This window comes from Citrobacter sp. EC_71 (assembly GCF_019584005.1).
Taxonomy (GTDB): Bacteria; Pseudomonadota; Gammaproteobacteria; order Enterobacterales; family Enterobacteriaceae; genus Citrobacter; species Citrobacter werkmanii.
The window spans coordinates 1-56,843 of the sequence record NZ_VDAY01000025.1 but is presented as its reverse complement, the minus strand read 5'-3'; the positions used below and the strand labels follow the sequence as shown (position 1 = coordinate 56,843).

The following is a 56,843-nucleotide window of genomic DNA, read 5'->3' as shown; positions in this document are numbered from 1 at the left end:
CGTCAAGCCAGGTCGAAAGCATAAAAAAGCCCCATCAGAGAATTGATGAGGCTATTGTCGTCTACCCGCCGGATCGTTCAACCGATCATTTTGCTTAACCGATCGGTGTTACGCTTCGGCGGGGTTTTTGCTTTCTGAGTAGGTTGTCATGCCTGATGGCGCTGCGCTTATCAGGCCTACTGGGTGTATGGAACGGGTTTTGTAGGCTGGATAAGGTGGTTACGCCGCCATCCGGCAAATGTTTTCCTGATGGCGTTGCGATTGATTCACCACAAATCTGACGTTTATTTCCCACTCATCTAACCTTTATTTCGTTCTTATTAATGTTCCTGACTTCTTTTATAAGAGGAAATGTCTCTCGGGATATTTCTTGTTTTGTGATGAGCAGCACAAAACGCTATGCGATACGTTTTTATCGAGAATAATAACGCGCAATCGATCGCCATCACAAAATTAGTTGCTGACAAAGCGCGCAAAATCAGTGTTAATATAATGTTGCATATGATGATGGTTTGTTTTCATTGGTTTAAATATTGATAAATGCAATGTTTTTTTACAAACAAACAAGGCAAAAAAATGTGATGCATGGCGTTATTTAAACACCATAAACGATAAAATATAATTATATTTGATAAATTACTTATTAAATTTAAACGCATTTTTTACCGGTAATTACTCTGTAATTGATTGAAATATAGCCTTTCATGGTTCGAAGAAATAACAGAGAAAATGATGTTGTTATAGCCATAAAAAATCGTTATCCCCCCCATCTTTTTTTGATTAAAGTCAGGGTTAAGTGAGATTGATATTTCATATCTATATGATTAATAAGCAATTATCAATTTAATAATAATCTTACAAAATGTAAGGGAAGGGGATTTGTGAGTGGTCGCACATATCCTCGTTTGCTTAATTTGGTACACTTCCTGCCGTCAACAAAGTTATTAGAGCAGGACGATATGAATACTATTTCTCTCCCTAAAACACAGCACTTAGTGGTCTTTCAGGAAGTCATTAGAAGTGGTTCTATCGGTTCGGCTGCAAAAGAATTAGGTTTAACTCAACCAGCGGTCAGCAAAATCATTAATGATGTTGAGGCTTATTTTGGTATTGAGTTAGTGGTGCGTAAAAATACCGGCGTTACCTTGACTCAGGCAGGCCAGGTGATGCTCTCATGGTCTGAATCCATTACTCGTGAAATGAAAAACATGGTTGATGAGATGAACAGCATGACGAGTAACGCGGTGGTTGATGTGTCGTTTGGCTTTCCTTCACTGATCGCCTTCACCATCATGTCCGGCATGATTAAAAAATTTAAAGAGGTGTTTCCGAAGGCGCAGGTTTCCATGTATGAAGCGCAACTCTCCTCGTTCTTACCCGCGCTTCGTGATGGGCGCCTGGACTTCGCTATCGGTACGCTGAGTGATGAGATGAAACTACAGGATCTCCATGTTGAGCCGCTCTTTGAGTCAGACTTCATCCTGGTCGCCAGCAAGTCCCGAACATGCACCGGCATCACCTCGCTGAGCGCGTTGAAAAACGAACAGTGGGTGTTGCCACAAACGAATATGGGATACTACCGCGAACTTCTAACTACGTTACAAAATAATGGCATCAGCAGTGAAAACATCGTTAATACTGACTCCGTCGTCACCATTTATAATCTTGTTCTCAATGCTGATTTCTTAACTGTAATTCCCTGTGATATGACCACACCGTTTGGCTCAAACCAGTTTATTACTATCCCGGTACAAGAGACGTTACCCGTCGCGCGTTATGCCGCCGTGTGGTCGAAAAATTATCGAATTAAAAAAGCAGCATCTATTTTGGTGGAATTAGCCAAAGAATATTCATCATATAATTGTCGAAGACGAAGGCAATTAATTGAAGTTGATTAAAGATTGAATTTGTTTTAACACGGACTCAACGCCATCTGTCTATATATGACAATGGTTACGGCTATCTATTTAATTTAATACCCAGGTAAGAGGTTCTAATGCACATTACATACGATCTCCCAGTTGCAATTGAAGATATCCTCGAAGCGAAAAAAAGACTGGCGGGGAAAATATATAAAACGGGAATGCCTCGCTCTAACTATTTTAGTGAACGTTGCAAAGGGGAAATTTTCCTCAAGTTTGAAAACATGCAGCGTACCGGTTCATTTAAAATCCGCGGCGCTTTTAACAAGCTCAGTTCATTAACCGAAGCGGAAAGATGTAAAGGCGTGGTGGCTTGCTCTGCAGGGAACCATGCGCAAGGGGTTTCTCTCTCCTGCGCCATGCTCGGAATTGACGGCAAAGTGGTGATGCCGAAAGGCGCGCCGAAGTCTAAAGTGGCGGCAACCTGCGATTATTCCGCGGAAGTTGTGCTGCACGGTGATAACTTCAACGACACTATCGCGAAGGTTAGCGAGATTGTGGAAACGGAAGGCCGTATCTTTATTCCGCCCTATGATGACCCAAAAGTGATTGCCGGTCAGGGCACTATTGGTCTGGAAATTCTGGAAGATCTGTACGATGTCGATAACGTGATTGTGCCAATTGGCGGCGGCGGACTGATTGCAGGTATTGCAGTGGCAATTAAATCTATTAACCCGACCATTAAAATTATTGGTGTACAGTCTGAAAATGTTCACGGCATGGAGGCTTCTTTCCGCGCTGGAGAAATAACCACGCACCGAACGACCGGCACCCTGGCGGATGGTTGTGACGTCTCTCGCCCGGGTACTTTAACGTATGAAATCGTTCGTGAGTTGGTGGATGACATTGTCCTGGTCAGCGAAGATGAAATTCGCAAAAGCATGGTGGCATTAATTCAGCGAAATAAAGTTGTAACTGAAGGTGCCGGTGCGCTGGCATGCGCAGCATTATTAAGCGGGAAATTAGATAGCTATATCCAGAACAGAAAAACAGTCAGCATTATTTCTGGCGGTAATATCGATCTTTCTCGTGTATCTCAAATTACTGGTTTAGTTGACGCTTAATATACTTCGTTGAGGATAGGATATGAGTACTACTGATAGCATTGTATCCAGCCAGACAAAACAGTCGTCCTGGCGCAAATCGGACACCACCTGGACACTGGGTTTATTTGGTACAGCCATCGGCGCAGGGGTGCTGTTCTTCCCTATCCGCGCAGGTTTTGGCGGACTGATCCCCATTCTGATCATGCTGGTGTTAGCATACCCCATCGCTTTCTATTGCCACCGTGCGCTGGCACGCCTGTGTCTTTCCGGTTCTAACCCTTCCGGTAACATCACAGAAACGGTTGAAGAGCACTTTGGTAAAACGGGCGGCGTGGTAATCACGTTCCTCTACTTCTTTGCGATTTGTCCGCTGCTGTGGATTTATGGCGTCACCATTACCAACACCTTTATGACCTTCTGGGAAAACCAGCTGCAGATGCCCGCGCTAAACCGTGGCTTCGTGGCGCTGTTCCTGTTGCTGCTGATGGCATTCGTCATCTGGTTTGGTAAAGATCTGATGGTTAAAGTGATGAGCTACCTGGTATGGCCGTTCATTGCCAGCCTGGTGCTTATCTCTCTGTCACTGATTCCTTACTGGAACTCTGCGGTTATCGATCAGGTTGATATCAGCAATATCGCCCTGACTGGCCATGACGGCATCCTGGTTACCGTATGGCTGGGTATTTCCATCATGGTGTTCTCTTTCAACTTCTCGCCAATCGTTTCTTCCTTCGTCGTCTCTAAACGCGAAGAGTATGAGAAAGATTACGGTCGCGAATTCACCGAGCAGAAATGTTCTAAAATCATCTCCCGCGCCAGTATGCTGATGGTTGCGGTAGTAATGTTCTTCGCCTTTAGCTGCCTGTTCACGCTCTCTCCGGCAAACATGGCGGATGCGAAAGCGCAAAACATTCCAGTGCTGTCTTACCTGGCGAACCACTTCGCTTCACTGTCCGGTACGAAGTCTACCTTCGCCACCATTCTGGAATACGGTGCTTCAATCATCGCCCTGGTTGCTATCTTCAAATCTTTCTTCGGCCACTATCTGGGGACGTTGGAAGGTCTGAACGGTCTGGTGCTGAAGTTTGGTTACAAAGGCGATAAAACCAAAGTTTCCATGGGCAAGCTCAACACCATCAGCATGATCTTCATCATGGGTTCCACCTGGGTTGTGGCATACGCCAACCCGAACATCCTGGACCTGATCGAAGCAATGGGCGCGCCGATTATTGCCTCTCTGCTCTGCCTGCTGCCGATGTATGCCATCCGTAAAGCGCCATCACTGGCGAAATACCGTGGCCGTCTGGATAACGTGTTTGTTACCGTGATTGGTCTGCTGACCATCCTGAACATTGTCTACAAACTGTTTTAATCCTTAAGCTCAGGATGAGCGGAGTAGTGAAATGAATGAGTTTCCGGTAGTACTGGTTATTAACTGTGGTTCATCTTCCATTAAATTCTCAGTGCTCGATGCAGCAAACTGCGAAGTTTTAATGGCGGGAATTGCAGACGGTATTAACTCTGAAAATGCGTTCATAGCAATTAATGGAGGAGAGCCAGCGAAGCTGGCTCACCACAGCTACGAAGACGCATTAAAAGCGATTGCCGTTGAACTGGAAAAACGTAATTTAATGGACAGTGTGGCCTTAATTGGCCACCGCATTGCCCACGGCGGAAATATCTTTACCGAATCAGCAATTATTACTGAGGAAGTTATCGACAATATTCGCCGGGTATCGCCATTAGCACCGCTACATAATTATGCGAACCTGAGCGGGATTGAATCTGCTCAGCACCTTTTCCCAGGCGTGCAGCAGGTCGCGGTATTTGATACCAGCTTCCACCAGACGATGGCCCCAGAAGCCTATCTGTACGGTTTACCGTGGAAATATTTTGAGGAGTTAGGCGTTCGTCGTTACGGTTTCCACGGCACGTCGCATCGCTATGTTTCGCAACGAGCGCATGAACTTCTGGATCTGCAGAATGATGATTCTGGTCTGGTTGTGGCGCATCTGGGCAACGGCGCGTCTATCTGTGCGGTACGTAACGGGCAGAGCGTTGATACCTCGATGGGCATGACGCCGCTGGAAGGGCTGATGATGGGCACACGCAGCGGCGACGTGGATTTCGGCGCGATGGCGTGGATTGCCGCTGAAACCAACCAGACGCTCGGCGACCTTGAGCGCGTAGTGAATAAAGAGTCCGGTTTGCTGGGTATTTCCGGTCTGTCCTCTGACTTACGTACGTTAGAAAAAGCCTGGCACGAAGGACATGAGCGCGCGCAATTGGCGATTAAAACGTTTGTGCATCGTATTGCGCGTCACATCGCCGGACATGCCGCATCGCTGCATCGTCTTGATGGCATTATTTTCACCGGCGGAATCGGTGAGAACTCAGTATTAATTCGCCGTTTGGTTATCGAGCATTTGGCCGTTTTAGGTGTAAATATCGATAGCGAGATGAATAGTCTGCCAAATTCCCATGGCGAAAGAATTATCTCTAATAAGGATGCTCGTGTTATTTGTGCGGTGATTCCCACAAATGAAGAGAAAATGATTGCTCATGATGCCATTGCGTTAGGCAAAATTAATATCCCAGTAGCATTTGCATAATTAATTTTCAGCAGAGAGATTATTTTTCATGAAGGTAAATATCGATACCAGCGATATGCTGTATGCCGAAGCCTGGAATGGCTTTAAAGGTACGGACTGGAAAGAAGAAATTAATGTCCGTGATTTTATTCAGCACAACTACACGCCTTATGAAGGGGATGAATCTTTCCTCGCCGAAGCAACGCCAGCAACTACGGCGTTGTGGGAAAAAGTTATGGCGGGCATCCGTATTGAAAACTCGACCCATGCGCCGGTTGATTTCGATACCAATATTGCCACCACGATAACCGCGCATGACGCCGGTTATATTGAACAAGAACTGGAAAAAATCGTCGGTCTGCAAACGGATGCGCCGCTCAAGCGCGCCCTGCATCCGTTTGGCGGCATCAACATGATCAAAAGCTCTTTTGATGCTTATGGTCGTGAGATGGATGCTAATTTTGAATACCTGTTTACTGACCTGCGTAAGACCCACAACCAGGGCGTATTCGATGCCTACTCTCCGGATATGCTGCGCTGCCGTAAATCCGGCGTACTGACCGGTCTGCCGGACGGCTATGGTCGTGGCCGCATCATCGGTGACTACCGCCGCGTTGCGCTGTACGGTATCCGCTACCTGGTGCGTGAGCGTGAACTGCAGTTTGCCGATCTTCAGTCGAATCTGGAGTGGGGGCAGAATCTTGAAGCCACGATTCGTCTGCGTGAAGAACTGTCTGAACACCGTCGCGCTCTGCTGCAAATGCAGGAAATGGCAGCGAAATACGGCTGCGATATCTCTCGTCCGGCACGTAATGCGCAGGAAGCGGTGCAGTGGGTTTACTTTGCTTACCTGGCTGCGGTGAAATCGCAGAACGGCGGCGCTATGTCGCTGGGCCGTACTGCTTCGTTCCTCGACATCTACATTGAGCGCGACTTCAAAGCGGGAATTTTAAACGAGCAGCAGGCGCAGGAGCTGATCGACCACTTCATTATGAAGATCCGTATGGTGCGCTTCCTGCGTACGCCGGAATTCGACACCCTGTTCTCTGGCGACCCTATCTGGGCGACCGAAGTCATCGGTGGTATGGGGCTGGATGGTCGTACGCTGGTGACCAAAAACTCGTTCCGCTACCTGCATACGCTACACACCATGGGGCCGGCGCCTGAGCCGAACCTGACGGTACTGTGGTCCGAGCAGCTACCGATTGCCTTCAAAAAATATGCCGCTCAGGTGTCCATCATCACCTCGTCTTTACAGTACGAAAACGATGATCTGATGCGTACTGACTTTAACAGCGATGACTATGCCATTGCCTGCTGTGTCAGCCCGATGGTTATCGGCAAGCAAATGCAGTTCTTCGGTGCGCGCGCCAACCTCGCCAAAACGTTGCTGTACGCAATCAACGGCGGTGTGGATGAGAAACTAAAAATCCAGGTCGGACCGAAAACTGCGCCGCTGATGGATGACGTGTTGGATTACGACACGGTGATGGAGAGCCTGGACCACTTTATGGACTGGCTGGCCGTGCAGTACATCAGCGCGTTGAACATCATCCACTACATGCACGACAAGTACAGCTATGAAGCTTCGCTGATGGCGCTGCACGATCGTGATGTTTATCGCACGATGGCCTGTGGTATGGCGGGGCTGTCCGTAGCGGCGGATTCACTGTCGGCTATTAAATACGCCCGCGTGAAACCGATTCGTGATGAAAACGGTCTGGCGATCGATTTTGAAATCGAAGGCGACTATCCGCAATACGGTAACAACGACGAGCGCGTAGACAGCATTGCCTGCGACCTGGTCGAACGCTTTATGAAAAAAATTAAGGTGTTGCCAACCTACCGTAACGCGGTGCCGACGCAGTCCATTCTGACCATCACCTCCAACGTGGTGTACGGCCAGAAAACAGGTAACACGCCGGATGGACGTCGCGCAGGTACGCCGTTTGCGCCAGGGGCAAACCCGATGCACGGCCGCGATCGCAAAGGTGCGGTGGCGTCGTTAACCTCGGTCGCCAAACTGCCGTTTACCTATGCCAAAGACGGTATTTCGTACACCTTCTCCATTGTGCCGGCTGCGCTGGGCAAAGAAGATAGCGTGCGTAAAACCAACCTGGTCGGGCTGCTGGATGGTTACTTCCACCATGAAGCGCATGTGGAAGGTGGGCAGCATCTGAACGTTAACGTTATGAACCGTGAAATGTTGATGGATGCCATTGAGCACCCGGAAAACTATCCGAACCTGACGATCCGCGTATCTGGTTATGCGGTGCGCTTCAACGCGCTGACCCGCGAACAGCAGCAGGACGTTATTTCACGTACTTTCACCCAGGCGCTGTAACGCTGGAGGGGTTATGAGAAAAGTTATTGCAACCGAATGTGCGCCAGGGGCGATTGGACCTTACGTACAGGGTGTGGATCTGGGCAGTATGGTGTTGACTTCAGGTCAGATTCCGGTGTGTCCACAGACCGGTGAAGTGGCAGAAAACGTGGCCGATCAGGCGCGTCAAAGCCTGGAAAACGTGAAAGCGATTGTCGAGTCCGCCGGTTTGAAGGTGAGCGATATCGTCAAGACCACCGTTTTCGTTTCTGACCTGAACGACTTCGCCACCATTAACCAGGTGTACCAGCAGTTTTTTGATGAGCACAAGGCAATCTACCCTACGCGCAGCTGCGTACAGGTCGCCCGCTTACCAAAGGATGTGAAGCTGGAGATTGAAGCCATCGCCGTGCGTGGCGATACGCTGTAATCCCTTGCGGGGCGATCGCAGGATCGCCCCGATCCTTAATGAGTGTGAAACCTGGTCTTCACTGAACGGCAATCCGAGGGTGTGGATATGATTAGCGCATTCGATATTTTCAAGATTGGCATTGGACCTTCCAGCTCCCATACCGTGGGGCCAATGAACGCAGGTAAAAGCTTTATCGATCTGTTGGTCAGCAGCGGGGAACTCTTCAGGACCACGCATATCGTGGTCGATCTTTATGGATCGCTCTCTCTGACCGGCAAAGGTCATGCGACAGACGTCGCCATCATGATGGGACTGGCCGGTAACAGTCCGCAAAACGTTAATATAGATTCAATCCCTGGTTTTACTCAGGAAGTGGCCCGTACCGGACGTTTGCCGGTTGCTGAGGGTACGCATATTGTCGATTTCTCCCCAGACGAAAATATTCTCTTTCATAGCGAAACGCTGCCACGCCATGAAAATGGTATGCGTATTACCGCATGGCATGGTAACGAGACACTGTTAAGTAAAACCTATTACTCCACCGGTGGCGGTTTTATCGTCGAAGAGGAGCAATTTGGTCAGGTGCATGACGTAGAAACACCCGTACCCTACAATTTTCATTCCGCCAGCGAACTGCTGAAGTTGTGCGAGCGCAACGGGTTGTCTGTTTCCGGCCTGATGATGCAAAACGAACTGGCGATGCGCAGCAAAGAGGAAATCGATGCTGGTTTTGCCGCCATCTGGGACGTCATGCACGCCGGGATTGAGCGCGGCATGAACACCGAAGGCGTCCTGCCGGGCCCGCTGAACGTCCCTCGTCGCGCCGTGGCGCTGCGGCGACTGCTGGTTTCCAGTGATAACTTGTCCAGTGACCCGATGAACGTGATCGACTGGATCAACATGTTCGCGCTGGCCGTGAGCGAAGAAAACGCCGCCGGGTGTCGGGTTGTGACCGCGCCAACCAACGGCGCATGCGGGATAATTCCCGCCGTGCTGGCCTATTACGACAAATTCCGCCGTCCGGTGAATGCGAACTCGATTGCCCGATATTTGCTGGCAGCAGGAGCGATAGGTGCGCTGTATAAGATGAATGCTTCTATTTCTGGTGCCGAAGTGGGCTGTCAGGGAGAGATTGGCGTAGCCTGTTCCATGGCGGCAGCCGGGCTGACGGAGTTGCTTGGCGGTAGCCCTGCGCAGGTATGCATTGCGGCGGAAATCGCCATGGAGCATAACCTGGGGCTGACCTGCGACCCGGTCGCCGGACAGGTGCAAATACCGTGCATCGAACGCAACGCGATCAACGCGGTAAAAGCCGTTAACGCCGCGCGTATGGCGTTACGTCGGACGTCTGAGCCACGCGTTTCGCTCGATAAGGTGATCGAGACCATGTACGAAACGGGCAAAGATATGAATGACAAGTACCGTGAAACTTCGCGCGGTGGCCTGGCGATTAAAGTGGTTTGTACCTGAGATGAAAGGGCATGAGCCTGACGTGCGTTTGTAGGCCGGATAAGGCGTAAGCGCCGCCATCCGGCAGTGAATCCATCAATTTGGCATGATAGAAAAGGTGCACTTTAGTGCACCTTTTTTGTTGTGATCGGCTTCAAAATTAGAAATTACATTCTTTATGTGAGTTTAAAAGAGAAAATATTTCTTAACTTTTAGAAATTACAGGGGTTTGTTTGTGAAGTTTTTCTCTGATCCTGCGCGTATGATTTCTTCATTACTCCAATAGCTCACCTGCACCTTATGTACTGCGTATCGCATTAAGTAGTACGAAAAAATAAAAAAACCTCTACCTACACATTGAGCGGGAAATTATGGAAACGGCAACGAATAGCAGCGTAATACTCGACGCATCTGCTCCGGCGCGTCGGGCGGGAATGACCGAAAGCGAATGGCGCGAAGCCATTAAATTCGACAGTACGGACACCGGCTGGGTCATTATGAGTATCGGTATGGCAATCGGCGCGGGGATTGTTTTTCTTCCCGTCCAGGTAGGACTGATGGGGCTGTGGGTATTCTTACTCTCCTCTATCATCGGCTACCCTGCCATGTATCTGTTCCAGCGTCTGTTTATCAATACGCTGGCTGAATCCCCAGAATGCAAAGACTACCCGAGCGTGATCAGCGGCTACCTGGGTAAAAACTGGGGCATCCTGTTGGGGGCATTGTATTTTGTGATGCTGGTCATCTGGATGTTCGTCTATTCCACCGCCATCACTAACGACAGCGCCTCCTATCTGCACACGTTTGGCGTGACTGAAGGCTTACTGTCCGACAGCCCGTTCTATGGCCTGGTGCTGATTTGCATCCTGGTGGCCATCTCGTCGCGCGGGGAAAAACTGCTGTTTAAAATCTCTACCGGTATGGTACTGACCAAACTGCTGGTGGTAGCGGCGCTTGGCGTGTCGATGGTAGGGATGTGGCATTTATATAATGTAGGTTCGCTGCCGCCGATGGCGCTGCTGATCAAAAACGCGATTATCACGCTGCCGTTTACGCTGACCTCGATTCTGTTTATTCAGACTCTTAGCCCAATGGTTATCTCATATCGTTCTCGCGAAAAATCCATTGAGGTGGCGCGTCATAAAGCGCTGCGCGCTATGAATATCGCGTTTGGTATTCTGTTCGTTACGGTCTTTTTCTACGCCGTTTCCTTCACGCTGGCGATGGGCCACGACGAAGCGGTTAAAGCCTATGAGCAGAACATTTCCGCTCTGGCGATTGCTGCGCAGTTTATCAGCGGCGATGGTGCTGGTTGGGTGAAAATCGTCAGCGTTATCCTGAACATCTTTGCCGTAATGACTGCCTTCTTCGGCGTCTATTTAGGCTTCCGTGAAGCTACTCAGGGGATCGTGATGAACGTGCTGCGCCGTAAAATGCCAGCCGAGAAAATCAATGAAACCCTGGTGCAGCGCGGCATTATGATTTTCGCCATTCTGCTGGCCTGGAGCGCAATTGTGCTCAATGCGCCGGTACTGAGCTTCACGTCTATTTGTAGTCCAATCTTCGGCATGGTGGGTTGTCTGATCCCGGCGTGGCTGGTCTACAAAGTTCCTGCACTGCACAAATACAAAGGCGCTTCCCTGTATCTGATTATTATCACGGGCTTGCTGCTGTGCGTTTCTCCGTTCCTGGCATTTTCCTGAGTTATCTGAGCAAAGGTTGTTGTTATGTTTGAGACTACATTGAATCCATTATGGGATAGTTTTATTCGCGCAGTGCAGGAAGAAGTGAAGCCCGCGCTGGGCTGCACGGAACCTATCTCTCTGGCTCTGGCGGCGGCGGTCGCATCGTCTGAGCTGGACGGCGCGGTTGAACGCATTGATGCGTGGGTCTCGCCAAACCTGATGAAAAATGGCCTGGGTGTGACCGTTCCGGGGACTGGCATGGTGGGGTTACCGATTGCCGCCGCGCTGGGCGCGATCGGTGGTAACGCCAAAGCCGGGCTGGAAGTGCTGAAAGACGCTTCGGCTGAGGCGGTGGCGCAGGCCAAAGCGATGCTGAGCGCCGGGAAGGTTACGGTGATGCTGCAAGAGCCTTGCGAAGATATTCTTTTTTCCCGTGCGAAAGTGTACAGCGCTGAAGGATGGGCGTGCGTGACCATTGTTGGCGGCCATACCAACGTTGTGCGCATTGAAACCAACACAGGCGTGGTGTTCGCGACAGAAGAGAGCACTCAGGAAGAGGAGCAGGAGTCACCGCTGGCGGTGCTGTCTCACACGTCGCTGGAAGAGATTCTGGCGTTTGTGAATGCGGTGCCGTTTGCGTCAATCCGCTTTATTCTCGATGCGGCAAAACTGAACGGGGCGTTGTCTCAGGAAGGGCTGCGCGGTAACTGGGGTTTGCACATCGGAACCACGCTTGAGAAGCAGTGCGCGCGTGGCTTGCTGGCAGACGATCTATCTACCGCCATTCTGATCCGTACCAGTGCGGCATCGGATGCGCGAATGGGCGGGGCGACGCTGCCAGCGATGAGTAATTCCGGCTCCGGTAATCAGGGTATTACCGCCACTGTTCCGGTGATGGTGGTTGCTGAGCACTTTGGCGCGGATGAGGAAAAACTGGCGCGTGCGCTGATGCTGTCTCACCTGAGCGCAATCTACATCCATCATCAGCTTCCACGTTTGTCCGCACTGTGTGCGGCAACCACGGCGGCGATGGGCGCTGCGGCGGGTATGGCATGGATTGTCGATGGGCGCTACAACACCATCGCGATGGCGATCAGCAGCATGATTGGCGACGTGAGCGGAATGATTTGCGATGGCGCCTCAAACAGCTGCGCGATGAAAGTTTCAACCAGCGCATCTGCGGCGTGGAAAGCGGTGCTGATGGCTCTGGACGATACTGCTGTAACGGGTAACGAAGGGATTGTAGCGCATAACGTGGAGCAATCTATCACTAACCTGTGCGCGCTGGCGTGTCGTTCAATGCAGGAAACCGACAAGCAGATCATTGAGATCATGGCCAGTAAAGCGCATTAATCTGTAGGCCGGGTAAGGCGCAGCCGCCACCCGGCATCACTCTTAGCCGCCTTTTCAGGCGGCTTCTTCGTCTTCGAGCCGTAGCTCGGCATCGGCCACAATCGCTTCCAGTTCTGTCAGCATTTCTTCATAACCGAAAGTCGCCGTGTCCTGTTTTTGCGGCTCAACCTGCGGCTGGCGTTTTTTTGTTTTTTTCTTGCTCAATAGTCGTACTCCATTGTTTTCCATGACTATACGGGCAAATCTATCAGCAAAGCGCGCAGCGGGGTATCGGCGACTAACGTTATGTTAGTTTCGTCACGAATAAATGCGCCATCGCCGCAGGTGAGTGCTTCTTTTTCGGCGCCAGCCGTCACCGCATGGAATCTGCCGTGGATCGACTGGAGATAAGCGCGAGGCCCATGTAACTGAAAACTGAGCGATTCGCCTTGTTGCAGCTCAACATGATGCACCCAAACCTGTTGGCGCAGATGCAGGCTGCCTTGCTCACCGTCCGGCGAGGCCAGCAACTGATGCTTACCGGCACTCAGCATGGCTTTCTGCACGCAGGCATTTTCACGCTGCGGGCAGGCATCCAGCCAGAGCTGCATTCTGGTTAACGGCTTATCTTTGCTGATATTGTGTTCGCTATAGCTGATCCCGGGCTGTGTCGCGAGCAATAGCACTTCGCCCGCTTTAGCCTGGATATGGTTGCCTTCGCTGTCGCGGTACTCAGCTTCCCCTTCGAGGATCAGGTTGACGATATCTACCTTCGGATAGGTACGTGGCTGGAAAGAGGCCCCCGGTGCCAGAACTTCCTGGTTCAGAACTCGCAGCGAGGCATAACCCAGCAGTTTAGGATCAAAATAGTGTCCAAAGGAGAAGGTATAACGGGCCTGCAGCCAGCCGTAGTCTGCCTGTCCGCATTGTTTGGCTGTACGGGTAGTAATCATAGTTCTTGACCTCTCTTTACTTCCTTTTATGTTAAATGGCTAGACGCTGCATTGTTAGCCAGATATTCTGCCTGGTATGTTCAAATTTCCTGAATGAGAACGAGATGGCCAAAGAAAGGGCTTTAACGCTTGAAGCGTTACGCGTCATGGACGCAATAGACAGACGCGGTAGCTTTGCCGCCGCGGCAGATGAACTGGGGCGGGTTCCTTCAGCCCTCAGCTATACCATGCAGAAGCTGGAGGAAGAGCTGGACGTCGTCTTGTTTGACCGTTCAGGTCACCGCACAAAATTCACCAACGTCGGGCGTATGCTGCTGGAGCGTGGACGCGTCCTGCTGGAAGCTGCGGATAAGCTGACTACCGATGCCGAAGCGCTGGCGCGTGGGTGGGAAACGCATCTGACCATCGTGACCGAAGCGTTGGTGCCGACGGCGGCGTTTTTCCCGCTGATCGACAGGCTTGCCGGGAAGGCCAATACCCAGCTTTCCGTTATCACTGAAGTTCTGGCCGGGGCGTGGGAGCGTCTGGAGCAAGGGAGAGCGGATATCGTGATTGCGCCGGATATGCATTTTCGCTCATCTTCCGAAATCAACTCGCGCAAGCTGTACTCGTTGATGAACGTGTATGTGGCGGCACCGGATCATCCTATCCATCAGGAGCCGGAACCATTATCGGAAGTCACCCGCGTGAAATACCGTGGTATCGCGGTTGCAGATACCGCCCGTGAACGTCCGGTGTTGACCGTGCAACTGTTGGATAAACAACCTCGTCTGACGGTGAGTTCGATAGAAGATAAACGTCAGGCGCTGTTAGCCGGACTGGGTGTGGCGACGATGCCTTACCCGCTGGTGGAAGAGGATATTGCGGCTGGTCGGTTGCGGGTAGTAAGCCCTGAGTCGACAAGTGAAATTGATATCATTATGGCCTGGCGGCGAGACAGTATGGGTGAGGCGAAATCCTGGTGTCTGCGGGAAATCCCCAAACTGTTTGTGGGTAAATAGCCGGACTGTTACGCCGGATGCGGTGCGAAGCACCTTATCCGGCCTGGAAGACGGAGTATGTTGTAGGCCTGATAAGCGCAGCGCCATCAGGCATCTACATATGCTACGTCAGGATAACTGTTTGGGATCGGGCCCGAAGCGGTTACTCCCCTGAGTCCCGTTTTGACAGTTGAAAATGATGATAATCAACCAGCCAACGATCGGGATCAGCAGCACCAGCAGCCACCAGGCTGAACGATCGGTGTCATGCAAACGCCTGAACTGTACCGCCCACCAGGGGATAAACACCAGAACCCCATAAATCGTTGTTAGTATGCCTTCCCCTCCGGCGCGTTCCCAACCAAGCATTCTGTCCAGGATACCCAGCACGAACGTGAAGATGATGTTGACCAGCACAAACATCCAGTATTCTTTACGACGCGCGCGACCACCAAAACCAAAGTAATTCTTTAATACGTTTAAATACCAATCCATTTTTGCCTCGTTCTGCATTCAATTACTTGTTTTTAAAGCAATCAAATTAAGAATAGCTGTGAATGAAATGATGGTAAATATTTGATGTGTTAATTATTTGGCCCGCTGATGGGTAATACTTATCAGTGAACGCCTTAGTTTCAGAAACTATCGCCTGTGTGGTAGAAGTGATGAATATGCGCTCTCAGAGAAAGGGTTCCGTTCACCTTATGTTCATCGTTTCTCTGAGACATCGATTCCTGTGAACGTGTAAAGGGCGTTCTCCGCCACGCCCTTTACAATCCCGGCTCCCGGCACGGAAAATTGCCACTTCGTGGAATATTCGCCCCATCCCTGGGGCTCACCCCTTCGGGGCCAGCGTAAGCTCTGTTCAAAATTGCTCCCGGCAATTTTGTCCTCCGCTTATTCCTTCAGGCTTTCGGGCCGGGCGCGATGAAGCGTCCTTGCAAAGCGCGCCCTGAACCCGCATCCCTGCGGGTTCTCCCGGCCTTACGGAAACACGTCGGCAATTTTCAGCCGGACCAGCCACACCTGACCATCTGTATTTTTATTTGAATATATCTGAACAGCAAAACAGATTTTACTGGAAGTCAGAGCGTTGAAGCGATGACCCATGTCCGGCTGAAAATCGATGAGGCGTTGACGGCTGACCGGGTCTGCCCGCAGGGATGCGGGCAGAGGGGACGGCCTGCAGGGATGCAGGCTCGGCCCCGACCCGACAGGCAGACGGCATAAGACGAATGAATCGCGCAGCGACGATTTTCCCGCCGGGAGCCAGGGTTGCAAGGGAGGCGGCGGTGAGCCTCCCTTGCACGTTCACGGGTAACGGCGTTTCAAAGAAATGACACCGCTGAGGTGAACGGAACCCTGAGCAAAAATCACATGTTCGCCATACATGCTTAACTAATCGGCATTACCCCATAGTAGACCCGTGTAAATCATGCGAAACGCTCGTCACGCCCGTGGGGTTCGTTAAGGTCCTGCCACGGCCCAACAGAAATAATACCAGTCGGGTTAATGGTTTTATGGCTACGGAAGTAGTGATTACGGATGTGATCGAAATTGACGGTTTCCGCAATGCCCGGGATCTGGTAGATGTCGCGCAGGAAACCGTATAGGTTCAGATAGTCGCTAATCCGGTGTTTGTCGCACTTGAAATGGGTCACATACACGGGATCAAAACGTACCAGTGTGGTCCACAGGCGAATATCTGCTTCTGTTAACTGGTTGCCGGTCAGGTAGCGATGCTGCCCCAGGATTTGCTCCAGTCGCGCCAGGGATTGGAAGACTTTTTCCACGGCGTCGTCGTACGCTTCCTGGCTGGTGGCAAATCCGGCTTTGTACACACCGTTATTGACGTTGTCATAAATCCAGCCGTTCAGCTCGTCGATTTGACTTTGCAGGGCTGGCGGATAGTAATCCCCAGCTTTTGCGCCCAAAGTATCAAAAGCGGTGTTAAACATGCGGATGATCTCCGCAGATTCGTTGCTGACAATGGTGTGATTTTTTTTATCCCACAGCACCGGGACGGTTACCCGACCGCTGTAATGCGGATCGGCGTGCAGATAGAGCTGGTAAAGAAACTCGTGTTGATACAGCGTATCGCCGGTTGCAGCCGGGAAGGTATCGTCAAAGGTCCAGCCGTTTTCCAGCATCAGCGGATGTACAACGGAGACGGAAATAAACGGTTCCAGCCCTTTGAGCTTACGCAAAATCAGCGTACGGTGCGCCCACGGACAGGCCAGAGAAACGTAGAGATGATAGCGGTCTTTTTCGGCAGCGAATCCCCCTTCGCCCGTTGGACCCGGTGCGCCATCCGCGGTGAGCCAGTTGCGGTAAGCCGATGCTGAACGTTGAAATTTTCCCCCGGTTGATTTGGTATCATACCAGGTGTCATGCCATACGCCGTCAATCAGTTGTCCCATTTTATCGCCTCCTCAGATAGCAAAAGCGAGGAGATGTCCCCTCGCTTTTTGGTGTGTTCAGTATAGCTCGCTTACCACTTTTTATTCAGAACGCGGTCGATGCTGAATGCGCCCGGACCGGTGATAGCCAGCAGCAGGAAACCGCCTGCGATGGTCAGGTTTTTCATGAACATCAGAGAGTTCACGCCTTCCGCAAAGTTGCTGTGGAAGATAAATGCTGTCAGCAGCGTGAAGCCAGCGGTGAACAGCGCGGTTGTGCGGGTCAGGAAGCCGAACAGGATTGCCAGACCGCCGCCAAACTCAAGCAGGATGACCAGCGGCAACATAAAACCAGGCACGCCCATGGCTTCCATATACTGTTGGGTACCCGCATATCCGGTGATTTTTCCCCAGCCTGCGGAAATAAACAGGATTGGCATCAGAATGCGCGCTACCAGTACACCAACATCTTCTAATTTCTTCATCATTCACTCCAGGAAACCACTCAGGCGGCTTATTTTGTTTTGTGTGCAACGACGCTGCAGAGCGCGTCGTTGCTGTCGATGGAGAGAATCATAAACGTGCTTAATGACAATTGTTAGCAAGGAAAACTGTCAAATTTTTTCAAAAATTTTGAGGTTAGGGGGAGTGAGAGGGATTAGCCGCGCAGTTGCTGCTGTCTGATGGTCGCTTTAACCAGACGCCAGATGCTCCAGACGCTAAAACCGCGCTTAGCCCAGCGTACCAGCAGATTAGGATTACGAATGGTACGAACTGCCATGATACTGCTACCCACTAACACCCAGCCACGTAGGTTCAACAGCGTTTTCCAGCCACGATCGTAGACTTCGGTGGCCTCCAGCCAGTCGCGGCGAGTAGCAGACAGATCCAGCCGTTGCTGCTGGATCTGTCCAAGCAGTTGCGCCTTACGTTGTTGACGTTCGACTTTACTGCTCATTATGCATCATCCTCCAGGGCCTGCCTGTCGTTTGCGAGTTCGTGGCGCGTATGGCGTAGCAGCGTTGTTTTGCGCGCTTTACGCAGAGTCCATATCCCGCCAATAAGCGCCATAACCAACAGCACAACGGTGGTGGCAATCATTGCGTTCAGGCGGTATTGCGGGTCAATGGCCCAGATGATAAGCACCATCAGGCTCATCAGCCCAAACGCCGCGAACAGCATGGTCAGCCCAAGCATCAGCAGGATCTGGATGAGATTTGATTTTTCCTCTTCCAGTTCCACAACGGCCAGCCGCAACCGCGTTTCTACGATCTCAACGAGAATCGTCAGGATCCGCTGTCCAATACCCAGTACGCTTTTGCCTGGACCTTGTGCGTGTTGAGAGTCAGCCATTGTTAACGGCGCGACAGCAGTACACCAAGCACCACACCGACTGCAGCGCCAATCCCGACGCCAGTCCATGGGTTTTCGCGTACATAGTTATCGGCTTTGGCCGCGGCTTCACGGGTCTGTTTGGCAATCACATCGCTGGTTTCACTCAGGCGATGACGGCTCTCCCGCAGGGCGTGTTCGGCTTTGCTGCGAATTTTACTCATCTCTTCCTTCGACTTATCGCCAGAGGAGCTAAGTACTTCTTCAAGCGTATCCGCAAGAGATTTCAGCTCAGCGCGCAGGTTGTCCGTAGCATTATCTTTCGACATAGTTTTCTCCAGTTGAGTGGGTAGTTACCGTACTTAGTAATCGCGTGATTCGAGTTCTTTCAGCTCATTCTGAGCTTCGGCAAGCTTACGTTCGCGTTTGGCAATTTTATCCGCATCGCCTTTTTGCTTCGCCTCGGCTAAATCATCTTGACGCTCGGCTATCTCATCTTTCTGCTCTGCGATTTTTTTCTGATGGTCGGCGCGCAGTTTGCTGTCAGTACAGTTAGCCCGAACCTCACTAAGTGCTTTGTTCAGACCATTGATGCGGTTCTGATTGTTGTGCTTTTCGGCATAGCTAATCTCCCGCTGAATATCCTGTTCTTTTTCCTGACAGAGGGTAGTGGCGTAACTGCCGGCACTGAGAGCGAAAAGGCTAATAGCCAAAGCGATGCGGTATTTCATTCTTGAACCTTCCATTGTGATTCGACGTTGTGGCGTGCGGTCGATGCTCCAGATTAATAAAACGTTGGGTCATAATCCCAGTTTATTAATCATAGGCGCTAAACGGTGAAATCACCAAAGTGAGTGATCTAATTCAGATTCCTGGAGATTAACCAAAACGGTGCGGGGTATCACGTAAGCGGGATAACCACTGCACCGCCTGATTATCATCATCCTGCTGAGCGATGACGAAACCATGCGGTAACGTACGGTCCAGCACGACTTTGGCGGCTGCGCTCTGCGCGCTGGAATCAAAAGTGATCAGCAGCGCGTCATTTTGCGGAGTAATGCTTTTAAAGCGAATGCCGTTGGCATCCAGGTGATGCCAGATAGAGAAGCCATCAGGCATGCTGGCTCCCTGGTTTACTGCGCGAATGGCAAGCGTTGACTCCTGCTGACGAATAACCGACCAGGTCAGGAGCAGCGCGCCGATAAACAGCATAAAGGTAGTGGTCCAGGCAAGTCGTCGGAACGTTATGCATGATTTCAGCATAATTTATCCTCGGTTCCCGTATTTCTTTTTCCACAGTACAACCAGTGAACCTGCCAGACCAAACACCAGTAACACCACAGGAAGCAGCATCAGGCAAGACATGAGCTGATCTTCATACTTAAGAAATACCGGCGTTTTACCCAGCAGATAGCCAAGAGTTGTGAGGATCAGGACCCAAAGCAATCCGCTCATCCAGTTAAAGAACTGAAAGCGCGCATTATTCAGGCCGGATAACCCTGCGATGGTCGGCAATAATGTTCTGACAAACGCAATGAAGCGACCAACCAGCAGCGCAGACAAGCCATGCTTATGAAAAAGATGATGTGCGCGCTGATGATAATGCGCAGGAAGGTGCGACAACCAATTTTGTACGGTGCGGGTATTCCCCAGCCATCGCCCCTGGATATAACTGAGCCAACAGCCGAGGCTGGCCGCGGTGGTGAGTAGCAGTACTGTTTGCGGAAAACCCATTGCGCCTTTGGCAATAAGTACGCCGACCAGTACCAGCAAACTGTCGCCGGGTAAAAACGCTGCTGGCAGCAGTCCATTTTCCAGAAACAAAATGGTAAATAGTACAAAATAGAGCATGCCAATCATGGAAGGATTGGCCAGAGTTTCAAAATCCTGAGCCCATAAAGCATTCAGTAATTGAGTCAGTAGTTCCATTCAATATTCCTGGAGAATCGGTTATCGTCATGCCGGTTTTTCTGGATTTTGTAACACCGCGATTTTATTGATGTTTTTTGCAAGGTGCGCGGTCTGATACAAATTCACGGCCTGAACTGTTCCCTGTGAAGTTGTGAAGTTAGCAAGCTCTTAAACACAAAAATTCAAATAGCATCTAATTGTAACAAAGGTCAACGTTGTCCGTTATAGAAATTACGGTTGCTGAACTCTGATTTTGCTTATCGCATTAGAGGGAGGCGAGAGGATTTACACAGGCTGACATTTTATACCTAATGCTTACTCAGCATCAGGTACAGGCGCGCCGTCACGCCTGTATCGATAAGATTGATTATTTTGCGCCGTTAGCAGCCGTATCGAGATGAACGACCGGATTTTCAGTAAAAAGGTAACGGTCCGCGTTGAACTCAAAATCATCGCTGGTTTCGTTAAACAGCATCTGCTTCGTGTTCTCAAGGTGCTGCCACATCGCCAGTTTAGCGGCATGGGGATCTTTGCGAATCAGCGCCCGTAGGATCTGGTCATGGTCATCGCACCAGTTATCGACCGTACGCGAGTCGATGTGGTCGTGCAGTTTTTTCCAGTAGGGGTTATGGATACGCTGAGTCCACATTTTTTCCACGATGGCGGCCAGGGCGGAGTTCTGCGTGGCCAGCGCAACCTGCACATGGAACTGGAGATCCCACTCGGAGTCACGAAAGCTTTTTTCGTTGCGCGACTTCTCTTGGATTTCCATCAGTTTCATAATGTCCTGCTTGGTCACCTGGGTGGCGGCAAACTCGGCGATGTTGCTCTCAATAAGTTGACGCGCTTGCAGCAATTCAAAAGGACCGTAGCTGGCGAATTCCAAACCTTCGTCGGGAGCAACATAATGTTTGGGTTGGTTAGAGATGACGTGGATCCCCGATCCTTTACGCACCTCAACATAGCCCTCAACTTCCAGCATGATAATCGCTTCACGAACCACGGTACGGCTGACATTTTTTTCATCGGCGATAAAGCGCTCGGCGGGGAGTTTGTCACCCACCAGATAGACACCCTGCTCGATGCGTTCTTTAAGATCAGCGGCAAGTTGTTGGTATAAACGGCGTGGTTCGGTGATTTCCATATGCGCTCCAGGCATGATACGGCAGACTATATTTGTTATACCACTTTTGCGATTACGCCTCCACTCGCGAGGACAAAAAAGCCGCCAGATAACTGACGGCTTAGCATTATATAACCTTTTTGTATCGCATCCGGTTAACTTTGCGTCGCGGGATCGCCAGTTTGCGGACCTGAATCTATCTCGCTGGCTGATTTGTTCTGCAGTACCGTCCAGATGACTAACGCGCCAAGCAGGTCGAATACCGCCAGCACGGCGAACAGCGGGCTAAAGCCGATGGTGTCGGCCAGCGCGCCAACGACCAGGGCAAACAGCGTACTGGCAAGCCAGGCGGACATACCGGTCAGACCGTTCGCGGTTGCCACTTCATTACGACCAAATACGTCAGAAGAGAGTGTAATCAGCGCACCGGACAGCGCCTGGTGAGCAAAGCCGCCGACGCACAGCAGGGCGATAGCGATGTACGGGCTGGTGAACAGACCAATCATCCCTGGGCCAATCATCAGCAGCGCGCCCATGGTGACCACCATTTTACGGGACACGATCAGGTTTACGCCAAACCAACGCTGGAACAGCGGTGGCAGGTAACCCCCAACGATACAGCCCAGGTCAGCAAACAGCATCGGCATCCAGGCAAACATGGCGATTTCTTTCAGGTTAAAGCCGTAGACTTTAAACATGAACAGCGGGATCCAGGCGTTGAAAGTCCCCCACGCCGGTTCAGCCAGGAAACGCGGCAGCGCGATGCCCCAGAACTGGCGGTTACGCAGGATCTGGCCGAGCGACATTTTCTTCGAGGTCGTGTTTTTATGCTGTGATTCCTGGCCGTTCAGAATGTAATCACGTTCTTCGTCAGACAGTTTTTTCTGGTCGCGTGGGTGTTTATAGAACACCAGCCAGGACATCGCCCAGATGAAGCTTAGGGCACCGGAAATAATGAATGCCATTTGCCAGCTGTGCATGACGATAGCCCAGACCACCAGCGGCGGGGCGATCATCGCGCCGATAGAAGAACCGACGTTGAAGTAACCGACGGCAATTGAACGCTCTTTTGCCGGGAACCATTCAGAACTGGCTTTCAGACCGGCCGGGATCATTGCGGCTTCAGCGGCACCTACAGCGCCTCGCGCCAACGCCAGGCCACCCCAGCTGCCAGCCAGTGCGGTCGCGCCACAGAAGACGGCCCACAGAACGGCGAACATCGCGTAACCTATTTTCGTGCCGAGAACATCAAGCACGTAGCCAGCAACGGGTTGCATTACGGTGTAAGCAGCAGAATACGCTGCGATGATATAGGAATACTGTTGAGTGGAGATGTGTAACTCTTCCATCAGAGTCGGCGCAGCTGCCGCCACAGTGTTACGTGTCAGGTAACCCAGCACGGTGCCAAGCGTCACCAGTGCGATCATGTACCAACGTAACCCTTTAATTTTACGCATGTAAAACCTCATCGTTTTGTTATGTCCGCGAACGAGCGGTCATCTTCCAGTTCAGAGCGGAGGATGTTCTTTTACGAGGGGGGAACCGAAAAAAAACCGGCACTCCCCGAACGTTGCCATGTCAATAGTTGTGCTAATTCGGTTTCCGTACCGGTCAATCCGATGGTGATACATCGGTAATTTGCATTCCGTCGGCTTATGTATCGCGACGGCCAAAAGATAACTTGTCATACAACTTTAAAAGGTGAGTGCCATCACAAAAGTGTGAATCTTCGTGTGGTCATTATTTCGATTCAGCAAAGCCAGTGCTGGCGCGGCTTGAGGCATGATTTACCTCTTTGAGAGTAATTTTTTTGTCATCATTTGTTGATCTAACTCACGAAAATATCTTCAGTGTGTGGAAATTGGTGTGATAACTTTGTCAACATCAAAACATAAGCAATCTGACGCACTCGTTGAGAGGAAGACGATAATGACCCCGTTTATGACTGAAGATTTCCTGCTGGATACCGAATTTGCCCGCCGTCTGTATCATGATTACGCCAAAGACCAGCCGATCTTCGATTACCACTGCCATTTACCACCGCAACAAATCGCTGAAAACTACCGTTTTAATAACCTGTATGACATCTGGCTGAAGGGTGACCACTATAAGTGGCGTGCGATGCGTACCAACGGCGTTGCTGAGCGCCTGTGTACCGGCGATGCCTCCGATCGTGAGAAGTTTGATGCCTGGGCCGCTACGGTTCCGCACACTATCGGTAACCCGCTGTACCACTGGACCCACCTCGAGTTGCGTCGCCCGTTTGGTATTACAGGTAAGTTGCTGTCTCCGGCAACGGCTGACGAAATCTGGAACCAGTGCAACGAACTGCTGGCGCAGGATCAATTCTCCGCGCGCGGTATCATGAAGCAGATGAACGTGAAAATGGTCGGCACCACCGATGACCCGATCGATTCTCTGGAGCACCACGCGGCCGTTGCCAAAGACGGAAGTTTTGATGTGAAAGTGCTGCCGAGCTGGCGCCCGGATAAAGCCTTCAACATCGAACTGGCGACCTTTAACGATTACATGGCCAAGCTCGGTGAAGTCTCTGACACCGATATCCGTCGTTTCGCTGACCTGCAGACCGCGCTGACCAAACGCCTGGACCACTTCGCCGCTCACGGCTGTAAAGTGTCTGACCACGCGCTGGACGTTGTACTTTTCGCGGAATCTAACGAAGCGGAGCTGGATAGCATCCTGGCGCGTCGTCTGGCCGGTGAAACCCTGAGCGAGCACGAAGTTGCCCAGTTCAAAACCGCTGTACTGGTGTTCCTCGGTGCAGAATACGCCCGTCGCGAATGGGTACAGCAGTACCACATCGGCGCGCTGCGTAATAACAACCTGCGTCAATTCAAACTGTTGGGCGCGGACGTCGGCTTCGACTCCATCAACGACCGTCCGATGGCGGAAGAGCTGTCCAAACTGCTGAGCAAACAGAACGAACAAAACCTGCTGCCGAAAACCATTCTGTACTGTCTGAACCCGCGCGATAACGAAGTGCTGGGCACCATGATCGGTAACTTCCAGGGCGAAGGCATGCCGGGCAAGATGCAGTTCGGTTCCGGCTGGTGGTTCAACGATCAGAAAGACGGGATGGAACGTCAGATGACACAGCTGGCGCAACTGGGCCTGCTGAGCCGCTTCGTCGGCATGCTGACCGACAGCCGTAGCTTCCTGTCTTACACTCGTCACGAATACTTCCGTCGTATTCTGTGCCAGATGATCGGTCGTTGGGTTGCTGCGGGCGAAGCCCCAGCCGACATCCAACTGCTGGGTGAAATGGTGAAAAACATTTGTTTCAACAATGCGCGCGATTACTTCGCCATTGAACTGAACTAAGGTCCGGGGTTGATATGCAATACATCAAGATCCATACGCTGGATAACGTTGCGGTAGCGCTCGCTGATTTGGCTGAAGGAACCGAAGTTACCGTTGACGGGCAGGCGGTAACTCTGCGCCAGGCGGTCTCTCGTGGGCATAAGTTCGCGCTTTGCGATATCGCGCAGGGTGAGAACGTCATGAAATATGGCCTGCCGATCGGCCATGCTCTGGCTGATATCGCGGCGGGCGAGCATATTCATGCTCATAACACGCGTACCAATCTGAGCGATCTGGATGAATATAGCTATCAACCCGACTTTCAGGAACCTGAGGCGCAACCGGCGGATCGTGATGTACAGATCTACCGTCGTGCCAACGGCGATGTTGGCGTGCGTAATGAACTGTGGATCCTGCCGACAGTAGGCTGCGTCAACGCCATGGCCCGTCAGATGCAGAATCGCTTCCTGAAAGAGACCAACGATGCCAAAGGGATCGACGGCGTGCATCTCTTCAGCCACACCTACGGCTGCTCACAACTGGGTGACGACCATATCAACACCCGCACCATGCTGCAAAACATGGTGCGCCACCCGAACGCGGGCGCAGTGCTGGTGGTCGGTCTCGGCTGTGAAAACAACCAGGTTGACGCTTTTCGCGAAACCTTAGGCGAGTACGATCCCGATCGCGTTCACTTTATGGTCTGCCAACACCAGGAAGATGAAGTGGAAGCGGGGATCGAACATCTTCACCAGTTGTACAACGTGATGCGTAACGATAAGCGTGAACCCGGTAAGCTGGGCGAGCTGAAGTTTGGTCTCGAATGCGGCGGCTCTGACGGCCTGTCCGGTATTACCGCCAACCCGATGCTGGGCCGCTTCTCCGACTATGTCATTGCCAACGGCGGCACCACCGTGCTGACCGAAGTACCGGAAATGTTCGGCGCCGAGCAGTTGCTGATGGACCACTGCCGTGACGAAGAAACGTTCGGCAAGCTGGTCACTATGGTGAATGACTTCAAACAGTACTTCATTGCTCACGACCAGCCGATCTACGAAAACCCATCGCCGGGCAACAAAGCGGGCGGTATCACCACCCTGGAAGATAAATCTCTCGGCTGTACCCAAAAAGCAGGCTCCAGCCAGGTGGTGGACGTACTGCGCTACGGTGAACGCCTGAAAACGCACGGCCTGAACCTGCTGAGCGCGCCGGGTAACGACGCAGTCGCCACCAGTGCACTGGCGGGCGCGGGCTGTCATATGGTGCTGTTCAGTACCGGTCGCGGTACGCCGTACGGTGGATTTGTGCCAACGGTGAAAATTGCTACCAACAGCGAGCTGGCAGCGAAGAAAAAGCACTGGATCGATTTTGATGCCGGACAACTGATCCACGGCAAAGCGATGCCGCAGTTACTGGAAGAATTTGTCGATACCATCGTCGATTTCGCCAACGGCAAGCAAACCTGCAACGAGCGGAATGATTTTAGAGAGTTAGCGATATTTAAAAGCGGCGTAACGTTGTAGTAAATACCTGATGGTACCTGCATACAGGTCTGCGCAAACCGTAGGCCTGATAAGCGCAGCGCCATCAGGCAAAAACCGTTGCCGGATGGTGGAGAACTCGCCTTATCCGGCCTACGAGATAGAATTGGGGTTGCTTGCATGACCGCGTATTGGCTGGCCCAGGGCGTAGGTGTCATCGCCTTTCTAATCGGCATTACCACCTTTTTCAATCGCGATGAGCGTCGGTTCCGGCTGCAACTCGCTGTCTATAGCGCCACCATTGGCGTGCATTTTTTCCTGATGGGCGCCTGGCCTGCAGGAATGAGTGCCGAGCTCAATACCATCCGCACACTCGTCTCGATGCATACCCGCAAACTGTGGGTAATGACCGTTTTTATTATCCTCACCCTGGTTCTCGGGCTTGCGAAATTACAGCATGCGATGGAGCTGTTGCCGATAATCGGCACGCTGGCCAGCACTTGGGCGCTGTTTCGCTGCCAGGGGTTAACCGTGCGTTGCGTTATGTGGTGCGCAACCGCTTGCTGGGTTATCCATAACTTCTGGCTGGGATCGATTGGCGGGACGATGATCGAAGGGAGTTTTCTGGTGATGAACGGCTTGAATATTATTCGCTTCCGGCGGATGCAAAAACGCGGAATTGATCCGTTCAAAATTGAAAAAAGCGTACAAGATAGTAACCCCTCCGCCCGATGACGGAGGGGAGCAGAGATTAGCCGCGCAGGGCGTTGTTGGCCAGACGTTCGTCTTCTGCCTGACAGGCAGCAGCGGTAAACAGGACGTCTGTAGAAGAGTTTAATGCCGTTTCACAGGAGTCCTGCAGCACTCCGATGATAAAGCCAACGGCAACCACCTGCATGGCGATATCATTCGGAATCCCGAACATGTTGCATGCCAGGGGGATTAACAGCAGAGAACCACCCGCCACGCCCGATGCGCCGCAGGCACACAGCGAAGCCACCACGCTGAGTAACAGCGCTGTCGGTAAATCGACCGGAATACCCAGCGTATTCACCGCCGCCAGCGTCAGCACGGTAATGGTGATCGCTGCACCCGCCATATTGATGGTGGCCCCCAGCGGAATAGAAACCGAGTAGGTATCACGATCCAGATTCAACTTCTCACACAGCGCCATATTCACCGGAATGTTTGCCGCGGAGCTGCGGGTAAAGAAGGCATACACGCCGCTTTCACGCAGACAGGCCAGCACCAGCGGATACGGGTTACGGCGAATTTTCCAGAATACCAGCAGCGGGTTAACCACCAGCGCTACCAGCAGCATACAACCTACCAGCACGGTCAGCAGCTGAGCGTAGCCCCAAAGCGTGGCAAAACCGGTGGTTGCCAGCGTGGAGGAGACCAGGCCGAAGATCCCAATTGGCGCGAAACGAATCACCAGCTTCACCATAAAGGTGACGGCGTTGGACATATCATTGACCAGATTTTTGGTCGTTTCATTCCCATGACGCAGCGCAAAGCCCAGGCCGACGGCCCATACCAGAATGCCGATATAGTTGGCGTTAAGCAGGGCATCAATCGGGTTAGAAACCATACTCATCAGCAGGCCACGCATCACTTCGACAATGCCGGATGGCGGTACGATGTCGCTGGCGCTGCTGGAAAGATGCAGTGTGGACGGGAAGGCGAAGCTGAAGACAACCGCTGCTAACGCTGCGGAAAAAGTACCGAGCAGGTAAAGGAACAGGATTGGACGGATATTGGTTTTTTGTCCGTGCTGGTGGTTGGCGATGGACGCCATAACCAGCATCAGGACCAGAACAGGGGCCACGGCTTTTAATGCGCCAACGAACAGCGTACCCAACAGCCCGACGGCTTCTGCAGCAGGTTTTGACACCAGCGCCAACAATATCCCCAGTACCAAACCGATCAAAATTTGTTTAACCAGGCTCCCTTGCGCCAAACGCGAGAATAGCCCCGATGAACGTTGCGTAGTCATGTAGTAATCCTTTCATTGTGTTGTTGCCCATCCAGTGTGCATTCTGATGATGCATCTTTCTGGATGTAACAAAGTGTTTGCCTGGTTGAGTATAAGGAAAGATGAAGTCCCGGGAAGCGAAATCTCCTGATTTTTGCGTTCAGATCATGTTTTATAACTTTAAATTAACATTAATTTGACATGATAAACAAAAAGCCCGACGCACGCAGTGTGCTGTCGGGCTTTTTCAGCTAGCGGATGAAACTTACTGTATTTGCTGCTTTTTATCGTGCTGGTGATTAACCCACGCATTCACGACCAGCGTAACGAACAGAATACCGAACACCACGCCTAACGAGATAGCGATCGGGATATGATAGAAATCGACGATCAGCATCTTAATACCGATAAACACCAAAATGACCGACAAGCCGTATTTCAGCATGGAGAAACGCTCTGCCACGCCAGCCAGCAGGAAGTACATCGCACGCAGACCCAAAATAGCAAACAGGTTTGAGGTCAACACGATGAACGGGTCGGTTGTGACGGCGAAGATGGCCGGAATACTGTCGACGGCAAAAATGACATCACTCAGCTCAACCAGAATCAACACCAGCATCAACGGCGTGACGAACAGCAGTCCGTTTTTACGCACGAAGAATTTTTCGTCTTCGATGGTATCGGTCATGCGTAAATGACTACGCAGCCAGCGGACTAACGGTCTGTCGCCGATACCGGAAGCATCTTCTTTCGCCAGTGCCATCTTCACGCCGGTAAACAGCAGGAACGCGCCAAACACGTACAGCAGCCATTCGAACTGGGCGATAAGCCAGCTACCTGCGAAGATCATAATCGTACGCAGCACAATCGCGCCCAGTACGCCGTACACCAGTACCCGACGCTGTAACGCAGGCGGTACCGAGAAGTAGCTGAACAGCATCAGCCAGACAAAGACGTTATCTACCGCCAGTGATTTCTCGATCAGATAGCCGGTAAGAAACGCCAGCGCCTGTGGGTCGGCAACGGCGCGGCCCTGCGTTTGGGCCAGGTACCACCAGAATGCGGCGTTAAACAGTAACGACAGCGTGACCCAGACGATGGACCAGGCTGCCGCCTGCTTCATCGACATGGTATGTGCGCCACGACGACCCTGTAGCAGCAGGTCGATGGCCAACATAATCACCACCACAACAGCGAAGCCGCCCCACAACAACGGTGTGCCGACAGTATTCATAATTCCCCCATGCATAAAAAAACGGCCAACGCCGAATGACGTTAGCCGCTGCTTTTTATGCATAGACCTTGCCATTCGGCAAGGTCTCACTTACAACAACAAAGGAATACGATAGCGTATTCCTTTGTTATCGCCCGGTGACCGGATGTGGTTTTGCACACATCGTAATGACGATCAACCGACAACGAAGTTACTCCCCTTTGCGGGTTACAAAATATTACAGGCCATGCATGCAGTCAATGGCCTGCAACATTTGTTTTACATACCTTTACGCAGTCAGCGATGTCGCCGTTTCATCTGCCGGGAAAATCACGCCGGTCTGACGGCGAATTTCCGTTTGCAGTTTGGCGGTAATACGGCTGACGCTCAGTGCCGGATGATCCACTTCGCCAGATTCAACCAGCTGAGCAAAAGCCTCTGCCTCATACAGCATCGTATTGATATGCTGAGGCACCGTAAGATCCTGCGTTTTGCCACCACGCGCCACGAAGCACACTTTCTGACACTCAGAGATATGCTCAATGACCAGCGAACCCGACTCGCCCTGAATTTCACTGGCTAATACCGAGTCGCTGACTTTGGAGTGCTGGAGTGTGACGCTGAAATCACCGTAATTAAGCACGACCACGCCGTGGGCATCCACACCGCTTTCCAGCAGACTGGCGCTGGCCTGCACGCTTATCGGCTCTCCCCACAGCGCAACCGCTGAGGCCAGGCAGTAAAAGCCGATATCCATAATCGAACCGTTAGAGAACGCCGGATTAAACGTATTCGGATTTTCACCGTCCAGATAACGCTGGTAACGCGAGGAGTACTGGCAGTAATTGATAAAGGCTTTCCTGATTCTGCCCACTTTGGGTAACGCTTGCTGCAGCAGCAGGAAGTTAGGCAGGCTGGCGGTCTTAAATGCTTCAAACAGCACCACCTGATTTTCGCGCGCGCAAGCGATAGCGGCTTCAGCTTGCGCCAGATTTGAGGCCAGCGGCTTTTCGCAAATGACATGCTTTTTGTGCTGCAAAAATAGCTCTGTCTGCGGGAAGTGCAGGGAGTTTGGGCTGGCGATGTAGACGGCGTCAATCGCGTCACTGCTGGCCATCGCCTCCAGCGAGGTAAACAGGTGCTCGACGGGGTAATCGTTGGCGAAGGTCTGTGCCTGCTCAAGACTGCGGGAATACACTGCGGTTAACTTATACTTGCCGGTTTCATGGGCGGCATCGACAAACTGGCGAGTGATCCAGTTTGTGCCAATTACTGCGAAACGTATCATAAAGGCCTTCAGGCTGCTAAAAGGGATCCTTTCGTCAATTTAGCATGCCTTGAAGACAAAGCCAGTGCGCGACTACGCACTTTGCTTTAACGATTGTTGCGTTAACCACAGGCGGGTATCGAACTCCAGTTGATGGTACTGAGGTTCCATATGGCAGCACAGTTGGTAAAACGCTTTGTCATGCTCTTTTTCTTTCAGATGCGCCAGTTCATGGACCACGATCATACGCAGGAAGGGTTCCGGGGCATTGCGAAAAACGGTCGCCACGCGGATCTCCGCTTTGGCTTTTAGCTTGCCACCCTGAACGCGGGAGACGGCGGTATGCAGCCCCAGCGCATTCTTCAGAACGTGGATCTTGCTGTCGTACATCACCTTATTCAGCGGTGGAGCATTGCGCAGAAACTGGTTTTTCAGATCCTGGGTGTATTGCCACAGCGCTTTGTCGGTCGCGAAGTCATGCGTACCCGGATAGCGCTTCTCCAGCACTGCGCCCAGACGCTGCTCGCTAATCAAGGTTCGAACCTGGGCGAGTAAGTGCTCAGGATAGCCCTGGAGATAAGTTAGTTGGTTCATTAATGTCCACGCAAATCATAAAAGTGTATACTCACGCACCCTTTTCAGGGATATGCCGAAATTTTACCATTCAGGAGGGCCGATGAGCCACATAGACAACGGTTTCCGTTCGCTGTCACTTAAACGTTTCCCGGAGACGGATGACGTTAACCCGCTGCTGGCGTGGGAAGCGGCGGATGAATATCTGCTGCAACAGCTGGACGATACCGAGATTAGCGGCCCGGTGCTGATCCTGAATGATACCTTTGGCGCGCTGGGCTGTGCGCTGGCGGAGCACACGCCGTACAGCATCGGCGACTCCTACTTAAGCGAGCTGGCGACGCGTGAAAACCTGCGTCATAACGACATCGCCGAGTCGAGCGTCAAGTTCCTCGACAGCACCGCGGAATACCCGCAGGTGCCGGGCGTGGTGCTGATTAAAATCCCCAAAACCATGGCGTTGCTGGAGCAGCAGTTACGCGCGCTGCGTGAAGTGGTGACGCCGCAAACGCGGATTATTGCCGGAGCGAAAGCACGCGATATTCATACCTCGACGCTGGAGCTGTTTGAAAAGGTGTTGGGTCCAACCACCACGACGCTGGCGTGGAAAAAAGCTCGTCTGATCAACTGTACGTTCAGCAAACCTGAACTGGCCGCTGCTTCGCAAACGCTGAGCTGGAAACTGGAAGGCACCGACTGGACTATCCATAACCACGCCAACGTCTTCTCTCGTACCGGGCTGGATATTGGCGCGCGCTTCTTTATCGAGCACCTGCCTGCAAATCTTGAAGGGGAGATTGTCGATCTCGGCTGTGGGAATGGCGTGATTGGCCTGACATTGCTGGAGAAAAACCCACAAGCCAGCGTGGTGTTTGTGGATGAATCGCCGATGGCTGTGGCGTCAAGTCGTCTGAACGTCGAAAGCAATATGCCTGAGGCGCTGGATCGCTGCGAGTTTATGATTAACAACGCGCTGTCCGGGGTTGAGCCGTTCCGCTTTAATGCCGTCCTGTGCAACCCGCCGTTCCATCAGAAGCACGCGCTGACCGACAATATCGCTTGGGAGATGTTCCACCACGCCCGTCGCTGCCTGAAGATTAACGGGGAGCTGTATATCGTGGCGAACCGTCACCTCGATTACTTCCATAAGCTGAAGAAGATTTTCGGCAACTGCGAGACCATCGCCACCAATAATAAGTTTGTGATTCTCAAATCGGTGAAATTAGGTCGTCGTCGGTAATCGCGAGTGCCGGATGGCGGCGTGAGCGCCTTATCCGGCATGGTTTTGGAATCGTGTTCGCAAACCATAAACTCTCTCCGTTGGCCCCCTACATCTGTGGTGATCTCCGGCGTATCGTTACGCGGATTTATACAAGCTCATGGTGTTGCCAATTTGGCAACTCGTGTTATGATATTGCCAATTTGTCAACGGACGTGATAAAGAATGCACCTGATTTCAATGATCGCAATTGACGAGGGATGTGAAAGATTTCCTCAGTATGCAAAAGAAATTAAGTTATTTGCTAAGACTATTGCGAAAGCATACTGCCCTACGCCAGAAGCACTGAGGGAATTTTATCCCTCACTGGATAACTTCAAATATCTTGATAAGCACTACGTAGTAAATATAGCTAACAATAATATTAGAGTTATTGCGTTGATCTTTTTTGAAAGTCAGAAGTTTTACATTAGACACATCTTTAACCACACCGAGTACGACAGGTTTACAGATAGGCACAGAACGAAGGGGAAAAAATCATGGTTATGATGTCAGCAAGAGCCCTTAAAGCAACAAAGACATTGGTTGCAGAAATCCCCCTTCTGGGAGATAACCCCACTGAAGCCGATCATCGTTACGCTCTGGAACTGGTGGCCGAATTACTGATAAGCGACCCAACAAATCCGCTGGTTGACCTGTTGTGTGTTCGCATCCGCGCATATGAAGACAATCAGCCGGAATTACGTGCATTACGGGAAGAGATTGAGGCTATTCCGGCGGGTATTGCGGTTTTGCGCACCCTTATGGATCAGTATCATCTGACGCTTTCCGATTTTGCAGACGAAATAGGCAGCAAATCGATGGTGTCGCGAGTTTTAAATGGCCAGCGAAAACTAACGCTGGAGCATGCTAAAAAGCTGTCTGCACGATTTGGCCTTTCCCCAGCGTTATTCATCGATTAATCCTACATAGAGTTAAATTTCCAGTGCCAGTCGGGTGCCTTGCGCAATGGCGCGCCGGGCATCCAGTTCCATCGCCACATCGCAGCCGCCGATCAGATGCACTGTTTTACCTGCCGCGTGGAGCGGTTCGACCAGCTCACGGCGTGGCTCTTGTCCGGCGCAAATCACCACGTTATCCACGTTAAAGATCACTGGTTCGCCGTTCAACACAACGTGTAACCCATCATCATCAATTTTCTGGTAACTGACCGCCGGGATCATTTTCACGCCGCGTGAGAGCAGGGTGGCGCGATGGATCCAGCCCGTCGTTTTACCTAAACCTTGCCCCGGTTTGCTGGCCTTGCGCTGCAACATCACTATCTGACGCGGACTGCGGGATAAGTGCGGACCTTCCGGGCGTAAGCCGCCAGGCTGTTGCAGGCTGGTGTCGATCCCCCATTCCACACAGAACTCAGCAATGTTCTGGCTGGTGGGATCGCCAGGCTGGCTCAGATACATGGCGGTATCAAAGCCGATCCCGCCGCAGCCAATGATGGCAACGCGTTTGCCCACCGGCGCTTTATCGCGCAGGACGTCGAGATAGCTCAGCACTTTAGGGTGATCGATCCCCGCGATCGGTGGCATCCGTGGTTCGATCCCACTGGCGAGGATCGCCTCGTCAAAAGTTTCCAGATCGCGCGCGGTGACAATGTGGTTCAGCCTTAGCGTCACGCCCGTCACGTCGATCATCCGACGGTAGTAGCGCAGGGTTTCATAGAATTCTTCTTTGCCGGGGATCTGTTTGGCGATATTAAACTGTCCGCCAATCTCGCTATGGGCGTCAAACAGCGTCACGTGATGCCCGCGCGCGGTGGCATTAATGGCGAAGGCGAGGCCAGCAGGACCCGCGCCGACAACCGCCAGATTTTTCGGCACAGTTACCGCAACGATCGGCATTTTGGTTTCATGGCAGGCGCGTGGATTCACCAGACAAGAGGTGACTTTGCCGACGAAGATCTGATCCAGGCAGGCCTGGTTGCAACCGATACAGGTATTGATTTCATCCGCTCGTCCGCTTTGCGCTTTTGACAGCAGTTCGGCGTCGGCGAGGAACGGACGGGCCATCGACACCATATCGGCATCGCCGCGGGCCAGAATGTCATCGGCGACTTTAGGATCGTTAATGCGGTTGGTGGTGACCAGGGGGATCGTCACATGACCTTTCAGCTTGCGCGTCACCCAGCTAAATGCACCCCGCGGCACCGGGGTGGCGATGGTGGGGATACGCGCCTCGTGCCAGCCAATACCGGTGTTGATAATGGTTGCGCCTGCGGCTTCTACAGCCTGCGCCAACTGGACTGTTTCCTCGAAGGTGCCGCCGTTTTCTACCAGATCGAGCATCGACAGGCGGAAGATAATAATAAAGTCATTGCCGGCACGCTGACGTACTGCCCGTACCACCTCGACGGCAAAACGCATGCGGTTGGCATAATCACCGCCCCATTCGTCGTCGCGCTGATTGGTGCGCAGGGTCAGGAATTCGTTGATGAGATACCCTTCCGAGCCCATCACTTCCACGCCATCGTAGCCCGCTTCTCGCGCCAGCTGCGCGCAGTGGGCAAAATCCTCAATCAGCTGCAGCACTTCATCGTGCGTCAGTTCATGCGGCGTAAAACGGTTGATGGGGGCCTGAATGGCAGAAGGCGCCACCAGATGCGGCTGATAGCTGTAACGCCCGGTATGCAGGATTTGCAGAGCGATTTTGCCGCCTTCGTCATGCACGGCATCGGTAATCACGCGATGATGCGCGAGCTGGCTGGTATCGTTCAGCACCGCGCCGCCTTCCATACCCACGCCGGATAACGATGGCGCAATGCCTCCGGTCACAATCAGAGCCACGCCGTGACGGGCGCGTTCGGCATAGAACGCGGCCAACCGTTCTGCCCCGTCGGGATATTCCTCCAGCCCGGTATGCATTGAACCCATCAGCACGCGGTTTTTAAGCGTGGTGAAGCCTAAATCGAGCGGGGCGAACAGCGACGGATAGCTCATAAACGTGTCCAGTATGTAAAATTATTGTTATGTGGTCGGATGAGTTAATAATTTAGCCGTCGCAGCGTAAAAGGGAAAAGGGGAATGCCGTGATTGTGATGGGATTCAAAAAAGGAGTGGAGCCAGAGAACGAATTTGCCGGATGGCGGCTACGCCTGAGCCTACAAAGGACACACTTTCGTAGGTCAGATACTCGCAGCGCCATCCGACAGGTATTACATCTGCTCCACGCTCACCCGTAATGCTGCCAGGGCTTTGCGTGTTGATCGCAACACCAGATCGCATTGCTCGATCGTTAACGTTAGCGGCGGTTCGATGCGGATCGTCTTGGCATTGTTCAGCGTCCCGGCGACCAGCACCCGCTGGCGGAACATCTCACTGGCAAAGTTATAGCCGATTTCATTATCGACAAACTCAATCGCCATCAACATGCCTTTGCCGCGTACATCGTGTACCAGATCCGGGTATTCCCGCGCAAGCTGGCGGAAACCATCCAGCAACATATCGCCTTTCTGCTCTGCCTGAGCCGGTAAATTTTGCTCCAGCAGGACGTTAATGGTGGCCAGCGCCGCCGCACAAGCGAGCGGGTTGCCGCCAAACGTAGTGGTATGCAGGAAAGGATTATCGAACAGGACGGAGAACACCTCTTCGGTGGCAATGGTTGCGCCAATCGGCATCACGCCGCCGCCCAACGCTTTTGCCAGACACATAATATCCGGCTGCACGTTTTCGTGCTCGCAGGCGAACATTTTGCCGGTACGACCCATGCCGGTCTGCACTTCGTCAAGGATCATCAGTGCGCCAAACTCATCACAGAGCTTACGAACGGCGGTCAAATACCCTTGCGGCGGCAGGATCACGCCCCCTTCGCCCTGAATAGGCTCAAGGATCACGGCGGCGACGTCGTCACCGGTCTTTTTACACTCGCTGAGCATGGTACGCATCGCGTTAATATCGCCAAATGGCACATGGCGGAATCCCGGCAGCAGCGGCATAAAGGGTTTACGGAAGGTGGATTTCGCCGTGGCGGATAGCGCGCCGAGGGATTTACCATGGAATGCGCCGCTGGTGGCAATAAATGTAAATTTACCGCGCGGCGATTGATACGCTTTCGCCAGCTTCAGGGCGGCTTCAACCGACTCGGTCCCGCTGTTACAGAAAAAACTGTATTTCAGTTTACCGGGCGCCAGTGCGGCGAGGGTTTTTGCCAGCATGGCCCGCAACGGGTCAAGTAACTCCTGGCTGTGCAGAGGTTGTTTCGCGAGTTGGTTCTGTACGGCGGAAACCACGACTGGATTACGGTGCCCCACATTGAAAATGCCAAAACCGCCCAGGCAATCAACAAACTCCTGTCCCTGGGTGTCGACAAGCGTATTAAGGCTTCCCGCTTGCCACTCTACGGCTCCGTAATCCCCGCCTGCAGTTACAGATTTTCGATACTCTAAGAACCCCGGATTGACATGCTCCTTAAAGTACTCAATCACCTCTCGGTTTAATGATTTCATTTCCTCATGATCAAGCGTGCGCTTTTCGATGAGATTCAGTGCGTGTGCGCTGCAGGCCAGGGCCGATGCGCTGGAAGGTAACCTGTTCAAAATATGCTCCCGGAGCTGGCGTATCACATGATACTGATTTAAGTATTGCAGGGATTGCGCCATTCCGGCGCGCATAGCAAAAATCGGGATAAACACCAGGAAACATCTTATTTGTGCAGCATTTAATGCCGGTATTTAACATTTGCTGGCATTTTGCCCAGATTTGACACCTGAAAACAGATCGAATAAACGCGTATTTGCGCTAAAAATGGGCAATATTTGCACTGTGACGGTGCGGAGAAGAAGCGTAATTGAATAGTTACTTAATGAAAGTACTTTAAATCAATGAATTAGAATGCGTACAGATTTTGAGGTTTAATCGCAAATTGCGATCTAAATCAAATTTAACAACTAAAGATAAAAAAATTATCGCCGAAATAACATAAGCCGAAAGAGTTAACAACCAGATAACCTGCACAGGACGCAATCATGTCTGCTCATCCCTACGTTAGTCAGCAAAATACACCGCTGGATGATGATATCACCCTCATGTCCACCACCGACTTACAAAGCTATATCACTCATGCTAACGATACCTTTGTCCAGGTCAGCGGCTATCAACTGAATGAATTGCTCGATAAGCCGCACAACCTGGTTCGTCATCCGGACATGCCAAAAGCGGCATTCGCGGATATGTGGTACACCCTCAAACAGGGTGAGCCGTGGAGCGGCATTGTGAAAAACCGGCGTAAGAATGGCGATCACTACTGGGTGAGGGCCAACGCGGTGCCGATGGTGCGGGAAGGGCGAGTGACCGGGTATATGTCGATTCGCACCCGGGCAACTGACGAAGAGATTGCGGCAGTAGAGCCTTTATATAAGGCGCTGAATGAAGGACGTTGCAACCGACGTATTCATAAAGGTTTGGTGGTACGCAAAGGCTGGCTGGGTAAACTCCCGGCACTGCCGATTCGCTGGCGGGTACGCAGCGTGATGGCATTGATGTTTGTGGTACTGGCGACCGCATTGCAGCAAATGGGCGGCGAATGGCCGTTACTGTTGATGAGTGCGTTGGTAATGCTGCTGGGGACGGCTATTTTCGAATGGCAAATTGTGCGTCCCATCGAGAATGTCGCGCGTCAGGCGTTGAAAGTGGCGACCGGTGAGCGCAACAGCGTGTCGCATCTTAACCGCAGCGATGAACTGGGCTTGATGCTGCGAGCGGTGGGGCAACTGGGGTTAATGTGCCGTTGGCTCATCCATGATGTTTCCAGCCAGGTGAGTTGTGTGCGTAGCGACAGCGAAACGCTGGCGAAAGGCAGTGATGATTTGACCAAGCATACGCAGCAGACCGTAGAGAATGTGCAGGAAACGGTGACCACCATGAATCAGATGGCGGCGTCGGTGAAACAAAACTCTGAGACCGCCGCCGCAGCCGATAAACTCTCGATCGCCGCCAGCAGCGCGGCAACGCACGGCGGCGAGGCGATGGATACCGTCATCAAAACCATGGACGATATCGCCAACAGCACTCAGCGGATCGGCACCATTACCACGCTGATTAACGATATTGCTTTCCAGACCAATATTCTGGCCTTGAACGCCGCCGTTGAAGCTGCGAGGGCGGGCGAGCAAGGGAAAGGGTTCGCGGTGGTGGCGGGAGAAGTGCGTCACCTTGCCAGTCGTAGCGCCAGTGCGGCCAATGATATCCGCAAGCTGATTGATGCCAGCGCCGATAAGGTGCAGTCCGGCTCCGATCAGGTACACGCCGCGGGGCGCACGATGGACGATATTGTGGCGCAGGTGCAAAACGTCACTCAGTTGATCGCCCAAATCAGCCACTCAACGCTGGAACAGTCCGATGGTCTTTCCAGCCTGACTCGCGCGGTCAATGAACTGAGCAGCATTACGCAGAAAAACGCTGAACTGGTTGAAGAGAGCGCCCAGATTTCCACGATGGTGAAACATCGCGCGGGTCGTCTGGAAGATGCGGTCACGGTGCTGCATTAATCTTAACAACCGCAGGCGTAACGCCGGGCACACGGGTTCCGCCTGCTGCGCAGATTAATCTAACTGCGTAATATCCAGCGCGGCGCGATCGATAATACCAATGATTTTTTTGATCTGCGCCTCGCTGGTATCGCCATGATTGACGCGTAGGTCCAGCACGGCTTTAAAGTTCTCCAGTGCGCGTTTCATCTGTGGATTTTTACGTAATTCAAAACCCACACAACGGGCTTTAATACGTTCGTGGATATGTTCCAGATGTTCGCGGTTCTCATCCAGCCACTGCAGACCTTGAGTCGTGATGGCAATCTGCTTACGCCCGCCTTCCTCGTCGCTGATGGCGATCAGTGCCTGATCCTGCAACAGATCCAGCGTCGGATAGATAACGCCAGGGCTCGGGGTGTAGTTACCCTGAGTCAGGGTTTCAATCGCTTTAATCAGTTCATAGCCGTGGCTGGCGTCGCGGGTCAGGATATCCAGAATCACCAGGCGTAATTCGCCGTGACCGAAGAAGCGCTGGCGACGACCACCACCTCCGCCGCGACCGTGGCGGCGTCCGCAACCCTGTTCGTGGTGATGTTCCTGGTGACAGCCTGCGTGGCGATGCTCTTCACTTTTGCAGCAGCCTGCATGGTGCTCACTGTGGCGGCTTTCGTGGTGATGTCCTTCACCCTTGCAGCAGCCTTCGTGTTGGTGCTCTGTATGTTTACAGCAACCTTCATGATGGTTTTGCATCATCGTCTCCTGATGTTGTTTAGATATATCTAATTTATATCTAAAGTTTATCGGCTTGCAAGTCTATAAAATAATTTTTGTTTAATTTGATGATTATTAATGATTTTCATGGATTGCTGATCGCTGTTTAATCACAAGCTGACTATATCAAAAAAGTGCTTGCAATCTTTTTGATTAGCAATCATTATCATTTAAAAATAAATTTAGATATATCGTATTATCTTCACGAAGGCGAAAAAATGACAAAAAACACCTCACGCTACCCACAGCGCGTTCGCAATGAACTGCGCTTCCGTGAACTTACCGTCCTGCGCGTAGAACGTATTAGCGCGGGTTTTCAGCGCATCGTACTGGGCGGTGACGCGCTGGACGGTTTTAGCTCGCACGGTTTTGATGACCATACCAAGGTCTTTTTCCCGGAGCCGGGCAGCCATTTTGTGCCGCCTGTTGTCACCGATGAAGGCATTGTCTGGGCTGACGGCGTACGTCCGCTCTCCCGTGACTACACGCCGTTGTATGACGAAGCGCGCCATGAGCTGGCGCTGGATTTTTATATTCATGACGGTGGCGTGGCGAGCACATGGGCGATGAATGCTCGCGAGGGTGACAAGCTGACGATCGGTGGTCCGCGCGGTTCTTTGGTGGTGCCGGAGGATTATGCGTATCAGGTTTACGTGTGTGATGAATCAGGCATGCCCGCGCTGCGCCGACGGCTGGAGTCGCTCAGCCGTTTAGCGGTACGCCCGAACGTAACGGCGCTGGTAAACGTGCAGGATGCGGCGTATCAGGACTATTTTGCCCATCTCGACGAGTTTACTATTCAGTGGTTTATCGGCCATGACGAACAGGTGGTGAACGAACATTTATCGCGGCTGAACGTGCCCGCAGACGATTATTTCATCTGGATTACCGGCGAAGGCAAGGCGGTAAAAAACCTCAGCGTTCGCTTTGAAACCGAGGCGTTCGATCAGCAACTGGTGCGCGCAACGGCTTACTGGCATCAACGCCGTTAATCAGTAATTCGATGGCGGCACGCCAAACGCCTGGCGAAATGCATAGCTAAATGCCGCGGTGCTGGAATACCCCACATCCAGCGCCACGGCAGTTACGCTTTTATTTTTTTTCAGCATTAATACCGATTCCAGAATACGCATTTTTTGCTTCCAGACGCTGAAGGGCAATCCGGTTTCTTTTTTGAAATGGCGTGAAAAGGTACGGGCTGACATGCCCAGATGCTGTGCCCAGTATTCAACCGAATGCTCCAGGGCCGGGGATTCCTGAATTGTCCGGCACACTTTGGTTAATTCGCGATCGTGCGGCCAGGGTAATACAAAAGCGACTTCCGGGAGCTGCAGAATAATATCGACCAGAACACTAACCAGCTTACCCTCTTTTGACTGGCTATCATAATGGCCCGAAATTAAATTGGTGGCGTAATGAATAAACTCTCTGGCGAAATCACTGATCGCCACCACTTTACATTCATTGATGCTCTCTTCAAGAAAACCCGGCTTAATATCCAGATTCTCTAAATACACATCATCCAGTGCCCAGACCGCATGCTCGGTATTATTGGGGATCCAGATGCCATAATGCGCTGGAATTATCCAGCATTTGCCGGCGACATCAATTCGCATGCTGCCTTTACGGGCGAAATGAAACTGCATAAAAGAGTGCGAATGCAGCGGAACATGATGGTTGGCTTCCAGGACATAAGAACGGAAGTACACGTCCTGCGGCAGCTCCGTAATGGAGTTATCGGGAAATGAATTCCACTGTTTTTGCGCGAGAGTCTCCATAAATAAATCGTCAATGCTCCCGGTGATGTGTCCGATATTCGATAGATCTTGTCCGCAGATCATAATACATGCATTCAGTTTTCCATAATAATCTTGCGTAACGATTTTTAGCCCACTTTGGTAAATACCATGAACACGCTTTGTTCAGATGCTGTCATCGTCAATGAAACAAATGATAACTGGACCCGAATGGGGAAAGAGCTGCTTTCGCAAGCGGATATCCAGATTAATGGCTCTCGTGCCTGGGATATTCAGCTTCATCATGCCGGTTTCTTTAAGCGGGTACTGCAACAAGGCTCGTTAGGGCTGGGTGAAAGCTATATGGAAGGCTGGTGGGACTGCGAGCGGCTCGATATTCTGTTCTGCAAAATTCTCAAAGCAAAACTCGACCAGCAAATGCCGGGCAACCTGAAAGATATTTTACGCATTGCCAGCGCCCGCCTGTTTAATTTGCAGTCGCGGAGCCGCGCGTGGATTGTCGGTAAAGAGCATTATGATATTGGGAACGATCTTTTTGCGCTGATGCTGGATCCGCACATGCAATATTCCTGTGGTTACTGGAAAGACGCCACCACATTAGACGAAGCGCAAAATGCCAAATTGAAAATGATTTGTGAGAAGCTACAACTCAAACCGGGTATGCGTTTACTCGATATCGGTTGTGGCTGGGGCGGACTGGCGGAATATGCAGCGCGTCATTATGGCGTGGCGGTCGAAGGCGTCACTATCTCTAAAGAGCAGCAGAAAATGGCGCAACAGCGCTGTGAAGGGCTGGACGTTAACATTCTGCTGCAGGATTATCGTGACCTCGATAAACACTACGATCGCATTGTTTCCGTGGGGATGTTCGAACACGTCGGGCCGAAAAACTACGACACCTATTTCAGCATCGCCGACCGTTGTTTAAAACCGGACGGGCTGTTCCTGCTGCATACCATTGGCAGCAACAAAAAGGGGATGAGCGTCGATCCGTGGATCAATAAATACATTTTCCCGAACGGTTGCTTACCGGCGATTTCGCATATTGCCGAGGCCAGCGAATCGCGCTTTGTTATGGAAGACTGGCATAACTTTGGCAGCGATTACGATAAAACGCTGATGGCCTGGCACGAGCGTTTTAATCAGGCATGGCCGGAGCTGTCTTCACGTTACTCCGCCACCTTCAGAAGAATGTTTAATTACTATTTATGCGCCTGCGCCGGGGCTTTCCGCGCCAGAGATATTGAGCTTTGGCAGGTACTGTTTAGCCGCGGCGTCGAGGGTGGCCTCCGCGTTTATCGTTAACGTTCTGCCTGATGCGCGAAGCGCATCAGGCATTTATGGCTTAGCTCAATTCACTCTCTGCCAGCGCTTTAAATACCATTGCGACGGCATGCGCGCCGGGGTCCATATTACCCAACAAGCTTTCGCTGCTCAGATACGATGCGCGACCTGCATTGGCTTTGCTCGACAGGCAGGTTCGTTCGGCTCCGGCTTGCGCGGCGTCAAAAGCGGCATGCAGGTTGTGCGGCTGCGCCAGCAGTGAGGTCAGTGCGGGTTGCAGGGCATCTATCATGGTGCGATCGCCTTCGTCTGCGCCGCCGTAGAACTTCATCTGCGCCAGACCTGTATTCAGCGCTTCGGCAACGTTAGCTCCCTGCTCCAGTTTCTGCCCGGCGGCAGTAAAGAAAATAGACATCAGCACGCCGCTGGAACCGCCCATCACCACGGTCAGACGTTCGCCAATCAGCGCGAACAGTGTGGCAAGGTCATCCAGCGGAAGCTGCTGACGCTGCAGCAGACTGGCAATTTCACGCGCGCCAGCGGCAAAGGTTGAACCCGTATCGCCATCGCCGACTTTGGCATCCAGCGCGTTGAGATGTGCTTCCAGACCGGAAAGCGTTCCGGTGATAAGCTCCACAATCCCGGCGACCAGCGCGTTGGCAGAGGGCTGGAATTCCACGCGCGCGCTGCGCTGGGATGATGGCGCGTAGCTGATTTCACGCGGTGGGACGGGAGTCGGCCAGTTGCTGGTTTCCACTTCGGTCAGCAGCGCTTTTTCGATGCTCTCTTCAAGCACGATGGCCGTCAGTGAGAATCCTTTCATATCCAACGCGGTGACCAGCGAGGCCGGACCAATCAGCCAGTCGATACGCGGGTACAGCGGACTGCTTGCCAGTTCGCGGGTGATAATAGCCATTTCCGCAACGGACACGCCGCCAAGATTGTTAATCATCACCGCCACTCTGCCGGTTTCAGGCAGGACCGTCAGTAGCTTATCCACCATCAGATTCACCACCTGCGCACTGTTTTGCGTATCGATAACCGAGGCTCCCGGTTCGCCGTGAATCCCCATGCCCAGCTCTGCATGACCCGGATGATGGCGCGGCGCGGCGTCGGTTTCTTGCGGCAGATGGCAGCTGGAAAGCGCAACACCCAGGCTGAAGGTGTTGTTGGCTGCGTACTGCGCTTCACGCAGGACGGTGGCGAGGTTATAGCCGCGTTCAGCGAAATAGCCGGCGATTTTATGCACCAGGATGGTTCCCGCAATGCCACGCGGATGTTTGTTATCCGGCAGGGAGATATCGTCACCGACTATCAGCATTTCAACGTTGTAGCCCAGGCGTCGCGCTTTCTCGGCGGCGAGACCGAAATTAAGACGGTCACCAGTGTAGTTCTTCACGATCAACAGACAGCCAGCCTCACCGGTCACTGCCTGAATAGCGGTCAGTACCGCATCCACGCTCGGGGAGGCGAACACGTCGCCGCAGACCGCCGCGGTCAGCATTCCTTTGCCGATAAACCCAACGTGCGCGGGTTCGTGTCCTGAACCGCCGCCGGAGATCACCGCCACGTTATTTTTGTTAAGGTCGCGGCGAACCACGATGCGAATGGCCGGATCGCTCTCCAGACGCGCCAGGTTATTCCACGGGCTGGTGATAATTGTACCGTCGATCACGTCGCTAACGAGATGGGGGCGTTGATTAAAAAAGAATTGAGACATAACGGCTCCTCGAGGTTGAGTGTAAGACAAACCCCCGAATGCATGTTCATGGTGCGGAGGCGATAGAGAGATTCTGGCGAAGTCAGCATGGAAAAAAACAACGCGAAAATGAGTTTCATTACGAAACGTGATTGCTGTTTTTTGTTCCGAAATGAAACTTAATTAGGCGAGAAATCATCACAATGCGAACCAGCTCGACTTTTTTCTCCTGGGATCAGAGCAGGCCACACGGCGCAGTCAGTCTTTTTTGCGGGGTTTTACGCAGGATGGCGCGTAATTGGAGAAATTTATCATCGTGTTTGTCGGTGATTTCGCGGTAAAGGAACGGATCGAGATCGCAAACCTCATTATTTTTGTGGTTAAGTGTTCCAATATGAAACGCATGTCATTTTTATCTGTTCCATATCAGAACAAAATAACGAAAGATTTTTTTGTGCACGCCTCGCCATACAGTTATTACATCGCTCCGGTACGTCCGCTTTCGCCGTCAACATCAGGCTAAACGGGTTAACGCCAGGGCTCACCATGTAAAAACATGTACTTATTTGAGGATGAAAGGAATGCTAAAAGTTATTCAATCTCCAGCCAAATATCTCCAGGGTCCTGACGCTTCTACCTTATTTGGTCAATACGCTAAAAATCTGGCGGACAGCTTTTTCGTGATTGCGGACGACTTCGTGATGAAGCTGGCGGGAGAAAAGGTACTCAGTGGCCTGCACAGCCATGACATTAGCTGCCACGCGGAACGCTTCAACGGTGAATGCAGCCATGTTGAAATTAATCGCCTGATTGCCATTCTGAAAAAACACGGTTGCCGCGGCGTGGTTGGGATTGGTGGCGGGAAAACGTTAGATACCGCCAAAGCGATTGGTTATTACCAGAAGCTGCCGGTAGTGGTGATCCCGACCATCGCCTCTACCGATGCGCCAACCAGCGCGCTGTCCGTTATCTATACCGAAGCGGGTGAATTTGAAGAGTATCTGATCTACCCGAAAAACCCGGATATGGTGGTGATGGATACCGCAATTATTGCCAAAGCGCCGGTACGTCTGCTGGTGGCCGGGATGGGCGATGCGCTCTCGACCTGGTTTGAAGCGAAAGCCTGTTATGACGCTCGGGCGACCAGCATGGCGGGCGGGCAGTCCACCGTGGCGGCGCTGAGCCTGGCGCGCCTGTGCTATGATACCCTGCTGGCGGAAGGCGAAAAGGCACGCTTAGCCGCCCAGGCTGGTGTGGTGACCGATGCGCTGGAACGTATTGTCGAAGCCAACACCTACCTCAGCGGTATCGGTTTTGAAAGCAGCGGACTTGCGGGGGCACATGCCATCCATAACGGCTTTACGATTCTGGAAGAGTGCCACCATCTGTACCACGGTGAAAAAGTCGCCTTTGGTACGCTGGCGCAGCTGGTGCTGCAGAACAGCCCGATGGAAGAGATCGAAACCGTGCTGAATTTCTGTCAGAAAGTGGGCCTGCCGGTAACGTTAGCGGAAATGGGCGTAAAAGATGACATTGATGGCAAGATCATGGCCGTGGCTAAAGCCACCTGCGCAGAAGGTGAAACCATTCACAATATGCCGTTCCCGGTGACGCCTGAAAGCGTACATGCCGCTATTTTGACGGCAGACCTGCTGGGACAGCAGTGGCTGGCGCGTTAATCGGGCATCGGTAAATTTACCCAGCATCTTCTCCCCCTCTGACAGTCTCTGCCGGAGGGGTTGTCTATGGTAAAACAGCGGAAATGGATATGACGGCGCATACGCATAGCATCGGGCAGGAAGTCTCTTCGGTTCTCGCCCAGTCCTGGCATCGTTGCAGCAAGTTCATGCAGCGGGAAACCTGGCAGGCGCCGCATCAGGCGCAAGGGCTGACCTTTGAGTCGATTTGTCGTCGTAAGACGGCGCTGCTCACGATTGCGCAGGCCGCGCTGGAAGATGCCTGGGAGTTTATGGACGGTCGTCCGTGCGCGCTGCTGATTCTGGATGAATCGGCCTGTATTCTCAGCCGTTGCGGCGATCCGCAGACGATAGAACAGCTGGCGGAGCTTGGGTTTCGCGACGGCAGCTATTGCGCGGAAAGCATTATCGGCAGCTGTGCGCTGTCGCTGGCGACAATGCCGGGCCAGCCGACAAAAACCTCTGGCGCTCAGCACTTTAAACAGGCGCTGCATCCGTGGTCGTTTTGCTCGACGCCAGTGTTCGATAACCATGGGCGTCTGTTTGGCTCCATCTCATTATGCTGTCTGGTAGAGCATGAGTCCGTTTCTGATTTATCCCTGACGCTGGCGATTGCCAGAGAAGTCGGCAATTCATTGCTGACCGACAGCCTGCTGGCAGAATCCAACCGCCATCTGAACCAGATGTACGGGCTGCTGGAGAGCATGGATGATGGCGTGATGGCCTGGAATGAGCAGGGGGTGTTGCAGTTCCTCAATGCGCGCGCGGCGCTGCTTTTGCATCTCGATGCGCAGGCCAGCCAGGGCAAAAACATTCACGACCTGCTCAATATGCCCATGCTGCTGCGTCGGGCAATTAAACATGCCCGCGGTCTGAATCACGTCGAAGTCACTTTTGAAAGCCAGCACCAGTTTGTTGATGCTGTTATCACCCTGAAGCCGATTGTTGAGGAGCAGGGCAACAGCTTTATCCTGCTGCTGCACCCGGTGGAGCAAATGCGTCAGCTGATGACCAGCCAGCTTGGTAAGGTGAGCCACACCTTTGAGCAGATGTCGACGGACGATCCAGAAACCCGACGCTTGATCCATTTTGGTCGCCAGGCGGCAAGGGGGAGTTTCCCGATCCTGCTGTGTGGGGAAGAGGGCGTCGGGAAAGAGTTGCTGAGCCAGGCCATTCACAATGAAAGCGAACGCGCCAGCGGGCCGTATATCGCCGTGAACTGTCAGCTGTATGCCAACAGCGTGCTGGGGCAGGATTTTATGGGCAGTGCGCCCACCGATGATGAAAATGGTCGGTTGAGCCGCCTTGAGCTGGCGAACGGCGGCACGCTGTTTCTGGAGAAAATTGAATATCTGGCGCCGGAGCTGCAATCCGCGCTGCTACAGGTGATCAAGCAGGGGGTGTTAACCCGTCTTGATGCCCGTCGGCTGATTCCGGTGGATGTGAAAGTGATCGCCACCACTACGGTTGATCTCGCTAATTTGGTGGAGCAAAACCGCTTTAGCCGCCAACTGTATTACGCGCTGCACTCTTTTGAGATTGTTATCCCGCCGCTACGAGCGCGGCGTAACAGTATTCCCTCGCTGATTTATACGCGACTGAATAGCCTGAAAAAACGCTTTTCATACAGCCTGAAGATCGACGATGACGCGCTGGCACAACTGGTGGCTTATTCGTGGCCGGGCAATGACTTCGAGCTGAACAGCATTATCGAAAACATCGCTATCAGTAGCGATAACGGGCATATCCGGCTGAGTAATTTACCTGATTATCTGTTTGCCGAGCGTCCCGGTCTGGAGACGGCGTCTTCCCTGCTGCCTGCCAGCCTGACGTTTACCGCTATCGAAAAAGAGGCGATTATCCATGCCGCCCGCGTCACCAGTGGGCGAGTACAGGAGATGTCGCAACTGCTGAATATTGGTCGCACCACCTTGTGGCGTAAGATGAAGCAGTACGACATCGACGCCAGCCAGTTTAAGCGCAAACATCTGGAGTAGTTTCTTCGATTCTGGCCATGGAGAACAGCGCATCCGACAGCCGGTTGATATAACGCTTGGGTTCATCGCGTAACGTCAGCGTTCTGTCCATCGCGATGAGGATCCGCTCCAGCCGCCGTGCCAGGGTGCGCGCAACGTGTAGCTGTGCCGATGCCAGATTTTTCCCCGGAATGACAAATTCTTTCAGGGGGCCGCTCTGCGCCATATTGCGGTCAATAAGTTGCTCCAGCGCCTGAATATCCTCGGCGTTAATCGTCTGCGTTAAGCGGGCGAGACCTTTCTCATCGCTGGCGAGTTCCGCCCCCAGCACAAACAGCATCTTCTGGATGGCATGCAGATCCTGGCGTAATTCTGCCTGGCGCGAGCTGGCATAGCAGACGCCAAGCTGGGAAATCAGTTCATCCACCGTACCGTAGGCGTTAACGCGGATGTCGTCTTTGTCGATACGGCTGCCGCCAAACAGCGCGGTCGTGCCTTTATCACCGGTTCGGGTATAGATGCGGTACATTTATTTTATCTCGCTGAAGGGAAGCACTTTGACCAGTTGGCCTGCATTGGCGCCGAGTGTGCGGATGTGGGCTATCCCGGCGGCGATATGCCCGCAGACCAGCGCCCGATCCTCGGGTAGCTGGGCGTGGGTTAGGGCAATATCACCACAGGCGCTGAGGCCGAGACCCACGCGTAGCGTTGAGCTTTTAGCCGCCAGCTTGCTGAGGGCCAGCGCGCAGTCATGCTCGTCGCAACAGATTGTCCGGCAAGGGACGCCTTGCTCTTCCAGCCCCCAGCATAGTTCATCAAGCTCGCGCGTATCCTGCCAGCGTGAGTGATAAAACAGATGTACGCCCGGTGATGAAAGTGACATTGCGCCCCCTTATTGATCAGAATGCCTGACGGAAGATCCCGGCAATTTCTTTCTCGTTCCCTTTACGCGGGTTGGAGAAGGCATTGCCGTCTTTCAGCGCCATTTCCGCCATATACGGGAAATCGGCTTCTTTGACGCCCAGCTCGCGCAGATGCTGCGGAATACCGATATCGGCTGACAGGCGAGCGATGGCGCGAATCGCCAACTCAGCGGCATCCATGGTGGACAGACCATCGGTGTTCTCACCCATAAACTCCGCGATGTCGGCAAATTTCTCCGGATTAGCGATCAGGTTATAGCGTGCCACGTGCGGCAGCAGGACGGCGTTTGCTACGCCGTGCGGCATGTCATACAGACCGCCAAGCTGATGCGCCATCGCGTGAACGTAGCCAAGGTTGGCGTTGTTGAAGGCCATACCCGCCAGCAAAGAGGCATAGGCCATGTTCTCGCGAGCTTTCAGGTTGCTGCCCAGCGCTACGGCCTGGCGTAAGTTGCGGGCGATCAGACGAATTGCCTGGATAGCGGCGGCGTCGGTAACCGGGTTGGCATCTTTTGAAATATAGGCCTCAACGGCGTGAGTCAGGGCGTCCATTCCGGTTGCCGCAGTCAGTGGCGCAGGTTTGCCGAGCATCAGCAGTGGGTCATTGATGGAAACCGACGGCAGGTTGCGCCAGCTGACAATCACAAACTTCACTTTGGTTTTGGTATTGGTCAGCACGCAGTGGCGGGTGACTTCGCTGGCGGTACCGGCGGTGGTATTCACCGCGACGATCGGCGGCAGCGGATTGGTCAGGGTTTCAATCCCGGCATAGCTATAGAGATCGCCTTCGTGCGTCGCTGCGATGCCGATGCCTTTACCGCAGTCATGCGGGCTACCACCGCCGACGGTAACGATGATATCGCATTGCTCTTTACGAAAAACGTCCAGGCCGTCGCGCACGTTGGTGTCTTTAGGGTTTGGCTCGACGCCGTCAAACACCACCACGTCAATACCGGCTTCACGCAGATGTTCGAGGGTTTTATCAACCGCGCCGTCCTTAATGGCTCGCAGACCTTTATCAGTCACCAGCAGCGCTTTTTTACCACCCAACAGTTTGCAGCGTTCGCCAACGACGGAAATAGCATTCGGGCCAAAAAAGTTCACATTTGGCACCAGGTAATCAAACATACGATAGCTCATAATTTACCTTCTTAGATTTAAATTATAATTCAGAGAAACAATTCAGTGCGGTTTGTGCTAATAACATGTCTTGTTCGACAGTACCGCCACTTACGCCGACAGCACCGATTAATTTATCGTTTAACATGACAGGTAAGCCGCCGCCAAAAATAACAATGCGCTGTTGATTTGTTAGCTGTAAACCATATAGTGACGCACCCGGTTGTACCGCGTCGGTAATTTCATGGGTCCCCTGCCGCAGACAGCAGGCGGTATACGCTTTATTAAGAGAAATATCACAACTGGTGACAAACGCGTCGTCCATGCGTTGCATCAGCAGCGTGTTGCCGCCGCGATCCACCACGGAAAAGACTACCGGCACGTTGATCTCAAGCGCTTTAGCCTCGACGGCCTGCGCCATTTTTTTCGCCGCCGCCAGCGTAATGGTGGCGATTGGTTGGCTCTTATTCACAGTCTCTCCTGAAAATGTTGTAGGGCTGAGGTCACGAAAATATCGCGATACAGCTATTTTTTTATCATTGGGTTTGGCTTTATTTTCTCGCCGCGCGTTATTAAGTCAATAGGGTGAAAATTTAAAAAGTATTAATTTGATTTTGTGTGTTGGTGTTTATTGATAATGATCATTTAACTTCGTCACAATTCGCTCCGGATATTCCTGAGAACCGTTTCAATATGGAACGATGAATTTTTATTACGTGCCAAATTGGAACGAAATTAATTTTATTTTTTTATTGCTGTGCTCATTTAGAGTTCGGCCATTGCTGATGAAAGGCGAATGCCGGGTGGTGTGTCCCCGGCAATACGGCCCGGCGTCCCTATTTTTTATCTTTTGAGTCCATAAACTATGAGAAGATCAAAACGATTCGAAGTGCTTGCGAAGCGCCCTGTAAATCAGGATGGGCTGATTGGCGAATGGCCTGAAGAGGGGCTGATCGCCATGGAAAGCCCCTACGATCCGGCTTCGTCGGTGAAGGTAGAGAATGGTCGTATTGTTGAGCTGGACGGCAAGAGCCGCGCCGAGTTCGACATGATTGACCGTTTTATTGCCGACTACGCGATTAACGTAGCTGAAACTGAACGGGCAATGCGGCTCGACGCGCTGGAGATCGCCAGAATGCTGGTGGATATCCACGTTAGCCGGGAAGAGATTGTTGCTATTACCACCGCTATCACCCCGGCGAAAGCGGTGGAGGTGATGGCGCAAATGAACGTGGTGGAAATGATGATGGCGCTGCAAAAAATGCGCGCCAGACGCACGCCGTCCAACCAGTGCCATGTCACCAACCTGAAAGACAACCCGGTACAGATTGCCGCCGATGCGGCTGAAGCGGGGATCCGTGGTTTTTCAGAACAGGAAACGACGGTCGGGATCGCCCGCTATGCACCGTTTAACGCCCTGGCGCTGCTGGTCGGTTCCCAGTGCGGTCGCCCCGGCGTGCTCACGCAATGTTCCGTTGAGGAGGCGACTGAGCTGGAGCTGGGGATGTGCGGGTTAACCAGCTACGCCGAAACCGTGTCGGTATACGGTACAGAGTCGGTGTTTACCGACGGCGATGATACGCCGTGGTCCAAAGCGTTTCTCGCCTCGGCCTATGCGTCTCGCGGACTGAAAATGCGTTACACCTCTGGCACCGGTTCGGAAGCGCTGATGGGCTATTCCGAGAGTAAATCGATGCTCTATCTGGAGTCGCGCTGCATCTTTATCACCAAAGGCGCGGGCGTACAGGGGCTGCAAAACGGTGCGGTCAGCTGTATTGGCATGACCGGCGCGGTGCCGTCGGGGATCCGCGCGGTGCTGGCGGAAAACCTGATTGCCTCAATGCTCGACCTTGAAGTGGCCTCCGCCAATGACCAGACCTTTTCCCACTCTGATATTCGCCGTACCGCCCGTACCCTGATGCAAATGCTTCCCGGCACCGACTTTATCTTCTCCGGCTATAGCGCCGTACCGAACTACGACAACATGTTTGCCGGGTCGAACTTCGACGCGGAAGACTTCGATGATTACAACATTCTGCAACGCGATCTGATGGTTGACGGTGGTCTGCGTCCTGTAACCGAAGAAGAAACCATCGCCATCCGCAACAAGGCGGCACGCGCCATTCAGGCGGTGTTCCGCGAACTGGGCCTGCCGCTGATTAGCGATGAGGAAGTTGAGGCCGCCACTTATGCTCACGGCAGCAAAGATATGCCCGCGCGCAATGTGGTGGAAGATCTGGCCGCCGTGGAAGAGATGATGAAGCGCAATATCACCGGGCTGGATATCGTCGGCGCGCTAAGCCGTAGCGGCTTCGAAGATATCGCCAGTAACATTCTCAATATGCTGAGACAGCGCGTCACCGGTGATTACCTGCAAACGTCGGCCATTCTGGATCGCCAGTTTGAGGTGGTAAGCGCCGTTAACGACATTAATGATTATCAGGGACCAGGCACCGGCTATCGCATCTCCGCCGAGCGCTGGGCGGAAATTAAAAATATCGCGGGCGTGGTTCAGCCTGGCTCAATTGAATAAGGCGGTACACCGTGGAATGCACAACTGAACGTAAGCCGGTTTTCACCTTGCAGGTAAGCGAAGGCGAGGCGGCTACAGCGGACGAACGCGTAGATGAAGTGGTGATTGGTGTCGGTCCGGCCTTTGATAAGCACCAGCACAAGACTCTGATTGATATGCCGCATAAGGCGATTCTTAAAGAGCTGGTGGCGGGGATCGAAGAAGAGGGGCTGCATGCGCGGGTGGTGAGAATTCTGCGCACCTCGGATGTTTCTTTTATGGCGTGGGACGCGGCAAACCTTAGCGGTTCCGGCATCGGAATTGGTATCCAGTCGAAGGGAACCACGGTGATTCATCAGCGCGATCTGCTGCCGCTGAGTAACCTTGAACTGTTCTCTCAGGCTCCGCTGCTGACGCTGGAAACCTATCGCCAGATCGGTAAAAACGCCGCGCGCTATGCACGCAAAGAGTCGCCTTCGCCGGTGCCGGTGGTCAATGACCAGATGGTGCGCCCTAAATTTATGGCCAAGGCCGCGCTGTTTCACATCAAAGAAACCAAACATGTGGTGCAGGATGCTGCGCCTGTCACGCTGCATATTGCACTGGTGAGGGAATGACCATGAACGACAACATCATGACCGCGCAGGATTACCCATTAGCCACCCGCTGCCCGGAGAAAATCCAGACGCCTGGCGGGAAACCGTTAACCGACATTACCCTTGAGAATGTGCTGGCAGGCAAGGTCGGGCCGCAGGATGTGCGTATTTCTCAGCAAACGCTGGAGTACCAGGCGCAGATTGCCGAACAGATGCAGCGTCACGCCGTGGCGCGCAATTTCCGTCGCGCGGCGGAACTGATTGCCATCCCGGATGCTCGTATTCTGGAAATCTATAATGCGCTACGTCCGTTTCGTTCTTCATTCGCGGAACTACAGGCGATTGCCGATGAGCTGGAGCACACCTGGCATGCCACGGTGAACGCTGCCTTTGTCCGCGAGTCGGCAGAGGTGTATCAGCAGAGAAACAAGCTGCGTAAAGGTAGCCAGTGACGGAGGGAGGTATGCCGTTAATCGCCGGGATTGATATCGGCAACGCCACCACCGAAGTGGCGTTGGCGCAGCATGGGCAGTTTATCGCCAGCGGGATTGTCGCCACCACGGGCATGAAAGGGACGCGGGACAACATTGCCGGGGTGGTCGCTTCTCTGCAGCAGGCACTGGATAAAACACCGTGGTCGCTTCAGGACGTGGCGAAAATCTGCATCAATGAGGCCGCGCCGGTGATTGGCGATGTGGCGATGGAAACCATCACTGAAACCATCATTACTGAATCGACAATGATTGGCCATAACCCGCAAACGCCGGGTGGCGTCGGCGTGGGGATGGGAACCACCATCAGCGTGGATAAGCTGGCATCACTGAGCGAGGATTGCTTTGCGCAGGGCTGGATCCCGCTGGTGGGCGAAGAGATCGATTTCCTTGAAGCGGTCTGGCTTATCAATGCGGCGTTGGATCGTGGGATCAACGTGGTGGCGGCGATCCTGAAAAAGGATGATGGCGTACTGGTCAACAATCGCCTGCGTCGGGCAATGCCGGTGGTTGATGAAGTCACCTTACTTGAGAAGGTGCCGGAAGGCGTGCTGGCGGCGGTGGAAGTGGCGGCCGCCGGGCAGGTGGTGCGGGTATTGTCGAATCCTTACGGTATCGCAACCTTTTTTGCCCTGACGCCGGAGGAAACGCAAACCATCGTCCCCATCGCCAGAGCGCTGATTGGTAACCGCTCCGCCGTGGTGCTGAAAACGCCGCAGGGGGATGTGCAGTCGCGAACGATCCCGGCGGGTAAGATCTTTATCCGTGGCGAAAAGCGCGGCGGTGAAGCCGACGTAGCGCAGGGCGCGCAGGCCATTATGCAGGCGATGAGCGCCTGTGCGCCCGTGTGCGATATTCGCGGTGAAGCAGGTACGCACGCGGGCGGGATGCTTGAGCGGGTACGTAAGGTAATGGCCTCGCTGACTGGTCATGACATGAACGCCGTGCATATTCAGGATCTTCTGGCGGTGGATACGTTTATTCCCCGCGCGGTGCAGGGTGGCATTGCCGGGGAATGTTCAATGGAGAACGCCGTTGGCATTGCGGCGATGGTGAAATCCGATCGCTTACAGATGCAGGCTATCGCCAGCGAGCTAAGCGCCCGGTTAAATACCCCAGTTGAAGTCGGTGGTGTGGAAGCCAACATGGCCGTGGCTGGCGCGTTAACGACGCCTGGATGCGCCGCTCCGCTGGCGATCCTCGATTTAGGCGCAGGATCCACCGATGCCGCCATTATTAATAGCGACGGCGTAGTGAAGGCGGTACATCTTGCCGGGGCGGGGAATATGGTCAGCCTGCTAATTCAAACGGAACTGGGCTTAAGCGATCCGTTTTTGGCAGAGGAAATTAAAAAATACCCGCTGGCCAAAGTGGAGAGCCTGTTCAGCATTCGCCACGAGAACGGCGCGGTGGAGTTTTTTCGTGAACCGCTCAGCCCGTCAGTATTTGCCAAAGTGGTGTATCTGAAAGACGGCGAGCTGATCCCGGTTGATAACCAGACCTCGCTGGAGAAGATTCGTCTGGTGCGTCGTCAGGCCAAAGAGAAAGTTTTTGTCACCAACTGTCTGCGCGCGTTACGCCAGGTATCACCTGGCGGCTCCATTCGCGATATCACTTTTGTGGTGCTGGTAGGCGGTTCATCGCTGGATTTTGAAATTCCGCAGATGATCACCGATGCGCTGGCGCATTACGGCGTTGTCGCCGGGCAGGGCAACATCCGTGGCACTGAAGGCCCGCGCAATGCGGTGGCGACCGGGCTGGTTTTAGCCGGAGAAGCAAAAAAATAGCGCAGAAAACAGCCGCGCAAGCGTTTAGCTGCGGGGTAAGTCAAAGAAAGGCGATGTTCTCTTTGATATCCCGGCGGAGTTGGGTACATAGTATCAAGGTGTCTCTAACGTGGTTAATTTTAAGGATAAGAGCATGCCAACAGCAATTGAGAAAGCCTTGGATTTTATCGGTGGTATGAACACTTCGGCGTCAGTACCCCATTCAATGGATGAAAGCACCGCTAAGGGAATTCTAAAGTATTTGCATGACTTAGGTGTGCCAGCGAGTCCGGAAGTTGTGATGGCACGGGGTGAGCAGGAGGGATGGAATCCTGAGTTCACGAAAAAAGTGGCCGGATGGGCAGAAAAAGTTGCCTCCGGTAACCGCATCCTTATCAAAAACCCAGAGTATTTTTCAACCTACATGCAGGAGCAGCTCAAAGAACTCGTGTGAGCTGACTATCGAATAAAACGCTAACGGACGTTTCCATCTCCGGATGGCGGCGTCCAGAAGGGTTGCCACATGCTGCGGTTTAAACTGGCACCTCTTGTGATATTTCTGCAATTGTCATCTGGCAGGTTCTTTCCTGCAGTTATTCCACATTTTGATGTATATCCTTAAATGCCTGCAGGATCATAAAACATTCCATAGCGCTGACGTTACCCTGGGCTATCTCCACTTCTCCGCCGACGAGCTATTGGAGCCCGCGCAAAAGGTTGAACGGAGGCGGGGTTGGTGGAGAAAAAGGGCCAGCTTGATGCGCAACTGGTGGCGCTGATGGGGACCATGAGTGATAACGATAAGCGGCGCATGTTGTTTGCGCTGTTGAATCCGCCGGAGGGCGAAAGAAAAGCACAGTGATGGTTAAGGACGGCCGCGAATTGGGATTAATTTAGCGGCCGTCATAATCTCCCTATTTAATTTATGGTTGCAGCATGTTGCTTAGGGAAGGTGCGAACAAGTTCCTGATATGAGATCATCATATTCATCCGGAGCGCATCCCAGAGGGACATCATGAGCCATCAACTCACCTTCGCCGATAGTGAATTCAGCACTAAGCGCCGTCAGACCCGAAAAGAGATTTTCCTCTCCCGCATGGAGCAGATTCTGCCATGGCAGAATATGACCGCTGTCATCGAGCCGTTTTATCCCAAGGCGGGCAATGGCCGACGGCCCTATCCGCTGGAGACCATGCTGCGTATTCACTGCATGCAGCATTGGTAC

53 protein-coding genes and 1 pseudogene are annotated in these 56,843 nt (G+C 52.6%); 28 read left to right on the top strand and 26 right to left on the bottom strand.

All coding sequences use genetic code 11. The annotated features are described in order from the left end of the window. Positions 1-959: 959 nt before the first annotated feature. From tdcA to FHD02_RS20840, 9 genes are all read left to right on the top strand, one after another. Entirely contained in the window at positions 960-1,898 is a 939-nt protein-coding gene (gene tdcA / locus FHD02_RS20880) for a transcriptional regulator TdcA (RefSeq protein WP_042311194.1), read from the top strand. Between the two features lie 98 nt (positions 1,899-1,996). Beyond that, positions 1,997-2,986, top strand: a complete 990-nt coding sequence (gene tdcB, locus FHD02_RS20875; RefSeq protein ID WP_220394294.1) for a bifunctional threonine ammonia-lyase/L-serine ammonia-lyase TdcB — start codon at positions 1,997-1,999, stop codon at positions 2,984-2,986. Between the two features lie 22 nt (positions 2,987-3,008). After that, on the top strand, positions 3,009-4,340 hold the full coding sequence (gene tdcC, locus FHD02_RS20870; RefSeq protein ID WP_006687934.1) for a threonine/serine transporter TdcC: 1,332 nt from the start codon (positions 3,009-3,011) through the stop codon (positions 4,338-4,340). Between the two features lie 31 nt (positions 4,341-4,371). Then, positions 4,372-5,580, top strand: coding sequence for a propionate kinase (tdcD, locus tag FHD02_RS20865; RefSeq protein WP_220394293.1), 1,209 nt, complete (start codon positions 4,372-4,374; stop codon positions 5,578-5,580). Positions 5,581-5,608: 28 nt separating this feature from the next. Further along, the gene (gene tdcE / locus FHD02_RS20860) at positions 5,609-7,903 is read left to right on the top strand and encodes a 2-ketobutyrate formate-lyase/pyruvate formate-lyase (protein WP_137360665.1); all 2,295 of its coding nucleotides are present in this window, start codon (positions 5,609-5,611) and stop codon (positions 7,901-7,903) included. Positions 7,904-7,916: 13 nt separating this feature from the next. Continuing rightward, positions 7,917-8,312: an enamine/imine deaminase gene (locus tag FHD02_RS20855; RefSeq protein ID WP_003828585.1), complete on the top strand. Its 396-nt coding sequence runs from the start codon at positions 7,917-7,919 to the stop codon at positions 8,310-8,312. A gap of 87 nt (positions 8,313-8,399) precedes the next feature. Continuing rightward, positions 8,400-9,764, top strand: a complete 1,365-nt coding sequence (gene tdcG / locus FHD02_RS20850; RefSeq protein WP_220394292.1) for an L-serine ammonia-lyase — start codon at positions 8,400-8,402, stop codon at positions 9,762-9,764. Positions 9,765-10,114: 350 nt separating this feature from the next. Continuing rightward, entirely contained in the window at positions 10,115-11,446 is a 1,332-nt protein-coding gene (locus tag FHD02_RS20845; RefSeq protein WP_220394291.1) for an amino acid permease, read from the top strand. 24 nt (positions 11,447-11,470) lie between these two features. Further along, positions 11,471-12,781 carry a serine dehydratase subunit alpha family protein gene (locus FHD02_RS20840; RefSeq protein ID WP_137370691.1) on the top strand — a complete coding sequence of 437 codons (1,311 nt, stop codon included), beginning with the start codon at positions 11,471-11,473 and terminating at the stop codon, positions 12,779-12,781. A gap of 54 nt (positions 12,782-12,835) precedes the next feature. On the opposite strand, the gene FHD02_RS20835 is transcribed toward FHD02_RS20840, so the two are convergent. After that, positions 12,836-12,985: a hypothetical protein gene (locus FHD02_RS20835; RefSeq protein ID WP_165406919.1), complete on the bottom strand. Its 150-nt coding sequence runs from the start codon at positions 12,983-12,985 to the stop codon at positions 12,836-12,838. A 26-nt stretch (positions 12,986-13,011) separates the two neighbouring features. After that, positions 13,012-13,713, bottom strand: a complete 702-nt coding sequence (locus FHD02_RS20830) for a pirin family protein (protein ID WP_042311142.1) — start codon at positions 13,711-13,713, stop codon at positions 13,012-13,014. A gap of 104 nt (positions 13,714-13,817) precedes the next feature. On the opposite strand from FHD02_RS20830, the gene yhaJ reads away from it, so the two are divergent. Next, entirely contained in the window at positions 13,818-14,714 is an 897-nt protein-coding gene (gene yhaJ, locus FHD02_RS20825; RefSeq protein WP_042311140.1) for a DNA-binding transcriptional regulator YhaJ, read from the top strand. A 108-nt stretch (positions 14,715-14,822) separates the two neighbouring features. On the opposite strand, the gene FHD02_RS20820 is transcribed toward yhaJ, so the two are convergent. The 11 genes from FHD02_RS20820 to FHD02_RS20770 form a co-directional block, all read right to left on the bottom strand. After that, complete coding sequence (locus FHD02_RS20820) at positions 14,823-15,188, bottom strand: DUF805 domain-containing protein (protein ID WP_038642883.1); 366 nt, start codon at positions 15,186-15,188, stop codon at positions 14,823-14,825. Between the two features lie 938 nt (positions 15,189-16,126). Next, positions 16,127-17,113, bottom strand: a complete 987-nt coding sequence (gene yqjG / locus FHD02_RS20815; protein ID WP_137360668.1) for a glutathionyl-hydroquinone reductase YqjG — start codon at positions 17,111-17,113, stop codon at positions 16,127-16,129. Positions 17,114-17,184: 71 nt separating this feature from the next. After that, positions 17,185-17,577 carry a DoxX family protein gene (locus tag FHD02_RS20810; protein WP_032940735.1) on the bottom strand — a complete coding sequence of 131 codons (393 nt, stop codon included), beginning with the start codon at positions 17,575-17,577 and terminating at the stop codon, positions 17,185-17,187. A 173-nt stretch (positions 17,578-17,750) separates the two neighbouring features. Continuing rightward, positions 17,751-18,050 (bottom strand): YqjK-like family protein, encoded by a 300-nt coding sequence (locus FHD02_RS20805; protein ID WP_038634085.1) that lies wholly within the window; start codon positions 18,048-18,050, stop codon positions 17,751-17,753. Then, positions 18,050-18,445: a phage holin family protein gene (locus FHD02_RS20800; protein ID WP_038634082.1), complete on the bottom strand. Its 396-nt coding sequence runs from the start codon at positions 18,443-18,445 to the stop codon at positions 18,050-18,052. Before FHD02_RS20800 ends, FHD02_RS20805 begins: the two co-directional genes overlap by 1 nt. A gap of 2 nt (positions 18,446-18,447) precedes the next feature. Continuing rightward, entirely contained in the window at positions 18,448-18,753 is a 306-nt protein-coding gene (locus FHD02_RS20795; RefSeq protein ID WP_006687949.1) for a YqjD family protein, read from the bottom strand. A gap of 33 nt (positions 18,754-18,786) precedes the next feature. Then, a complete protein-coding gene (locus FHD02_RS20790; protein ID WP_038634079.1) occupies positions 18,787-19,155 on the bottom strand; it encodes a DUF1090 domain-containing protein in 369 nt (122 codons plus the stop codon). A gap of 148 nt (positions 19,156-19,303) precedes the next feature. Continuing rightward, entirely contained in the window at positions 19,304-19,687 is a 384-nt protein-coding gene (mzrA, locus tag FHD02_RS20785; protein WP_042311135.1) for an EnvZ/OmpR regulon moderator MzrA, read from the bottom strand. A 3-nt stretch (positions 19,688-19,690) separates the two neighbouring features. Then, on the bottom strand, positions 19,691-20,353 hold the full coding sequence (yqjA, locus tag FHD02_RS20780; protein ID WP_003024820.1) for a DedA family general envelope maintenance protein YqjA: 663 nt from the start codon (positions 20,351-20,353) through the stop codon (positions 19,691-19,693). Positions 20,354-20,702: 349 nt separating this feature from the next. Further along, positions 20,703-21,479, bottom strand: coding sequence for a transcriptional regulator ExuR (exuR, locus tag FHD02_RS20775; protein ID WP_038634073.1), 777 nt, complete (start codon positions 21,477-21,479; stop codon positions 20,703-20,705). Positions 21,480-21,613: 134 nt separating this feature from the next. Further along, complete coding sequence (locus tag FHD02_RS20770; protein WP_042311133.1) at positions 21,614-22,915, bottom strand: MFS transporter; 1,302 nt, start codon at positions 22,913-22,915, stop codon at positions 21,614-21,616. A gap of 472 nt (positions 22,916-23,387) precedes the next feature. Between FHD02_RS20770 and uxaC the strand changes: the two genes are divergently transcribed. The 3 genes from uxaC to FHD02_RS20755 all read left to right on the top strand — a co-directional run bounded on the left by uxaC (position 23,388) and on the right by FHD02_RS20755 (position 26,995). After that, entirely contained in the window at positions 23,388-24,800 is a 1,413-nt protein-coding gene (gene uxaC, locus FHD02_RS20765; RefSeq protein ID WP_042311130.1) for a glucuronate isomerase, read from the top strand. A 14-nt stretch (positions 24,801-24,814) separates the two neighbouring features. After that, the gene (locus tag FHD02_RS20760) at positions 24,815-26,302 is read left to right on the top strand and encodes a UxaA family hydrolase (protein WP_220394290.1); all 1,488 of its coding nucleotides are present in this window, start codon (positions 24,815-24,817) and stop codon (positions 26,300-26,302) included. Between the two features lie 138 nt (positions 26,303-26,440). Continuing rightward, a complete protein-coding gene (locus tag FHD02_RS20755) occupies positions 26,441-26,995 on the top strand; it encodes a YgjV family protein (protein WP_042311125.1) in 555 nt (184 codons plus the stop codon). A gap of 16 nt (positions 26,996-27,011) precedes the next feature. Here FHD02_RS20755 and sstT read toward each other — a convergent pair whose 3' ends face one another. The 4 genes from sstT to FHD02_RS20735 all read right to left on the bottom strand — a co-directional run bounded on the left by sstT (position 27,012) and on the right by FHD02_RS20735 (position 31,309). Further along, the gene (gene sstT, locus FHD02_RS20750; RefSeq protein ID WP_061382487.1) at positions 27,012-28,256 is read right to left on the bottom strand and encodes a serine/threonine transporter SstT; all 1,245 of its coding nucleotides are present in this window, start codon (positions 28,254-28,256) and stop codon (positions 27,012-27,014) included. 244 nt (positions 28,257-28,500) lie between these two features. Next, the gene (locus tag FHD02_RS20745; RefSeq protein ID WP_038642882.1) at positions 28,501-29,469 is read right to left on the bottom strand and encodes a TerC family protein; all 969 of its coding nucleotides are present in this window, start codon (positions 29,467-29,469) and stop codon (positions 28,501-28,503) included. A 268-nt stretch (positions 29,470-29,737) separates the two neighbouring features. Beyond that, the gene (locus tag FHD02_RS20740; protein WP_220394289.1) at positions 29,738-30,736 is read right to left on the bottom strand and encodes a Gfo/Idh/MocA family protein; all 999 of its coding nucleotides are present in this window, start codon (positions 30,734-30,736) and stop codon (positions 29,738-29,740) included. 72 nt (positions 30,737-30,808) lie between these two features. Continuing rightward, positions 30,809-31,309, bottom strand: coding sequence for a M48 family metallopeptidase (locus FHD02_RS20735; RefSeq protein WP_042311118.1), 501 nt, complete (start codon positions 31,307-31,309; stop codon positions 30,809-30,811). Between the two features lie 82 nt (positions 31,310-31,391). Between FHD02_RS20735 and rlmG the strand changes: the two genes are divergently transcribed. The 3 genes from rlmG (at position 31,392) to FHD02_RS20720 (ending at position 33,469) form a co-directional block, all read left to right on the top strand. Then, positions 31,392-32,528 carry a 23S rRNA (guanine(1835)-N(2))-methyltransferase RlmG gene (gene rlmG, locus FHD02_RS20730; RefSeq protein ID WP_220394288.1) on the top strand — a complete coding sequence of 379 codons (1,137 nt, stop codon included), beginning with the start codon at positions 31,392-31,394 and terminating at the stop codon, positions 32,526-32,528. Positions 32,529-32,732: 204 nt separating this feature from the next. After that, entirely contained in the window at positions 32,733-33,056 is a 324-nt protein-coding gene (locus FHD02_RS20725) for a type II toxin-antitoxin system HigB family toxin (RefSeq protein WP_137360672.1), read from the top strand. Further along, positions 33,053-33,469, top strand: a complete 417-nt coding sequence (locus FHD02_RS20720; protein ID WP_137360707.1) for a type II toxin-antitoxin system HigA family antitoxin — start codon at positions 33,053-33,055, stop codon at positions 33,467-33,469. The genes FHD02_RS20725 and FHD02_RS20720 overlap by 4 nt, the downstream gene beginning before the upstream one ends. 12 nt (positions 33,470-33,481) lie before the next feature. On the opposite strand, the gene FHD02_RS20715 is transcribed toward FHD02_RS20720, so the two are convergent. Both FHD02_RS20715 and ygjG read right to left on the bottom strand, forming a co-directional pair. Continuing rightward, complete coding sequence (locus FHD02_RS20715) at positions 33,482-35,500, bottom strand: NADPH-dependent 2,4-dienoyl-CoA reductase (protein WP_220394287.1); 2,019 nt, start codon at positions 35,498-35,500, stop codon at positions 33,482-33,484. 215 nt (positions 35,501-35,715) lie between these two features. After that, the gene (gene ygjG / locus FHD02_RS20710; protein ID WP_167371260.1) at positions 35,716-37,095 is read right to left on the bottom strand and encodes a putrescine aminotransferase; all 1,380 of its coding nucleotides are present in this window, start codon (positions 37,093-37,095) and stop codon (positions 35,716-35,718) included. 429 nt (positions 37,096-37,524) lie between these two features. On the opposite strand from ygjG, the gene FHD02_RS20705 reads away from it, so the two are divergent. Then, a complete protein-coding gene (locus tag FHD02_RS20705) occupies positions 37,525-39,045 on the top strand; it encodes a PAS domain-containing methyl-accepting chemotaxis protein (RefSeq protein ID WP_220394286.1) in 1,521 nt (506 codons plus the stop codon). A gap of 54 nt (positions 39,046-39,099) precedes the next feature. Here FHD02_RS20705 and FHD02_RS20700 read toward each other — a convergent pair whose 3' ends face one another. Beyond that, positions 39,100-39,780 carry a PadR family transcriptional regulator gene (locus FHD02_RS20700; RefSeq protein ID WP_162267385.1) on the bottom strand — a complete coding sequence of 227 codons (681 nt, stop codon included), beginning with the start codon at positions 39,778-39,780 and terminating at the stop codon, positions 39,100-39,102. Positions 39,781-40,016: 236 nt separating this feature from the next. On the opposite strand from FHD02_RS20700, the gene FHD02_RS20695 reads away from it, so the two are divergent. Next, the gene (locus tag FHD02_RS20695; RefSeq protein WP_079225967.1) at positions 40,017-40,790 is read left to right on the top strand and encodes a siderophore-interacting protein; all 774 of its coding nucleotides are present in this window, start codon (positions 40,017-40,019) and stop codon (positions 40,788-40,790) included. Here FHD02_RS20695 and FHD02_RS20690 read toward each other — a convergent pair whose 3' ends face one another. Next, a complete protein-coding gene (locus FHD02_RS20690; RefSeq protein ID WP_137360675.1) occupies positions 40,791-41,639 on the bottom strand; it encodes an AraC family transcriptional regulator in 849 nt (282 codons plus the stop codon). Positions 41,640-41,705: 66 nt separating this feature from the next. Here FHD02_RS20690 and cfa point away from each other — a divergent pair, with 66 nt between their 5' ends. Further along, entirely contained in the window at positions 41,706-42,860 is a 1,155-nt protein-coding gene (cfa, locus tag FHD02_RS20685; RefSeq protein WP_137360676.1) for a cyclopropane fatty acyl phospholipid synthase, read from the top strand. 40 nt (positions 42,861-42,900) lie between these two features. Here cfa and FHD02_RS20680 read toward each other — a convergent pair whose 3' ends face one another. Then, positions 42,901-44,559 carry a glycerone kinase gene (locus tag FHD02_RS20680; RefSeq protein WP_137360677.1) on the bottom strand — a complete coding sequence of 553 codons (1,659 nt, stop codon included), beginning with the start codon at positions 44,557-44,559 and terminating at the stop codon, positions 42,901-42,903. Between the two features lie 560 nt (positions 44,560-45,119). Here FHD02_RS20680 and FHD02_RS20675 point away from each other — a divergent pair. Both FHD02_RS20675 and dhaR read left to right on the top strand, forming a co-directional pair. Further along, on the top strand, positions 45,120-46,217 hold the full coding sequence (locus FHD02_RS20675; protein WP_220394285.1) for a glycerol dehydrogenase: 1,098 nt from the start codon (positions 45,120-45,122) through the stop codon (positions 46,215-46,217). 89 nt (positions 46,218-46,306) lie between these two features. Continuing rightward, entirely contained in the window at positions 46,307-48,232 is a 1,926-nt protein-coding gene (gene dhaR / locus FHD02_RS20670) for a dihydroxyacetone kinase operon transcriptional regulator DhaR (protein ID WP_061382556.1), read from the top strand. Here dhaR and FHD02_RS20665 read toward each other — a convergent pair. The 4 genes from FHD02_RS20665 to FHD02_RS20650 are packed head-to-tail and all read right to left on the bottom strand — an operon-like array spanning position 48,210 to position 50,725. Next, entirely contained in the window at positions 48,210-48,740 is a 531-nt protein-coding gene (locus FHD02_RS20665; RefSeq protein ID WP_042311088.1) for a cob(I)yrinic acid a,c-diamide adenosyltransferase, read from the bottom strand. The two genes, dhaR and FHD02_RS20665, sit on opposite strands and share 23 nt — an antisense overlap. After that, positions 48,741-49,094 (bottom strand): glycerol dehydratase reactivase beta/small subunit family protein, encoded by a 354-nt coding sequence (locus FHD02_RS20660; RefSeq protein ID WP_137370694.1) that lies wholly within the window; start codon positions 49,092-49,094, stop codon positions 48,741-48,743. A 16-nt stretch (positions 49,095-49,110) separates the two neighbouring features. Then, positions 49,111-50,274, bottom strand: a complete 1,164-nt coding sequence (gene dhaT / locus FHD02_RS20655) for a 1,3-propanediol dehydrogenase (RefSeq protein ID WP_007372189.1) — start codon at positions 50,272-50,274, stop codon at positions 49,111-49,113. Between the two features lie 22 nt (positions 50,275-50,296). After that, on the bottom strand, positions 50,297-50,725 hold the full coding sequence (locus FHD02_RS20650) for a heme-binding protein (RefSeq protein WP_007372190.1): 429 nt from the start codon (positions 50,723-50,725) through the stop codon (positions 50,297-50,299). Between the two features lie 393 nt (positions 50,726-51,118). Between FHD02_RS20650 and FHD02_RS20645 the strand changes: the two genes are divergently transcribed. From FHD02_RS20645 to FHD02_RS20620, 7 genes and pseudogenes are all read left to right on the top strand, one after another. Continuing rightward, positions 51,119-52,786: a propanediol/glycerol family dehydratase large subunit gene (locus FHD02_RS20645; protein ID WP_137360679.1), complete on the top strand. Its 1,668-nt coding sequence runs from the start codon at positions 51,119-51,121 to the stop codon at positions 52,784-52,786. Positions 52,787-52,797: 11 nt separating this feature from the next. Further along, positions 52,798-53,382 carry a propanediol/glycerol family dehydratase medium subunit gene (locus FHD02_RS20640; protein WP_220394284.1) on the top strand — a complete coding sequence of 195 codons (585 nt, stop codon included), beginning with the start codon at positions 52,798-52,800 and terminating at the stop codon, positions 53,380-53,382. A gap of 2 nt (positions 53,383-53,384) precedes the next feature. Beyond that, complete coding sequence (locus FHD02_RS20635) at positions 53,385-53,813, top strand: diol dehydratase small subunit (protein ID WP_061382555.1); 429 nt, start codon at positions 53,385-53,387, stop codon at positions 53,811-53,813. A gap of 11 nt (positions 53,814-53,824) precedes the next feature. Next, complete coding sequence (locus tag FHD02_RS20630; protein ID WP_220394283.1) at positions 53,825-55,639, top strand: diol dehydratase reactivase subunit alpha; 1,815 nt, start codon at positions 53,825-53,827, stop codon at positions 55,637-55,639. Between the two features lie 109 nt (positions 55,640-55,748). Beyond that, complete coding sequence (locus tag FHD02_RS20625; protein ID WP_001573898.1) at positions 55,749-56,072, top strand: DUF1889 family protein; 324 nt, start codon at positions 55,749-55,751, stop codon at positions 56,070-56,072. Between the two features lie 282 nt (positions 56,073-56,354). Further along, on the top strand, positions 56,355-56,480 hold the full coding sequence (locus tag FHD02_RS24760; RefSeq protein ID WP_309241901.1) for a hypothetical protein: 126 nt from the start codon (positions 56,355-56,357) through the stop codon (positions 56,478-56,480). Between the two features lie 153 nt (positions 56,481-56,633). Beyond that, positions 56,634-56,843: pseudogene (locus FHD02_RS20620) on the top strand (IS5/IS1182 family transposase); the annotation flags it as partial.

Bases quoted from the DNA above. Each gene is read 5' to 3' on its own strand.
- FHD02_RS20795 (WP_006687949.1), bottom strand. From the start codon at position 18,753: ATGTCGAAAGATAATGCTACGGACAACCTGCGCGCTGAGCTGAAATCT.
- yhaJ (WP_042311140.1), top strand. From the start codon at position 13,818: ATGGCCAAAGAAAGGGCTTTAACGCTTGAAGCGTTACGCGTCATGGAC.
- FHD02_RS20635 (WP_061382555.1), top strand. From the start codon at position 53,385: ATGAACGACAACATCATGACCGCGCAGGATTACCCATTAGCCACCCGC.
- FHD02_RS20725 (WP_137360672.1), top strand. From the start codon at position 32,733: ATGCACCTGATTTCAATGATCGCAATTGACGAGGGATGTGAAAGATTT.
- FHD02_RS20770 (WP_042311133.1), bottom strand. From the start codon at position 22,915: ATGCGTAAAATTAAAGGGTTACGTTGGTACATGATCGCACTGGTGACG.
- tdcE (WP_137360665.1), top strand. From the start codon at position 5,609: ATGAAGGTAAATATCGATACCAGCGATATGCTGTATGCCGAAGCCTGG.
- FHD02_RS20840 (WP_137370691.1), top strand. From the start codon at position 11,471: ATGTTTGAGACTACATTGAATCCATTATGGGATAGTTTTATTCGCGCA.
- FHD02_RS20745 (WP_038642882.1), bottom strand. From the start codon at position 29,469: ATGAATACTGTCGGCACACCGTTGTTGTGGGGCGGCTTCGCTGTTGTG.
- FHD02_RS20755 (WP_042311125.1), top strand. From the start codon at position 26,441: ATGACCGCGTATTGGCTGGCCCAGGGCGTAGGTGTCATCGCCTTTCTA.
- yqjG (WP_137360668.1), bottom strand. From the start codon at position 17,113: ATGGGACAACTGATTGACGGCGTATGGCATGACACCTGGTATGATACC.
- FHD02_RS20680 (WP_137360677.1), bottom strand. From the start codon at position 44,559: ATGTCTCAATTCTTTTTTAATCAACGCCCCCATCTCGTTAGCGACGTG.
- rlmG (WP_220394288.1), top strand. From the start codon at position 31,392: ATGAGCCACATAGACAACGGTTTCCGTTCGCTGTCACTTAAACGTTTC.
- FHD02_RS20810 (WP_032940735.1), bottom strand. From the start codon at position 17,577: ATGAAGAAATTAGAAGATGTTGGTGTACTGGTAGCGCGCATTCTGATG.
- dhaR (WP_061382556.1), top strand. From the start codon at position 46,307: ATGACGGCGCATACGCATAGCATCGGGCAGGAAGTCTCTTCGGTTCTC.
- FHD02_RS20660 (WP_137370694.1), bottom strand. From the start codon at position 49,094: ATGTCACTTTCATCACCGGGCGTACATCTGTTTTATCACTCACGCTGG.
- FHD02_RS20690 (WP_137360675.1), bottom strand. From the start codon at position 41,639: ATGATCTGCGGACAAGATCTATCGAATATCGGACACATCACCGGGAGC.
- FHD02_RS20675 (WP_220394285.1), top strand. From the start codon at position 45,120: ATGCTAAAAGTTATTCAATCTCCAGCCAAATATCTCCAGGGTCCTGAC.
- tdcD (WP_220394293.1), top strand. From the start codon at position 4,372: ATGAATGAGTTTCCGGTAGTACTGGTTATTAACTGTGGTTCATCTTCC.
- FHD02_RS20700 (WP_162267385.1), bottom strand. From the start codon at position 39,780: ATGATGCAAAACCATCATGAAGGTTGCTGTAAACATACAGAGCACCAA.
- FHD02_RS20630 (WP_220394283.1), top strand. From the start codon at position 53,825: ATGCCGTTAATCGCCGGGATTGATATCGGCAACGCCACCACCGAAGTG.
- FHD02_RS20845 (WP_220394291.1), top strand. From the start codon at position 10,115: ATGGAAACGGCAACGAATAGCAGCGTAATACTCGACGCATCTGCTCCG.
- FHD02_RS20805 (WP_038634085.1), bottom strand. From the start codon at position 18,050: ATGAGCAGTAAAGTCGAACGTCAACAACGTAAGGCGCAACTGCTTGGA.
- exuR (WP_038634073.1), bottom strand. From the start codon at position 21,479: ATGGAAATCACCGAACCACGCCGTTTATACCAACAACTTGCCGCTGAT.
- FHD02_RS20735 (WP_042311118.1), bottom strand. From the start codon at position 31,309: ATGAACCAACTAACTTATCTCCAGGGCTATCCTGAGCACTTACTCGCC.
- dhaT (WP_007372189.1), bottom strand. From the start codon at position 50,274: ATGAGCTATCGTATGTTTGATTACCTGGTGCCAAATGTGAACTTTTTT.
- FHD02_RS20790 (WP_038634079.1), bottom strand. From the start codon at position 19,155: ATGAAATACCGCATCGCTTTGGCTATTAGCCTTTTCGCTCTCAGTGCC.
- FHD02_RS20800 (WP_038634082.1), bottom strand. From the start codon at position 18,445: ATGGCTGACTCTCAACACGCACAAGGTCCAGGCAAAAGCGTACTGGGT.
- FHD02_RS20645 (WP_137360679.1), top strand. From the start codon at position 51,119: ATGAGAAGATCAAAACGATTCGAAGTGCTTGCGAAGCGCCCTGTAAAT.
- FHD02_RS20705 (WP_220394286.1), top strand. From the start codon at position 37,525: ATGTCTGCTCATCCCTACGTTAGTCAGCAAAATACACCGCTGGATGAT.
- FHD02_RS20695 (WP_079225967.1), top strand. From the start codon at position 40,017: ATGACAAAAAACACCTCACGCTACCCACAGCGCGTTCGCAATGAACTG.
- FHD02_RS20665 (WP_042311088.1), bottom strand. From the start codon at position 48,740: ATGTACCGCATCTATACCCGAACCGGTGATAAAGGCACGACCGCGCTG.
- tdcA (WP_042311194.1), top strand. From the start codon at position 960: ATGAATACTATTTCTCTCCCTAAAACACAGCACTTAGTGGTCTTTCAG.
- sstT (WP_061382487.1), bottom strand. From the start codon at position 28,256: ATGACTACGCAACGTTCATCGGGGCTATTCTCGCGTTTGGCGCAAGGG.
- FHD02_RS20760 (WP_220394290.1), top strand. From the start codon at position 24,815: ATGCAATACATCAAGATCCATACGCTGGATAACGTTGCGGTAGCGCTC.
- mzrA (WP_042311135.1), bottom strand. From the start codon at position 19,687: ATGCTGAAATCATGCATAACGTTCCGACGACTTGCCTGGACCACTACC.
- tdcB (WP_220394294.1), top strand. From the start codon at position 1,997: ATGCACATTACATACGATCTCCCAGTTGCAATTGAAGATATCCTCGAA.
- FHD02_RS20715 (WP_220394287.1), bottom strand. From the start codon at position 35,500: ATGAGCTATCCGTCGCTGTTCGCCCCGCTCGATTTAGGCTTCACCACG.
- FHD02_RS20740 (WP_220394289.1), bottom strand. From the start codon at position 30,736: ATGATACGTTTCGCAGTAATTGGCACAAACTGGATCACTCGCCAGTTT.
- tdcG (WP_220394292.1), top strand. From the start codon at position 8,400: ATGATTAGCGCATTCGATATTTTCAAGATTGGCATTGGACCTTCCAGC.
- yqjA (WP_003024820.1), bottom strand. From the start codon at position 20,353: ATGGAACTACTGACTCAATTACTGAATGCTTTATGGGCTCAGGATTTT.
- uxaC (WP_042311130.1), top strand. From the start codon at position 23,388: ATGACCCCGTTTATGACTGAAGATTTCCTGCTGGATACCGAATTTGCC.
- tdcC (WP_006687934.1), top strand. From the start codon at position 3,009: ATGAGTACTACTGATAGCATTGTATCCAGCCAGACAAAACAGTCGTCC.
- FHD02_RS20720 (WP_137360707.1), top strand. From the start codon at position 33,053: ATGATGTCAGCAAGAGCCCTTAAAGCAACAAAGACATTGGTTGCAGAA.
- FHD02_RS20830 (WP_042311142.1), bottom strand. From the start codon at position 13,713: ATGATTACTACCCGTACAGCCAAACAATGCGGACAGGCAGACTACGGC.
- cfa (WP_137360676.1), top strand. From the start codon at position 41,706: ATGAACACGCTTTGTTCAGATGCTGTCATCGTCAATGAAACAAATGAT.
- FHD02_RS20855 (WP_003828585.1), top strand. From the start codon at position 7,917: ATGAGAAAAGTTATTGCAACCGAATGTGCGCCAGGGGCGATTGGACCT.
- FHD02_RS20820 (WP_038642883.1), bottom strand. From the start codon at position 15,188: ATGGATTGGTATTTAAACGTATTAAAGAATTACTTTGGTTTTGGTGGT.